We start from the raw sequence: 56,249 nt of genomic DNA, 5'->3' as shown, positions 1-56,249 counted from the left end.
TCAGGCGCGCATCGTCCATGTGCCGGTTGCCGATCACCATCCCACCGCCGTGCATCCAGTACAGGACGGGCGGCTCGTTGGCGGATTCGACGGGTCGCAGCACGGACAGCGCGATACCACCTGCTTCTGTGGTGAGTTCGATGCGCTCGACGTCGGGTGCGGACTGTGGCTCGAACATCGACCCGCTGCGCATGGCCGGAAGTTTGTCGAGCGAGAAGTCGAAATCCGGAAATCCGTGCAGGCTTTCGCTGATCTCCGGGTCGATCCAGGTCGCTCCGATCGCCGCCATCAACTAACACCCGCAAGGTGCTTGCCCGCGCCCACCAGTCCACCGTCGACGCGGATGTCGCAGCCGGAGATGAACGCCGCGGCATCGGACTCCAGGAAGGCCACCGTGGCGGCGATGTCCTCGGGCCGCCCTGGCAGCGGCCGGTCCGGACGTTTTACCGGGGTCACCTCGATCATGACCGGGATGATCTCCTGACGATCCAGTTCCAGCCTGCCCATCGGTGTGTCGATCAGGCCGGGCGAGATCGCGACGGTGCGTCCGCCCATTTTGCCCCACGGCGTGGCCAGCCGTTCCGCTAGCCGGGTCACGCCGCGTTTGGCCAGGACATAGGCCGTGGCACTGTCGAGCGCCTTGCCCAGGGCCTGTTCGATGGCAGCGAGGAACCCGTCGGCCAGCGGATCGTCCAGCAACGGTTCGACGGCGGCGGGAACGTCGCTGTAGCCCGCGATCGATCCGATCAGGACCGCGGAACTGCCCGGGTTAACCAACGAGAACAAGGCGTCAGTGATGCGCACCGATCCGGCCAGATCGACGTCGAGCACTGTCGCCGCATCGGCCATTTCCGGTGACATACCCGCGGTGTGCACGAGGCAGCGCAGACGCCCAAGCTCGCGTACCCGATCGGCGACCGCGGCGACGTCGGCGGGGGAGGTCACGTTGCAGCGCAGCGTCTCGACGTCAGCCCCATGTCCGCTCAGGGCCTTGCGCGCCTGCTCGAGGAGATCCTCGCGCACGTCCACGAGCAGCAGACGGCCACGATCGACCAGTGCGCGGGCGCAGGCCAGCCCCATACCGCCCGCACCCCCGGTGATCACCAGAACGTTGTCCACAGTCATCCGGCTCCTCTCATCGGCGGATCACCACCGGCCCAGCCGCCCGACGAATCCGTCGACAAGCGGCAGCGTGTCATACACGTAACTTAAAGCATGCGATAAAAGAGACCTAGGTTGTCCCAAAAAGAATGTGATGGTCTACTCGACTTATGAAGGTGACAGTCGACCCCGATCTCTGTGAAGTCAATGGATTATGCGTGCTAGCGGCCCCCGAGGTGTTCGATCTTGTCGATGACGACGTCGTCGACATCCTGCTTCCAGAACCGCCGTCCGACATGGAGTCGGCCGTCGCCGACGCAGTGATCGCCTGCCCTAAGCAGGCATTGCGACTATTTACGGACTGATGCCAGCGCCGAATGCAGCACCCTGAATGCACATCTAGATTGCAGAATCTGAACTTATCGTTCTACTCTGAGGGAAGTCGGCTTACGGCTGACGTGAGAGCGTGTTTACCCGCCTGTGCCATGAGGAGTCCCTATGCTGCCCGACGACGCCAAGATCATCTCCGTCGACGACCACGTCATCGAACACCCCCGAGTGTGGCTGGATCGCGTGCCCGCCAAGTACGCCGAGGTGGCTCCGCGCATCGTCAAGCTGCCCGACGGCAACGACACCTGGCTCTATGAGGGCAGTAAGTCCGGGAACTTTGCCCTCAACGCCGTTGCGGGCAAGCATCCCCGCGACTTCGGGATGGACCCGCGCAGCTACGACGACATGTTGCCCGGGTGTCATGACATCGCCGACCGCATCAAGGACATGAACATCGAGGGCGTGTGGGCGCAGCTGTGTTTCCCCAACTTCGGCGGATTCGCCGGCAGCACATTTCACAAGGCCAAGGACAAGGACTTCGCGAAGCTGTGCATCAGCGCCTACAACGACTTCATCCTCGACGAATGGTGCGCCTACGCCCCCGAACGTCAGATCCCGCTGATGATGGTTCCGTTCTGGGATATCGAGGCCTCGGTCGCCGAAGTCGAGCGCACTGCGGCCAAGGGCGCGAAGTCCATCTCCTTCATCGAGGCGCCGCACAAGGTCGGGCTGCCGTCGTTTCACACCGACCACTGGGATCCGCTGCTGCGCGTCTGCGAGGAAGCAGGATTGCCGCTGTCCATGCACTTCGGCTCCGGCGGGATGCCGCAGGGGCTCGCCCCCGACGGCGACCTGTTCATCGGCATCGCGTTGTTCGGGTTGAACTCGATGATGGCCACTGTCGACCTGCTGATGTCGGAGGTGTTCTACAAGTTCCCCAAACTCAAGGTCGCGCTGTCCGAGGGCGGCATCGGATGGATGCCCTACCTGTTGGAGCGCATCGACTACTCGTTCGGCCGGCACAAGTACTGGTGCAACATCAACGCCGACAAGTTGCCCTCGGAGCTGTTCCGCGAGCACATCTACGGCTGCTTCATCTCCGACCGGTCCGGGATCGAGCAGCGCCACCGCATCGGCGTGGACAACATCATCTTCGAAAGCGACTACCCGCATTCGGATTCGAACTGGCCGCACACCCGCAAGCTGCTCGCCGAACACCTGGTCGACGTGCCGGACGACGAGGCACGCAAGATCGTCGAGCTCAACGCCCGCACCCTGTACAACTTCTGGGGCTGAACGCCCGCGCGCGGCTCGAAAGGTGATCGATGACCGACCTCACACCGGGAAAGCGACTGCGCAGCAGGGTAAGTGATACGGAGATCATCGTCGTGCGACCTCCCGCGACGCCGGTTGAGTTGTCATGTGGCGGTGAGCCGATGAGGGGGAACTTGACGACGGGCGCTGCAGCCGCGTCAACCACCGAGAACGACACCGTGCTCGGTAAGCGCTATGTCGACACCGACACCGGGCTAGAAGTGTTGTGCACCAAGGCGGGAGCGGGTGTGCTCAGTGCAGATGGACGGCAGCTCACGATCACGGCACCCAGTGCGTTACCGGCGTCGGACTGAGGGACACGGTCGGTGAATGTTCTGACGCTGCTGGAAATGGCGGCCACAGGGACGCCCGGCCGGGTAGGCGTCGGGCGCCTGCGGGCGAACGCGCCGGCACCAGCGGGACTGACTTATCCCGCCCTCCTCGACCGGGCTCATTCCGGAGCCCGCCTCCTGGCGGAGCGCGACGCCGAGGAACTCGTCTATGTGGGCGTCAACGCCGACGACTTCGCGGTGGCGCTGTTCGCCGCCGCATGGGCAGGCATCCCGCTGGTTCCGCTGAACTACCGCCTTAGCCGTGACGCGCTGGGAAGGCTGCTCGCGCGCCATCCGAACGCGCTGGTCATCTCCGATCTGCAGCCGCCAACGACAGGCCACGCCGTTACCGTGGCGCAGTGGCGGGCGGCGTGTGCCGAGCCGGCCGGCGATCCGTCGCGGTGGTCCGACGATCCCGAAGCGGTCGCGGTCTTGGTGTACACCAGCGGGACCACGTCCGAACCGAAAGCGGCTGTGCTGCGCCACCGCCACCTGACGTCCTACCTGCTCGGCAGCGTCGACTTTGGTGCGGCCGGTGAACAAGAAGCCGTCGTCGTGAGCGTCCCGCCCTACCACATCGCGGGCGTCTCCAATCTGCTCAGCAACATCTGTGCAGGCCGCAGAGTGGTTTATCTCGAGACCTTTAGCGCGCCAGGATGGCTCGACTGCGTGCGCGCCGAAGCTATCACCCACGCCCTCCTCGTTCCCACCATGCTCGCCAAGGTCACCGAACACCTTGATCGGGCGACCAGCGCGGACGTACCCACCTTGAAGTCTCTGGCCTACGGCGGGGCCAAGATGCCCATTCCCGTGCTGGAGCGCGCGATTCGGCTGTTCCCCGGCGTCGACTTCGTCAACGCCTACGGTTTGACGGAGACCAGCTCCACCATTGCGGTGCTCGGCCCCGACGACCACCGCGCCGCGCTGCAGGGCGATTCGGTCGCGCGCGCCAGACTCGGCTCGGCCGGTCGACTCCTCCCCGGCATTCAGGTCGAGATCCGCGGACCGGGTGGGCCGCTGCCTACCGGTGCTGCCGGCGACATTCATGTCCGCGGCGAGCAGGTGTCCGGCGAATACCGCGGCGCGGGAAGTCTGCTCGACGAGAACGGATGGTTTGCTACCCGCGATCGCGGGTGGGTCGACGAGGACGGCTACCTGTTCGTGGAAGGGCGTACCGACGACACCATCATCCGCGGCGGCGAGAACATCGCACCTGCCGAGATCGAGGATGTCCTTCTAGAACACTCCGCGGTCGTCGAGGCCGCGGTGGTGGGAGTGCCCGAGGAGCATTGGGGCCACGAGATCGCCGCGGCTGTGGTACTGCGACCCGGCCGCATCGTCCACGCCGAAGAGCTACGCCAATGGGTGCGAACTCGGCTGCGTGGCTCAAAGACGCCGACGCTGATCGCCATCCGCGACGCGCTACCGCAAACCTCCACCGGAAAAGTTCTACGCCGCGAACTCCTCGCCGACCTGCTCGCCACGGGGCAGGCGGCCGACATATGACCAGTCATCTGCCGCACCAACCTTCAACGGAAGCGAAAACAATGCCTGACGCCTTCATTCTTTCCGCCGCCAGAACGCCAATCGGCAAGGCTCGCAAGGGATCTCTGGCCTCAGTCGATGCGTACCAGCTCGCCGAGATCGCCGTCGGAGCGGCAGTCGAACGGTCACAGATCCCCGTGGCTGACCTTGATGACCTGTTTCTTGCGGAGTCCCTGCAGGGCGGCGGGGTGATCGGCCGCAACATCGCCGTGCGCCTTGGGATGACCAACCTGCCTGGGGTGGCGATCAACCGGCACTGCGCCTCCGGCGCCACCGCCGTGCAGTTGGCGGCCGCCACCATCATGGCCGGCATGGCAGACGTGATTGTCGCCGGCGGAACGGAAAGCGCAAGCACCATGCCACGGTTGACCAAGGTGGCACCTGGTGCACAGGAACCAACCCCATGGTCGCCGCAGAGCCATCCGGATGCTCCCGGCATCCCCGCCTTCGATATGTCCGTCACCATCGGCGAGAACACGGCCCGGCTGCACCATGTCACCCGCGAGCAAGCCGACGCCTGGTCCGCCCGCTCACAGCAGCGAGCGCTCAACGCGATTGCCAAGGGGTACTTCGACGACGAGATCGTCGCCGTCCCCGTCAGCCAAGGCCGAATCATGTTTGGCACCGACGAGCATCCGCGGGACACCACCACCGAAACGCTCGCCGGGCTGAAGGTCCTGCACCCGGAAATACCCGATGCCGTTGTCACCGCTGGAAACTCCGCAGGCATCAACGATGCCGCCGCCGCGCTGGTCATCGGCAGCTCAGACTGCGCAACCAGTCGAGGCCTGACACCGCTGGCACGGATCCGGGGTTGGGCATCTGTCGGCGTAGAGATCGAGCACACAGGAATGGCACCCGTGAGCGCAATCCCGCTGGCGCTCAAGCGCAGTGGTCTCACGCTGGACGACGTGGACCTCTTCGAGATCAACGAAGCATTCGCCACGATGGCCGTAGCGTGCACGCGCGACCTCGGCCTGGACGAGTCAATCGTGAACGTGAACGGCAGCGGTATCAGTCTCGGTCACCCCATCGCGGCGACCGGCGCCCGGATGGTGGTATCGATCGTGCATGAACTCGCGCGCCACGATTCGCGCATCGGCGTGGTGGCGATGTGTGCTGGGGGAGGGATGGGGTCGGCGTTGGTCGTCGAACGGATCTAGCTCGAGGCGAACGCTCAGGGCTGGACGGTGAGCTTGGTGTATCGCCCGCCCAGCAACCATTCAGACACGTAGAGGTTTCCGTCGGCGTCCGTTGCGACAGAGTGCGGGGAATTGAAGCGATCGCTGCGGGGCAGCTGGGGAATTTCCGTACGCCCGTCGCCGGTAAGCGCATTGGGCCATCCCGGCCGGGTCGGCCACCCCGGGGCCGCGGTGGGGTCGTCGCCGATGTACCCGAGCAGATTGTCGTCGGGACCGAGTACGGCGACTCGGCCGTAGAGCTCGGCCACGACCAGCAGGTCGCCCCACTGGGCAAAATCGCTGGGGCTGTTGAGGAACTGCTCGCCGAAGGTCCGCAGGTAGCGGCCTTCGAGATCGTAGACGAGCACGCGGGTGTTGACTCGGTCGGCGATGTAGAGCTCCGGGGCCGTTTTGCGGCGATCGATGAAAATTGCGTGTGGGCACGCGAGTCGTTGGTCGACTTCCTCGCCGGTCAGTGTCGACCGATGGTTTCCGTGCTTGTCGAAGCGGTGCACGACGCCTGACCCGTATCCGTCCGCCACCCAGATGTCGCCCGCTCCACCGAACCGCTCCTCGTCCACGGCGCAGCCACACGGACAATACGGTCCCATCGGACCGGCCGGGATGCCCGGATCATGTTGGGGAACAGGCAACTCGGACCGGATCTGTCCGTCCAGGGTCATCTTCACCACTCGGGGTGCTCGGGTCTGGCACTGGACTCCTTTGCCGAACATGGCAGCCCAGTTGGGGTCGCCGTCGTCGGCGCCGCAGCTGAACACGAATCCCGGATCGCTGACCCAGAGGAACTCGTCGTCCCCCTCGCGGACGAGGGTGATGCCGTGGCCTTCGGTGAGGCCTGTCTCGGCCACGCGGAGGAGACCCCCGTCGGTGTCGAACGCGACGAGTTGTCCGGCGTGGAAACCGATGATCTCCCTACCGTCGGTGGCGACGATGGCGTTGTGCACCCAACAGGACGTCGCGCCTGGGACGGCGGGCAGATCTGCCCAGTCGCCCACCACTGCGTAGGAGGGTATGTTGTTGGGCCTGTAGGCATCTGGTGACACGACGCGCGCCATTCTGTCGCTCTACTCGCCGGTGACAGCGGTACGACGCAGCTCACCGCGACCGGGCGATGCCGACGAAACCCTCTCGGGTTCTGCGTCGTTGGTTTTGGACCACACCTCTCCCGCCTCGTCCTCGAACTGGATGCACACACGGAGGGAAGCGTTGGGTTCCAACAAGTACAGGGCCGAAGCGTGTTGGTTTGGCCGTAGCCAGCGCGGGAAGTCAAGCGCACTGTGGGCAGCGAGAAGGTCCATCCGGCTGATCAGGAACACCGGGCGCCGAGTTGGTAACACCCCAGCCGGGTCGATCAGTGGATGATGCTCGTCGGGCCACGGACCACTCCTCAGCTTGGCGAAGACGTCGGCGATCGCCTGGGTGGAGCGTCTGACACCGTTGGATAGATCGTTGCCCTCGGAGTCGACGGCCTTCACCGAGACCTGTAGGTCGACGGCTAAAGAGGTGCCGTGATTCACCACCGTCACGGCCCAGGTCTGCGGTCCTAGCAATGCCACCGGAGTACGGTAGATCGCCACCTGCCGAGCCGACGCGGCCCTTTCGAAGCACTCTGTCAGCGCACTGAGATTGGTGTCGGTCAGATCGGCGGTAATCGCGCTTTGCAACCGGCTCTCGAAGTGAGCATCTCCGCGACCAATGTAGCGCGGAGAGACCCCTTCCCTCGTCAGTCGCTGCGTCACGTCGTCAAGCCAAGCCTGGTCGTCCGAACTGGGGCCGTGCGAAGGTGACTCGGCGACGAGCCAGGCTAGCACCAACTTGCCGGCCCGCTTTGCGCGCTCTACGTCGCCCATCACTTCAGCTACATCGGGGCGCATTGGGTCGAAGATGGCGATGAAGACGTCGTAGCGGCCGACAATCCCAGCGGGCTCTGCCGAACGATCGAGACGCTCAGCGTCAGCGGTGCGGTGTTGCAGGCCTGAGGGCATGAGAACAATCTGGTGGCGCTGCGCGCTCGCGCTGTTCCACCTATTCAGAGCATGACCTATGGCGGTGCGAAATCGATCCGTGTCGTCGGGCGAGGCGATCGCCACCTCCGCAACATGAGCAGGGAACACCGTCTCGTCTCCTCATTGATACATCGGCATCCATGCGGCCAACAGTGGATGATAGCAGGTGCTCTTTTACTCTACCGAGCCTTGCTTTGTACGCGAATTACATTCTACTATCACGAACATATCCTTGTAGCGGGGCGCTGACGTCCGGTTTGCGAGATGGCTCGCAGGCGTCCGCCAATGAACAGGAGAGACATTGTCGGCCGACGGAAGTGTGTTCGAGTTCGAGCCGTTCAAGCCTGGTCCCCCTGAGCAGTTGCCAGCGGTTTACGAGGTCCTGCGAGAGCGGTTTCCGGTTTATCGGACCAGTTCCAACATCTGGGTGATATCGCGATTTGATGACGTGAAGGCCGTGCAGTCGAGTCCCGGTGTGTTCTCGTCGCGTCCCAACCCCTACGAGGGAGATTCGGCGCCGGCGGACGCTGAGATGAAACCCGAGGTCATCGAGCGACTCATGGCCCTGACCGCAGGGATCCCCGTCGATATGAACGAGATGGCCTCCGCCAAGACCATCGCTGCCGCGGACCCGCCCCAACACACCCGGATGCGGAGAATCGTGAGCAGAGGTTTCACGCCCCCGCGGATCAAGGAGATGGCCACAGCGATCACCGAGATCGTCGACCGCTGCCTGAGCGGTATCGGCGACCTGCCCCGCTTCGATCTTGTCGAGCGGCTGGCCGTTCCACTGCCAGTGGAGATGATCTGTCACATCCTCGGTATCGACCGAAGCGAGTACGGCCGCGCCAAACGCTGGTCCGATGCATTCGCCGCGGCTGCCGGCAACAATTTCAACAGTCCCGCCGAACGCAACGAGTTGATGTTGAGGACGATCAAGGAGTTCAGCACGTACTTCGTGCCGTTGATCGAGGCGCGGCGCGTCGAGCCGAGAAATGACCTGGTCAGTGCGATGGTCGCGGCGATCGACAACGAATCGCTCAGCAATGTCGAAACATTGATGGTGGCGATCACCATTATGGTCGCCGGCAATGAGACGACGACGAACCTCATTGGCAACACCGTGGTCGAACTACTGTCCAACCCCGACCAGCTCAAACTGTTGCTCGACGATCCGTCATTGTTGCCCAATGCGGTCGACGAGGCGAATCGGCTGACGGCGCCGATCCAGTTCGCGTTTCGTGAGGCGACCGAAGATACCGAGGTTGGGGGTACGACGATCCCGAAGGGCGCGATCGTCGCGCTGCATATGGCCGCCGCCAATCGCGATCCCCGGCGCTTCGACGACCCCGACCGTTTTTTGATCACCCGTCCGGCCGCCAAGAATCTCTCGTTCGGCCACGGCATTCACTTCTGTCTGGGTGCTCACCTGGCCGGCCAGGAAGTGCGGGCGGCGATCGGCGGGCTACTGCCCCACCTCGACCGCCTCGAATTGACCGATGCTCCACTGCAACGTAATCCGACGGCACTGCTCAACGGGTGGCAACGGGTCGAACTAGCGTGGGTGCCGTAGTGCGCGGGGGAAATCGCAGTTGAACGCGCACGCATGACCGTGTTGACGGCTCGATGCTGCTGGACCCGGCGGTCCTCCAGGAGCCCTACGACTTCTACGCGACGCTACGGGAGCCGACACGAGGGTTCCCTAACGCCATCTCGCTTTCGAGCACGGCATCCACTTCTGCATCGGGGCCGTCCTTGCGCGCATCGAAGCCCGCGCGGTGCTCAACGCAATCCTCGAGCAGACCCGCGACTTCTCGCTCGACTCGGAGCGCGCCCCGCGGTGGGTGGACAGTCTGTTGGTCCGCCGGCACGCGCAGCTCCACGCCTGCGCCGCTCCCCGGTGAGAATCATGGCGGGGGACGCGCTTCGCGTGGCCGTGGACACGGCAGGCATCGGCATCGCGGCGGTAGAAGTTATCGCCCCCATCAACGGAATGGAAACGTTATGACCGCTCGGTCCTTCGATAGCACTGACACAGGTGTTCAAGCAGCAAGCGAGGTCAATCACACGCGACTGCACGCCGACGGGCTGGACCTCAGATATCGGCTCGATGTCGTTGCCCCGAGCGTGCTTGAGGTGGTGACCCACGCCGGCGGGTGGTTGTTCGACCGGGTGATGGCCGGGTGGGACGTTACTGTTTTTACCCCCGACCGCGCCGATGTGCGGCCGCTGCAGATCCTTGGAACCCAGACCCTTAGCTTCGACCGCGCCTTCGTATCGAGGGACGATCGTCCGCGTCCGCAAGCTCTAGGGGTCGCGACTGATCTATTCGGCAGCGACTTGCGAGTGCGCAGGCGCGTACTAAAGGCTCTTGGTCGCGAGCTGATTGAGGTGACGCTGTGGGGTGAGGCACGGTCGGCGGAGCTCGACGGAACTACCGATTCGGTGCAGCATCAGCTGAGCGCGGCGGCGCGAGTCTTCAAGGCGCAGGCGCTCGCGGCCGCGGCCGCCCCGAACGCGTCGGTCGGGATTACCGAGACGTTCCGCAGCAGGTTGAGTGGCTGCGCTTTGGTCGCCGACCTCGTCCCCGCCAGCTATCACGTTAGTTAACCTGTCGTCGTGGATATCAACGCAGCTAGCGCAATAGTCACCGGGGGCGCGTCGGGCATCGGCGCGGCATCTGCACGGCTGTTAGCCGCGAGGGGGGCGAAGGTTGTCGTTGCCGACCTGCAGGCGGACCGCGGGGCAGAGCTTGCCGAAAGTATCGGTGGCACCTTCGTCAGGGTCGATGTCACTGATACTGCGCAGATCGAGGCGGCCGTGAATGCGGCAGGCGACCTCGGGCCGCTGCGCGTCCTGGTCAACTCCGCCGGCATCGGCTGGGCACAGCGCACGATCGGCAAGGACGGTCAGTTCGACTCGGCGCACAACCTCGACGCCTACAAGAAGGTCATCGCAATCAACCTGATCGGCACCTTCGACTGCATCCGGTTGGCCGCAACCGCGATGGGCCGCACCGAGCCGCTGGCCAGCGGTGAGCGCGGCGCGATCGTGTCCATGGCCAGCGTCGCCGCCTTCGACGGACAGATCGGACAAGCCGCGTATTCGTCGTCTAAGGGCGGCATCGTGGGCATGACGCTGCCGGTTGCGCGCGACCTCTCCGCGGTCGGGATCCGGGTCAACACCATCGCGCCGGGCCTGATCGACACCCCGATCTACGGGGAGGGGGAGGGGTCAGAAGCCTTCAAGGCGAAGCTGGGCGAGTCCGTGCTGTTCCCGCACCGCCTGGGCGACCCCGAAGAGTTGGCCTCGATGGTTGTCGAGCTGGTGACCAACTCCTACATGAATGCTGAGGTGGTCCGGGTGGACGGCGGGATCAGGATGCCCCCGAAATAGACGTTCGAGGACGACGCGACGGTCAGTGCAGTCGGCCTTCGACGAATACGCTTACAGCACGAGGTGCAGGACGCCTCGCCGTAGGATCTCAGCCCTTCAACAGCGGTTCTGCCAGCTCGGTGATCGCCGATCGGCCCCGAAGCGTCGCGAACCCCCGCGTCACCCAGTATTTCCGTTCCAGGGTGTTGGCACCGCCAAGTGCGCTGCCCGACGCCAAGATTCTCGAGCCCCACTTCTTGGCGTGATCGGCCAAGCGCGCGGCCTCGTTGACGGCGTCTCCAACCACTGTGTATTCGTAGCGGTTCTCCGCGCCGATATTGCCCGCGAACACCGCACCGGCGGCCACCCCGATACCGAAGTCCACGAGTGGCAGTTTCCTCAGTTCGGTCCCGAGCACACGCGCCGTCGCGAGCGCCGCCGACGTCGGCTCGTCGATACCGATGGGTGCCCCAAATACCGCCAGGACGGCGTCGCCTTCGAACTTATTGATCAGGCCGCGCCGATGATGCACGGCAGCAACCACTATGCGGAAGAAGTCGTTCAGGATCTCCGCGACTTCCTCTGGCGGCCGGGAGGCGGCAATGGCTGTCGACCCCACCAGATCGATGAAGAGTATGGCGACGTCTCTAACTTCACCCGAGAGGGAGCCATCCTGTTCGAGAGCCTGGCGGGCCACGTCGGCACCCACGTGGCGCCCGAAGAGGTCCCGCAGGCGTTCACGCTCCTCAAGTCCTGCCACCATCCGGTTGAACCCCACCTGGAGCCGCCCGATTTCGGAGGGCTCGTACACCTCGACGAGCACCCCGCCCTGGCCGTGTTCGACCTCGCCCATAGCAACCACGACTTCGCGAACGGGATCCGAGATCGACCGGGCCACCAAGATCATCGCCCGCAATCCCAAGGCGAGCGACGCCGCCGCGAGCACCAGAATCGGCGTCTCAATCGGCGCTGACTTCTGCAGGAACCAGCCGTTGGAGCGTGAAAGGACGATCAGCGCGATCCCGGCGGTGGGCGACGCGCTGAAGAGGACCCATGTAATTATCAGGCGTGCAAGTACACCCGGCATTTCGCCGGTCGGTGTTGCAGTCTTCATCGATGCCGCAAGGATGGGCCGCAGGACCCGTTGAGTTATCAGGTAACCCATCGACGCGGTGGTGGCACCGCCGAACAGAATGGCGGTACCAATCACCCACCCGACGGTGGCACCCGCACGGAGGTTGACCAGAACAAATCCCGCCCCGCTGGCGACCCAGATACCGAACTGGACGACGGTTTGGCGGGGAGCTATTCGCATGGCCGCGCGCTGTTGAGCGCGCGTTGGTTCGGCGCCGTCGGCGAACCAACGGAACGACGGAACCATGTTCAAGACACCCGCCAGCGCACCGACGGTCGCTGAGATTGCGGCCAGACCGCACAAGGCGATCAGGTTCCTACTGGTGGAGAGCGCGCCAGGGTCCCCGCCGGTGTTTCGGGTGAGCGACACGACCACCAACGACACTGCGCCGGCCGCCAAGATATGCGCGGAACTCAACGCAGCCGCATAACTGGCTCCAATCCGAATGGCTGCCTTGCGTCTGCTCGTCATTCGTCTTAGTTCTGGAATGGCGGGGTCGATCGGGAGGCGGTGCGTGACGCTCGGATACGGGCAGGGCCAGACATAGGCAACGGTGCGTGTCGTGCCATCTGACGCGGCGGGGCCGCGGCAATCCGGATCACCATGCGCTTCCATAGGTAGAACATTACTTTCGTTTTATGCAGATAATGACTATTCTACTGAGCATCAGATACTCTACTTCTGCATGTGATGCCTTTGCCGTCTCTGTGAGGATCCGTGACGCCGCAACCGGTCACGTCACCGCAATGGCGGCTCAGAGCACACGCTGCGCTATGCCGCGAGTCTGTATCCGCCGCCCTGTCCTGCGGCCGATGAAGCGTCTTGCCAGTTCGACCGCGAAAACACAAACCCCAGGACGGAATAGTGACTGCGCTAACGAGACAGATCCCTCACTTCATTGATGGGCAGCGCACGGCCGGCCGGTCCGCCCGCACCGCCGACGTCTTCAACCCCAGCACCGGGCAGGTGCGGGCGAAAGTGCCGCTGGCCGGCAAGGCCGACGTCGACGCGGCGGTGGCCTCGGCCGTCGAGGCCCAAAAGGATTGGGCGGCGTGGAATCCGCAGCGGCGCGCCCGCGTGCTGATGCGCTTCGTCGAGCTGGTCAACGACCACATGGACGAGCTCGCCGAGCTGCTGTCCCTCGAGCACGGCAAGACGCTGGCCGACTCGCGCGGCGACGTCCAGCGCGGCATCGAGGTCATCGAGTTCTCCATCGGGATTCCGCACCTCCTCAAGGGCGAGTACACCGAGGGCGCCGGCCCGGGCATCGACGTCTACTCGGTGCGGCAGCCCTTGGGCGTGGTCGCCGGGATCACGCCGTTCAACTTCCCGGCCATGATCCCGCTGTGGAAGGCCGGGCCGGCCCTGGCGTGCGGGAACGCGTTCGTCCTCAAGCCGAGCGAGCGTGACCCGTCGGTTCCGGTGCGCCTGGCCGAGCTGTTCCTCGAGGCCGGGTTGCCGCCGGGCGTCTTCCAGGTGGTGCACGGCGACAAGGAAGCGGTCGACGCGATCCTGGAGCATCCCGACATCCAGGCGGTGGGCTTTGTCGGCAGCTCCGACATCGCCCAGTACATCTACGCGACGGCGGCGGCCAACGGCAAGCGGTCGCAGTGCTTCGGCGGCGCCAAGAACCACATGATCGTGATGCCCGACGCGGACCTCGACCAGGCGGTCGACGCGCTGATCGGCGCCGGGTACGGCAGCGCCGGTGAACGGTGCATGGCGATCAGCGTTGCGGTGCCGGTCGGCGAGCGGACCGCGGAGCGGTTGCGCGCCAGGCTGATCGAGCGGATCAATAATCTGCGCGTGGGGCACAGCCTGGACCCCAAGGCCGACTACGGCCCGTTGGTCACCGAGGCCGCGGTGGCCCGGGTGCGCGATTACATCGACCAGGGTGTGGCCGCCGGTGCCGAGATCGTGATCGACGGCCGGGAACGCGGCAGCGACGACCTGACATTCGACGACGCCAGCCTCGAGGGCGGATTCTTCATCGGCCCCACCCTGTTCGACCACGTCACCGCCGACATGTCGATCTACACCGACGAGATCTTCGGGCCGGTGCTGTGCATCGTGCGCGCCCACGATTACGAAGAGGCGCTGCGGTTGCCGTCGGAGCACGAGTACGGCAACGGCGTGGCGATGTTCACCCGCGACGGCGACGCCGCCCGCGACTTCGTCTCCCGGGTGCAGGTCGGCATGGTCGGCGTCAACGTGCCGATCCCGGTTCCGGTGGCCTACCACACGTTCGGCGGTTGGAAGCGCTCCGGGTTCGGGGACCTCAACCAGCACGGCCCCTCGTCGATCCAGTTCTACACCAAGGTCAAGACCGTCACGTCGCGGTGGCCGTCCGGCATCAAGGACGGCGCCGAATTCGTCATCCCCACAATGAAATAGGCGAGCCCTTGACGGGCAACCACTTCCATACCGCCTCAGTAGCTTTCACACTCCAACACAGGAGCAGCAGTGAGCGAACCAGTCATCATCGAGACCGCGATCAACGGCGCGACCCCGAAAACTGTGAATCAGAACGTGCCCGTGACCGGAGACGAGATCGTTGTCGATGCGCTGGCTTGCTTCGAGGCCGGGCGGCCCTCGCGAATCGGTCACTTTTGATGGCGCAAACGAACGTTCGCTGCAGGGAAATGCCCCCTCAGACATGGGTCACTATTTCGCCGTCAGGACGCTCAGCTGCGTCGACGAACCTGGGCCGGGGCGTGTCCACATGCAGCACTTGGTGTCCGCTTGCGATGCCGGCATGACGTCCTTTGTGGCTGGCGCCAGTCAACAAAGCGTTGAGCATCACCCCGAGATCCAGGCCGTCGTATACGCCCAGTGGTTTGGCCGGTGATGAACGCCAACATTCCGGGATGCGGTCACCCCGGCTGCGGAAGCGACGGCGTCGAGCAAAACGCCCTCAAAGCCGCAGCGGCGGTGCTCGTGGATGACGAACTAACGCGGGTGTGTGAGCAAGAAAGCTCGGGAGTCAAGCCAGATTTCCGACCGCGCCTCCTTAACCCCGCTGCTGAAAGACCTGGAGACGCGTGGCGTCACTGACGCTTTCGGCGACGACAGGGTCTGGCCACACATGAGACGGCTGCTGGGGTTTCAGGGACACTGCAGCATGATCCCCGCCGCAGCGGGCATGGAGCCGGGCGTCTTCTTGTCCGTATCCCACGGTCACTCGCGGACGACCTACTTGGAATATGACGTCGTCGGATTTCTTCAGCAGTGGCTCGACTCGAGGTACTCAGCGAACGCCGCAAGTCATTGGCCACCGAGACGCGAATTCGCGTCGTAGTAATTGCGCCGAGTATGGACGGTCCCGCAGCTGCCATGCTTCGGACTCTGGCGGAGACCCCCGGCGTCGCAATCCGTACCCCGCTGCGGCTTCCCCCGGAGATTGATGCACTCGTCGTCGACACCCGTGAGGAAGTCCTCCACTTCGACCCCAGCATTGGGTGGGCGCGCCACGCCGCTGCGTCACTGGACCTCTAAAGCCCACGCAGCGCTTATCTCATGGGGCCAAGATGGGGCCAGCGAGCCAGACCGATTGATCCAACACGTCCGAATACCGGTCGCGTGTCCGGTCTGACCAGCTGAAACACATTGGTGTAGGCCGCACCACCGCCTGAAAAGCGGAAGGTCGGCGGTTCGATCCCGCCCCTGGCCACCATCAGAAATACATACCGCAATAGGGTGCGCGGTCAATGGCGAAGGCCGCCTCCAGGGTGCGAAGCGCACCGGGATGTGATTCGGTGACGCGGTTGGCTCGTATCAGTTCCGACGCTCGATGCGCACCCATGTAGACGGTCCCCAAGTCGGCAAGGCCTATTTCGACGTCGGCGCTCCCGTCATGCGGCGTGCATGTCCCTAAGCCGTCACGCGTCTGGAGCCGAAATCGTCCTCCCGCGACCCCCAGTGGGTCGGTGACCTCCAGAGTGAGATCGGCATCCGCGGAGTACACACGCTTGCCGAGCACTTCGGGCACGTTCATGATTCGCAGCCAGAGGAAATCGTTGACCCCTGTAGTCTGCGCCGCACGCTGGTCAAGGAGTTTGAGCGGAAGCGGATCATCGACCGGGGCGTCGATTTCGATGCTATGAAATACCTCCAAACGCAATAATGCGTGAAGCAACTCGGTGTGCGCTTCGTCTGTGATGGCGCAGAAGTCCTGGACGACGACGCTGCCGAAAGGCGGCCGCAGCGCATGGCGCTTTTCGGCCATCACCCGGAATGTCAGGAAGCCGTCTGGATGGATTACGAAATTCAGCGCCGACCCGTTATCCCGCTGCGTTGGTCGGTCTTCCAGAAAGTCTGCCCACCAAGCGCTGTCGCGGCTCAGCGCGCCACTGGTTGTGGCCGACCATCGCTCATAAATGGCAGGCAAGTGGCGCGCTGCGTCGGAAGGGTTGACCTCGCGCGCCCGACTTGGGCTCGCGACCGGGCCCGGCCTGGGCCGGCGTCTACCTCAACCAGGTCATCGCCGAGCGGAAGGAACGGGTCCTCGACGAGGCCGGCTCCGACCTACTTGAGCATGCTCCCGGCGTCAACGGTGACGGGAAGGCCGGTGATGTAACGGGATTCGTCCGAGGCCAGGAACAACACCGCGTTGCTGATGTCCACCGGCTCGACCCACCCGACCGGCAGCACGTGCATGAACTCGGCAGCGACCTTGAGGTCCTCGGGCCCAGGGTTCTTCAGGTCGGGCCGAAAGAGTTTCATCGTTCCCTCGTTCATGAACAGCGGGGTGTTCACGTTGGTGGGGTGAACGGAGTTGACCCGAATGGAATACTGACCCAGTTCGACGGCGAAGGAGCGCATCAGGCCGACGACTCCGTGCTTGGCGGCGATGTAGTGGCCGGTGTGCGGGTAGGCCTTGAGCCCGCCGACCGAACTCGTCAGGATGATCGATCCGCCTTGTCCCTGCGAAATCAGGTGTGGGACACCGGCTTTGACGGTCTTCCAGACTCCGGAGAGGTTGACGTCGATCATGTCGCGCCAGTCGTCTTCGCTGGTCTTGTCGAGGGTCTGGCCGCCGTTGCCGATGCCGGCGTTGGCGCAGATGATGTCCAACCGCCCCAGTTGCTCGACACCGCTGTCGACCGCGGCCTTGAGGGCGTCGTAGTCACGCACATCGACTTCGGCGGTCACGACGCGGCGGTCGAGGCCCTTGATGAGGTCGGCGGTCTCAGCCAGGTCGTCCGGTGTCGAGGGTGGAATCTCGGTGCTGCTGCTGATCGGTTTGCAGATGTCGACCGCGATGATGTCGGCGCCTTCCTGCGCCAGGCGCACCGCGTGACTGCGCCCCTGCCCGCGAGCAGCACCGGTGATAAACGCGACCTTGCCCTCGACTCGTCCACCCACGACTGCACCTCACTATCCGAAAAGAGGCCGGGGTTGGAACACTGGCCCGGCGCGCCTGGCGTCGCCAATTGTTTGGTCGATCGATCAGGAAGACTGGCACCGATCTATGGCGCTGTCAACACGCGTCCGGAAAAGCGGCCGGTAGACCGGGGTGCGGAGCCGCCGAACCGGCGGGCGTGCTTACCCTCGCCGGCCGTCTCGTGGCGGCGTCGCCGTCGGCGCCTTCAACAGGCTCAGCTGGCGTTGGACGAATGCGCGCAACTCGTCGTGCCCCTGGGTGACGCCGACGGCACTTTCGTTACAGAGGCTGCGCGCGGTCTGCGCGATCAGCATCGAGATCGCAACCGGGGGATACTCCTCGAGGTCGACCCCGTTCGCGCGGAGCACCATGGTGACCGCAGCGGTCTCGATGTCGCGTACGCGTTCGGCGTACGCCTTGAGTTCGGTTCCAATTGCCTTGCGGTGGTTCGCCAAAGCCATGAATTCGGCATTGAGTACCGTCGACGCGGGATCGCTGTTCAGCAGCCACAGCGCCACTAGGGGATCGTCCTCGTTCAGCAGGGCGCGCATGCGCGTCAACGCGACCTCCGCGCCGGCGCGCAGCACCTCCACGAACAGGTCGTCCATCGTCGGAAAGTAGTAATAAACCAGGGGTTGCCGGACGCCCGCCTCGGCGGCGACCCGCCGGGAGGTGGCCGCGGCGTAGCCCTCCTCGCGCATGATGCGGGCGGTGGCCTCGATCAGCTTGCTGCGCGCGCCGGCTTCGCCATTCCTCTTGTTCCGCCGATCCGGCGTGGGGCCCGACGCGTCCGGGCTGCTTGACCGGTCCGCGCGACGCGTGATAGGCATACCGCATCCTAGCAATTTGGTCGATCGATCAGTATGTTTAGAGGTCGACACGGCCTGCGCGGGCTGGAGAGGATTTGGACCGATGACCGATCTCGCCGATGTCGACTACTTCACCGACGCCGGGACCGCGCAGGATCCCTATTCATACTGGGATTACCTGCGCGACCAGGGGCCGGTGTTCCGCGAGCCGCACTACGGGGTCGTGGCGGTCACCGGCTATCAGGAAGTCCAGGCCGCTTTCAAAGATGCCGATTCGTTCTCCGCGGTCAATGCCATCGGGGGGCCGTTCCCGCCGCTCCCCTTTACCCCCGAGGGCGACGACATCAGCGAGCAGATCGAAGCGCATCGCCACGAATTCCCGATCTTCGAGCACATGGTCGTCATGGACCCGCCCGAACACGACAAGGCCCGTTCTCTGCTGGGCCGGCTGCTGACGCCGCGCCGGCTGCAAGAAAACAAGGACTACATCTGGCATTTGGCGGACCGGCAGTTCGACGAATTCATCGCAAACGGTCGTTGCGAGTTCCTCGGTGACTACGGGAAGCCGTTCGCCACCTTGGCGATCGCCGATCTCCTCGGGGTTCCGGAGGAGGATCGCCCCGAGATCCGGCGCAACCTCGGGGCCGGCAACGCGCCCGGCGCCAGGGTGGGCGCCCTCGATCACGAGCCCGTGGGCAGCAACCCGCTGCAGTACCTCGACGACCTGTTCAGCGGCTACATTGCCGAGCGGCGACAGCGACCTCGCGAGGACGTGCTCACCGGTCTGGCCACCGCCACCTACCCCGACGGTTCGATCCCGCCCCTGTTGGAGGTGGTCCGCCCGGCGACGTTCTTGTTCGCCGCCGGCCAAGAGACCGTGACGAAGCTGCTGAGCTCGGCGGTCCAGGTCCTCGGCGACCAACCCGAACTACAGGAGCGCCTGCGCGCCGACCGCGACCTCATCGGCCCGTTCATCGAAGAGGCACTGCGCATGCAGAGCCCCACCAAGGTGGACTTCCGCCTGGCGCGCAAGACCACCACGTTGGGCGGGGTGCATATCCAGGCGGGCACGGTGATCATGCTGTGCCTGGGGGCGGCCAACCGCGATCCGCGAAAGTTCGAGAACCCCAACGAGTTCCGGGTCGACCGAAAAAACGTTCGCGAGCACCTCGCCTTCGGTCGCGGCATTCACACCTGCGCGGGCGCGCCGCTAGCGCGCGTGGAAGGGCAGATCACCGTCAACCGCCTTCTCGACCGGACACGAGACATGGTGATCAGTGAGGCCAAGCACGGCCCGCCCGGCGACCGCCACTACAGTTACGAGCCCACCTTCCTGTTGCGTGGGCTGACCGAGCTGCACATCGAATTCACCCCGGTGGACTGACGACCGTCAGTTTTCGGCCACAAGGCCTTTCACCTGTTGGTAGTAGATGACCTGGCCGCCGCCGGCCCAATTGCCCTCGGGGATCTCGTGAATCAACGCCCACACGTGGAACGCCCGCGCGCCCTGCGGTTCGATTCCCGCCGCCGCGCATACTGCGGCGTGCACGTCGGCGGCGAGCCGTTCTTTCCGGTCTTTGTCCAGCGCTCCGGCGAATACCGTTACGTCGACCCTGAATCGAGGCGCATCCGGCCCCCGGCCACCCACCGAGAGGTCGGCGGGATCCACCGCATGTAGGTACACCCAGGTGTTATCGCGCAGAAAAGGGGTGTCCGGGGCGCGCTCGGCCCGCAGTAGCGCGGTGACCAACTCGTCGGTCAACCGGCACAACGCCTGCCCGTCCACCGAGCCACGCACGAACGTCAGGTCGATCATCGGCATGGCAACTCCTCGCTCATAGCTTCCGCAGGCCTCGCACGACCTTGACGTAGGGTGCGGTCGCGGCCGCGCTCTTGAGCAGACTCGGTTGAATCGCACCGGCATTGCCCACGACGTGGCGCAACCCGTCGTCGTGGAACTCGGCGCGGATCAACGGCTTCGGGCCGAACCGCGAATTGATCGTGTTGTGCATGACCCCCACGCCGAGGCCGGCCATCGCTTGCGCTCCCTTCGGGCCGCCGGCCTAGGCTAGCCGATCGGCTACCGGGGGACGATAGATGATTACTGCCCGCGGATCAACGTCCTATCCCGCCGCCGGAATCAACAGCCGCGACGACGAGCGCACCGTGTTCCAGCTGGACGTGCCGACGCTGGCATGCCGGAAGTTCATGATCGCCGGGGTCGACGGGTCCTGGTCATCGCTGGTGAGCGTCAGGCGAATACGGTGGCCGGCCTTGAACCGGCGGGCGTTGGGAACCAACGGGATTCGATACTCGACTTCCTCGCCCAGCGGCACCGCCTGCGGGTGACGGCAGGGCAGCGCCGGCGCGCCGGGCCGACTCGCGGCTTCGTCGACCTCGCGCAAGCTGGCGCGCAGCCAGCCCGCGGTCACGTCGGTCGTTTGCCCGTCGGGCGCCACATCCTGCAACGTCGCCATCCACGCGGTGTCGATCGCGGTCGCCGACGCAACCAGCCGCAACTCGATATCGCCGACCATGTCGACGTCCTGGCGCAGCGGCTCGCTGGTCCAGGCCAGCAGAGACGGAGGATCGATCTCGCTGGGCTTGACGCGCCCCAACCCCGAGCCCAGCACCATGAAGTCGCGACCGCCGGGCTCGCCTTCGTCGGTAGCCAAGCCGCCGTCGGCGCGCAGGGCCAGTTCGCGATGCGGGGCATGTGCCGGCGGCCAGGAGTCAGCGGTTCGCCACTCGTCGGCGCCGGGCAAAAAGTAGCGGATCGGGGGTCCCTCGGTGATGCCGGTGTCGCGCCCCTTCAGCCAGTGGTCGTACCAGGCCAGTGCCTCGGTGTGCATGCTCTCCCACGGCCAGGTCAGCCCGAACTCGCCGAGCATGCCCATTTGCACACAGGCGTTGTCCGACAGCCCCTTCCAGGTGGCGAACGTCGAAGGCAGGTGCAACGGGACGTTCTGCCAGTCGCACCCCAGGTAGACCGGGATGTCGATTTCCTTGAGCAGTGGCAACAGGTTTCGCTCTTCCCACCATTCGTCACGCGTCGGGTGTTTGACCACCGCCTCCTGCCACAGTTCGTCCCACGGGTGGGGATTGTGTGGCAGCCGCAGCAGTTGGCGCAGCATGGTGACCGCCGCCTCGCCGTTCTTGGTCTCGAACTTCTTGTGTACGCGTGGGCTGTTCAGCACGCGCCGCGCCAACCCGATCGGTTTGCTGCGCCATAACTTGTCGCTGCGGTCGGAGGTCAGGCCCATCATGGCCAGAAACGGCGTGACGAACGCCGAACTCAACAACCCGTGGTGGTTGGCGCCCTCGTAGAGGTCGGTGGTCACGGCTAGGGGAAAGATCGCTTTGAGGTGCGGCGGCCGCTCGACGGCCGCCTCGAGTTGGGTCATGGCGAAGTAGCTGATGCCGATCATGCCGACGTTGCCGTCGCACCACGGCTGCGCTGCGACCCACTCGACGAGGTCGTGCACGTCCCGGCGTTCCTGCGCGTCGAAGAAGCTGAAGGTGCCCTCGGAGCCGCAGGTGCCGCGCAGATTCGCGATCACGTGCGCGTAGCCGCGGGGCACCCAGAAGTCCGTTCTGCCGGCCTCGATGAAGCCCGCCGGGGCGCCGAGGTCCTGCATCTGCCGCGGATAGGGCGAGGCGGCCAGCAGCGCGGGGAAGCGGCCGTCGGCATCGGGACGGTGAACGTCGGCCAAAAGCGTTGTGCCGTCGCGCACCGTGATCGCGATGTTGATGTCGGTGCGCGATGCGTAATGCGGCTCGCTGAGGTTCTGGTACTGCCGCCCGGTGGTCTGCGGGCCATTGAGCGTCGTCATAGTTTCACGCTACGTTGAAACTAGTCTCAACGCAAGATGAAACTTTGGGTATGGTGAAACAGTGCCGAAGAGATCGATCACCCCGGGTCCGCGCGACGAGCGCGGCGTGCTGGCGGCGCGCATCCTGGCCGCCGCGCGCGACGAATTCGCCGAACATGGCTGGGCCGGCACGGCGATCCGGGCCGTGGCCCGGACCGCGGACGTCGACCCGGCCCTCATCTATCACTACTTCGGCTCCAAGGAGGGCCTGCTCGATGCCGCCACGACGCCTCCGCAGAGGTGGCTCGACGCGGTGGCCGCGACGTGGGCGACGCCTAGGGCCGACCTGGGCCGGCAGTTGATCCGCACCGTGCTGGACACCTGGACCGACGCGGAAATCGGTCCGATCCTGCGCGCGGTGGTGCTGACCGCCGCCCACGAAGACAAGACCCGGGAGAAGCTGCGGCTGATCGTGGAGCGCGGTCTGATCGGCGGTTCGACCCTGGGGGCCGACGAGGAGGAAAGGCTGCGGCGTAGCGGGCTGATCGCCACCCAGCTGATCGGCCTCGCGTTGTTGCGCTACGTCTGGAAGATCGAGCCGATCGCGTCCATGTCCGAGGACCAGGTGCTGGCGGCGATGGCGCCGAACCTGCAGCGCTACGTCGAGGGCGACATCTCGTAGCGGATGGCGCAACTCGAGAGGCCCAACCGCGACAATGGCCGGATGCGTCTTTTGCGCCCGGTCGTTGCGCTCACGGTCGCCGCGGGGCTGGCCGCGTCCGCCGGCGTCGGGACCGCCCGGGCCGGGCCCGGCGTCCCGCCGGTGAGCGATGCGGCGCGCGCGGCCGGATTCGTCGACGTCCGCAGCGTGGTCTCCGACGCCATCATCGACCTGCGCTACGCGACGGCCAACAACTTCACACACACGCAGCTGTATCCCTCCGACGCCCGATGCCTGGTGCATCAATCGATAGCTCCTGGGCTGGCGGCGGCCGCGACGGCGCTGCGCCCGCAGGGGCACCTCCTGGTGTTCTGGGACTGCTATCGGCCCCACGACGTCCAGGTCAAGATGTTCAACGTCGTGCCCGACCCGGCGTGGGTCGCCCGGCCCGGTCAGTATTCGAACAGCCACGAGTCGGGGCGCTCGGTGGACGTGACGTTCACGACGGCACAGCAGCCGTGCGCGTCGGGGCTACACGCGGACGGGCTGTGCCTGGCCGACATGGGCACCGACTTCGACGACTTCTCCGCGCGCGCAAACGCTTTCGCCACCCATGGCGTCAGCGCCGAGGCCCAGGCGAACCGTGCCGCCCTGCGCAATGCCATGAAATACGGCGGGCTCGACCCGTACTCCGGGGAGTGGTGGCACTTCGACGGCCCCGGCGCCTTGGTGCACCGCCCCATCCTCAACGTCCCGCTAGACTAGTCTCATATAGTGAGACATCAGTTTCATATTTTGAGTTAACCCCATAGGCTTCGGCCATGAACGGTGAACGCGGGGCCATCTACACGCACGGACACCACGAGTCGGTGCTCCGCGGCCACCAGCGCCGCACCGCGGAGGACTCGGCGGCCTACCTGCTGCCCCACCTGAAGCCCGGTTTGTCGGTGCTGGATGTCGGCTGCGGACCCGGGACCATCACCGCCGACCTCGCCGCCCGCGTCGCACCGGGGCCGGTAATGGCCGTCGATCAATCGGCCGACGTCCTCGACGTGGCCCGCACCGAGGCCGGGCAGCGTGGCGTGTCGAACGTTTCGTTCGCGACCGCCGACGTGCACCGGCTCGATATCCCGGACGGCACATTCGACGTGGTGCACGCGCACCAGGTGCTGCAACACGTCGCCGATCCGATGGGAGCCCTGCGCGAGATGAAACGGGTGTGCGCGCCCGGCGGAGTGGTGGCGGCCCGGGATGCCGACTATGCGGGGTTCATCTGGTACCCACAGTTGCCGGCGCTTCAGCTGTGGCGCGAGCTCTACGAGCGGGCCGCTCGTGCCAACCGCGGCGAGCCCGATGCGGGGCGCCGATTGCTGTCCTGGGCCCAGCAGGCCGGTTTCGCCGACGTCACGCCGACGGGCACCGTGTGGTGCTACGCGACGCCCGCGACGCGGCAGTGGTGGGGTGGCATGTGGGCCGACCGGATCCTGCACTCGCGCATCGCCCAAGACCTACTGCGGCTAGGTCTGGCGACGACAGCGCAGCTGGAAGAGGTCTCCGCGGCTTGGCGTACGTGGGCGGCGGCGCCGGACGGCTGGCTGTCGATCCCGCACGGCGAAATTCTCTGCCGCGCATAGACCTTCAGTCCAGGAACAGATCGGGGATGGGTTGGTCGCCGCCGCCGTAGCGGGACAAGTCCGCGACCCCGGCGGAATGCAGAACGTCGGCGTCGATGTAACAGTTGCCGGTCACCTCTCGGCTCGGTCGAGAGATGATGTCGGCGGCCGCGTCGGCCATGATCTCCGGGCTGCGCGACGACTTGGCCAACTTGTCTCCGTCAGCCATGTTCGCCACCGCGGCGGTAGCGATATAAGTCTGTGGCCAAAGGCAATTCACGGCTATCCCGGATCTTCCCGGTTGGAAGGCGAATTCCGCCGCCCAGCCTAGCGACAGCAGCGTCATCCCGTACTTGGACAGTGTGTAGGCCGGGTGGGCGCCCAACCAGCGCGGGTTCATGTTCACCGGGGGCGAAATCGTGAGCACGTGCGGGTTGGCCGATTTCTGCAGATGCGGCACGCATGCCTTGGTGAGCAGGAAGGTGCCGCGCAGATTGATCTCCTGCATCAGGTCGTACTTCTTGGCCGACAGCACGGCGGTCGGTTCGACCGCGATGGCACTGGCGTTGTTGACGCAGACGTCGATGCCGCCGAACCGCTGCACCGCCGCATCGACCACCCGCTGCACGTCTTCTTCGCGGCGCACGTCGCCGACGACCGCCAGCGCCTTGCCGCCGGCGGCCTCCACCTCGGCGGCGGCGGTGTGCACCGTCCCGGGCAGTCTGGGGTGCGGGGTGTCGGTCTTGGCCAGTAGCACCACATTGGCGCCCCGCCTGGCCGCGCCGATCCCGATCGCGAGCCCGATTCCCCGGCTGCCGCCGGAGATGACGACGGTGCGATCTGCGAGCGAGTTGTTAGCCATTGGTCTCCTTTGACCTGGTCAAACGCGTGGTATTGGCATTCTCTTTTTTTGCAAGTACGTTATTCACCGATGGATAATACGGCCCACACTCCGTCAGGTATCCCGCTGCAGCCGGTCTATGGGCCGGCGGATGTCAGCGCGGCGCCTCCGCAACCGGGGGAGTTTCCCTTCACCCGGGGTAACTTCGCGTCCGGCTACCGCGGCAAGCTCTGGACCTTCCGCCAATACTCGGGATTCGGCACCGCCGAGGAATCCAATCGCCGTTACCGCTACCTTTTGGAACAGGGCGGGACCGGGTTGTCGGTGGCGCTCGACCTGCCCACCCAGTGTGGGTACGACTCCGATGACCCCGAGTTCGGCGAGGAGGTCGGCCGGGTCGGCGTCGCGGTCGACACGCTGGCCGATTTCGAGATCCTGTTCGACGGCATCCCGCTGGACAAGCTCAGTACGAGCATGACGATCAACGGAACGGCGGCGATCCTGCTGGCGTTCTACGTCGCCGCCGCCGAGAAAAAGGGCATACCGCGGGCGAAGCTCACCGGAACCATCCAGAACGACATCCTCAAGGAGTACGCCTCCCGCGGGACCTGGATCTGGCCGCCGGAGCCATCCCTGCGGCTGATCGCCGACACCATCGAGTTCTGCGCGGCCGAGGTCCCGAGGTTCAACGCGATCTCGGTGGCTGGCGCGCACTTCCGGGACGCCGGGGCCAACGCGGTGCAGGAGATGGCGTTCACCCTTGCCGACGGGGTGACATACTGCGACACCGTGGTGGAACGCGGCCGGATGACGATCGACCAATTCGCGCCACAGATCTCGTTCTTCTTCTACACCCACGGGGATTTCTTCGAGGAGATCGCCAAATACCGTGCGGGACGCCGACGTTGGGCGACGATCGTGCAGGAGCGTTACGGAGCGAAGACGGCCAAGGCGGCGATGTTCCGCTTCGGCTGCGTGTGTGGCGGCGCATCGCTGTACGCGCCACAGGCCCACAACAACATCGTCCGGGTGGCCTACGAGGCGATGGCCGCGGTGCTCGGCGGTGTCCAGTCGATGTTCACCGCGGCCTGGGACGAGCCGTTCGCCCTGCCCACCGAGGAAACCACGACGCTGGCGCTGCGCACCCAGCAGATCCTCGCGCACGAAACCGGCGTCGCCAGCGTCGCCGACCCGCTGGGCGGCTCCTACTTCGTGGAGGCGCTGACCGATGCCACCGAGGCGCGCATCATCGAGATCATGTCCGACCTCGAGCGGCACGGCGGAATGGTCCACGCCATCGAGGATGGTTACCTGCAGGGTCTGATCGCCGACGAGGCGTTCAAGATCCACCAGGACATCGAGTCCGGCGCTCGCCCGGTCGTCGGGGTAAACCGGTTCGTGACCGAGGAGCCGGAACACGATGTTGTCACCTACGAGCTCGACGCCGAAGGACGCGACCTCCAGCTCAAGCGACTCTCCAAGGTCAAGGCCGAAAGGGACTCGGCGGCAGTCAAATCCAGCCTGGCGGCGCTATCACGTGCCGCCGAAGGGGACGACAATCTGATGCACAAGCTGATCGACTGCGCCAACGTGTACTGCACGGTCGGCGAAATGGTCGCCGCGCTCAAGGCGGTGTGGGGCGAATTCCAGCAACCGGTGGTGTTTTGATGGCCGCCCGGATTCTGGTCGCCAAGCCCGGCCTGGACGGGCACGACCGCGGTGCCAAAATCGTCGCCCGCACGCTGCGCGATGCCGGTTTCGAGGTGATTTACACCGGCATCCGGCAGCGCATCGAGGACATCGCCTCGATCGCCGTCCAGGAAGACGTGGCGGTCGTGGGGCTGAGCATTCTGTCCGGTGCTCACCTGGCGCTCACCGCCCGCACCATCGAGGCGTTGCGGGCCGCGGACGCCGCCGACATCGCCGTCGTGGTCGGCGGAACCATTCCGCACGCCGACGTACCCAAGCTGCTATCCGCCGGCGCCGCGGCGGTTTTCCCCACCGGCACGCCGCTCGACGTGCTCGTGCGTGAGATCCGCGCGCTGACCGGCACCCCCGAGCCTGTGGAGGAACAATGCGCGTCGGAGTGATGATCGGGGCCGAGCGTGGCGATATGGCCCGCAAGGTGCACAAGCTGGCGTCGGATATCGAATGGGCCGAGTCCGCGGGTCTGGACACCGCATGGATGCCGCAGGTTCCCGACGACTTCGACTGCCTGACCATGGTGTCGCTGATGGCCGCGCACAGCTCACGTATCGAGCTGGGCACCGCGGTGGTGCCGCTGCAGGCACAGCACCCGATCGCCCTTGCCCGCCAAGCGCTCTCGGCGCATGCCGTGGCCGGTGGAAGATTGGCGCTGGGTGTCGGGCCGTCGCACCACTGGATCATCCGCGACATGCTCGGCCTGCCATACGAGAAGCCGGCGGCCTACACCCGCGACTACCTGCAGGTGCTCAACGCCGCCATTGCCGGGCCGGGACCGGTCGACGTCGAGAATGATTCGTTCACGGTGCACAATCCGCTGGCGATCGGGGCCGATACCCCGATGCCGGTGCTGGTCGCCGCGCTGGGGCCGGTGATGCTGCAGCTCGCCGGTGAACTCGCCGACGGCACCGTGTTGTGGATGGCCGACGAACGCGCGATCGGCGACCACATCGCACCGAAGATCACCAAGGCCGCCGCGGATGCCGGGCGCCCCGCACCGCGGATCGTCGCTGGGATTCCGGTATGCCTCTGTGCGCCCGCACAAGTCGACGCGGCCAAGGAGCGGGCGAACCGCATCCTGGGCGAGGCCGAGGTGTCGCCCAACTACCAGCGTCTGCTCGAACGCGGTGATGCCCGCGATGTCGGCGATCTGTGCGCGGCCGGCGACGAGGAGGCCATCCTGGCCCGGATGCGCCGCTTCGCCGACGCCGGCGTGACCGACTTGTCGGTGCGGCTCTTGCCCATTGGCGACAACCGCGACGAGCTGGTCGCCTCCAAGCGGCGCACGCGCGAGGTGATCGCCTCGCTGGCGACGGAATTGCGTTGACCACGACCAACAGTGGCCCGCTGGCGGGCATACGCATCCTCGAGGTCGGCACCATGCTGGCGGGTCCCTATGCGACCATGCTGCTCGCCGACCTCGGCGCCGACGTCACCAAGATCGAGCCGCGCGGCGGTGAGATCTCGCGCGGCGTCGGTCCCTCCTACTTCGCCAGCCTGAACCGCAACAAGTCGAGCATCTGTCTGGACCTCAACTCAAAGACCGGACAGCAACGTCTGGGCGAGCTGGTCGCGGAATCGCATGCGCTGCTGGTGAACCTGAAGCCCTCGGCGATCCGTCGGCTGGGATTGACCTACGAGCGGTTGCGGCGGCACAACGAGCGGATCGTGTGCGTCGCGATCACCGGATTCGGCCTGTACGGCGGCGACGATCCGGCTTTCGACTACGTGGTGCAGGCGGGCGTCGGCACCGCCGCCCTGACCGGCGACCCGGACGGCCCGCCGACGCTGCCCGGTTACTCGTCGGCCGACAACTCCACCGGGATGACCGCGGCGCTGGGGCTGTTGGCCAAGATCATCTCCGGAACCGGAGGACAGGTAGACGTCTCGCTGCGCGATGTGATGCTGTCGCAGCTTAACTACCACGCGTCGGCCTACCTGAATGACGGCGTCGAGCCGCAGCGGCACCCACACGGGGCGCATTCGTATTACGTTCCCGCTCAGCTCTTTCCGACGGCCGACGGGTATCTGGCGCTGTTCATTACGCACGACGGCTTCTGGAAGTCGTTTGCCGCCGAGGCGGGCATCGGGGGTTTCGAGACGATGGCCGAGCGAGTCGCCCGCCGCGACGAGGTGCTGACGGTCGTCACGGCGATGCTGGCAACCGATAGCGCCGCGGGGTGGGAACGCCGGCTGCGCCCACTCGGCGTGCCCGCCGCGGCCGTCAGGACGCTGCCCGAAGCACTCGAAGCGACGCCCGAAGTCATTGTCACGGCGGGCGATTTCCGTCTCGTTGGAAGCCCGATCCACGTCTCGGGCTACGAGCCCGAATACCGCCCGCCGCCGGAGCTGAGCGAGGGCTGAACCCGCCGAACGTCGAGTTCTCGCGCCGAAATCGCCCGATTTCGCCCAACAAGTCGACGTTCGCGCTGACGTGGCTACGTCAGCTTGGCGAGTTGTTTCTCCTGATAGAGCCGTGCCCACTCGGCACGCGACCGGATCGACACGTCGACGTCATTCGCCTTGGCGCGCAGCGCTTTCACCGTCGCCCGATCGCGGGGCGTTCGCGCGAACGGATCCCAGCTGAAGAACCGGCACGCGTTGCCCCAGGTGATCTTGTTGATGTCGGAGTCGTCGGCGCCGGCGGCGTTCAGCTCGGCCAGCACCTGCTCGGGCGCGTCCGGCCAGAAGCAATCCGAGTGCGGGTAGTCGCATTCCCAGGCGATGATGTCGATGCCGATCTCGTGGCGCAGCTTCAGCGACGTCTTGTCGGTGACGTAGCAGGCCAGCGAGTGTTCGCGGAAGACCTCGCTGGGCAGCTTGTCCCCGAAGTCGCGCCGTAGCCACTTCTGGTTGGTGTAGTGGCGGTCGCTGCGGTCCAGGTAGAACGGGATCCAGCCGATGCCGCCCTCGGAGAAGGCGAACTTCAGGTCGGGGTATTTGCGCATGGCGGGGCCCCACAGCAGATCCTGTGCGCACATCGCCGAGACCTGCGTGGCCAGGATGATCAAGTTGTCGATCGGCGCGTCGGGCGCCATGCTGATCGCCCCGAATCCCGTCCCGATGTGCAGGCACATCACCACGTTCTGCTCCGAGAGCGTGCGGAAGACCGGAGCCCAGTAGTCGTCGTCGTGGTAGCTCGGAAGCCCTTCCAAATGCGGCAGTTCCGGCATGGTCACCGCCCGGCAGCCCTTGGCCGCCACCCGGCGGATCTCCGCGCACATGGCGTCTACGTTCCAGGTGGGCAGGATCGCGATGGGGATGAACCGGTCCGGATAGGAGCCGGCCCACTCGTCGATGTGCCAGTCGTTGTAGGCCGACACCATCACCAGCGTCGCCTCCTCGCGGTGCATGTTGAGGTGACGCGCGGAGAAGCCGGTGAAGGTCGGGAAGCACATCGACGCCAGGATCCCGTTGCGGTTCATGTCCCGGACGCGTTCGTGGACGTCGTAGACGCCCGGGCGCATCTCGGCGAAACCCGCTGGGTCGCGGCCCCATTCGTGGGCCGGCCACGACACCACGGCGTTGAGTCCGCTCACGCCCTGCGGGCGGCCCTGGTACATCCACTGGTCGACGCCCTTGTCGTCGGTGACGACGATCGGGGCCTCGGCCTTGTATTTGGCTGGTACGTGGCGCAGGAACATGTCCGGTGGCTCGACCACGTGGTCGTCAATGCTCACCAGGATCAGGTCGTCGACGTTCATGAGATTCAGCGGCTCCGCTCGCTGGTTGTCTCGAGCAACCGGGGGATGGGCGCAGGATCTAACAGCAACGCATCGGACATGTGCAGTTGGCCGGCGTTGGCGATCATGTTGTCCAAGATGGCCTGAAGGTTGTCGCCCTCCAGCTCGTAGATGGCGACATAGGGGCCGCTCCCGTCAATCGGACGCAGCCGGCGTGCCGCGACGATTCCGTCGAGCGCCAGAAGTTCGGGGATATGTACTTCGTCGTACCAGGTGTTGTATTCCTGCTCGCGATCGGGCGAACTGGGCCGACTTTCGACGTACATGATGCCCTTGGCCATCGCCGTCACCTTCCTGTCGGGCTCCTACTCGTAGCGCACCGTGACCGAATCCGTGTCCGGCACGCCCTGGCACGTCAAAATGTAGCCCTCGGCGACCTCGTCTTCGTCCAGAGCGTCATTGACCCGCATGGTCACACGGCCTTCTTCGAGCTTGGCCATGCACGTGCCGCAGTTGCCGGCCTCGCAACTGAACGGCGGTTCCAGGCCGGCCCGCCGCGCGCTCTGCAATAGCGTCTCGCCGGGGACCAGCGGCACCGAGACCTTCTTGCGGTCCATGTGGATGGTTACCGTGCCCGCCCCCGAGCCGTTTGACGGAGTTGTCACCCGTGGGGTCTCCTCGATGCTTCGGGCGACTGTCACCATCGACCGCCCCCTCCCGTACTTGCATTCTTCAGTATAGAGAATACTATTCTCACAGAGCGATAGGATCTTCTCAAGTCTGTGCGGATGTCAGGTCGGCCCGGCCTGTCAGGGAAGGACGGGACGTGACCGAGCCGGCTGCGGTCGTGTTCGAGGACCGGCAATTTCGCCTGCCTCAGCTCGACGCGCTGGCCGACGGCTGGGCTGCGGCCCTGGCCAAGAACGGTGTCACGGCAGGTCAACGCGTCGCGGTGATGGCGTCCAACCGGCCGGAATTCGTCGCGGCTTTGCTGGGCATCTGGCGGCTTGCGGCAACGGCGATACTCATCAGCCCCGCGTGGAAGCGCGACGAGGTCGACCACGCGCTGGCCGTGGCCGAACCCGCGCACGCCGTCGGGGACCATCCGGTGCTGGCCGGCATGATGCCGATGCTGCACCTCGACGAGCCGGTCGCAGCCGGGGAGCCGATCACCGCGACGCCCCCGCCGCAGTCCGACGCAGTGCTGGTGTTCAGTTCCGGCACCACCGGCCTGCCGAAGGCCGTCCGGCACACCCACGCGGCGCTGGACGAGGCCGTGCGGCACTGGCGCGAGGCGCTGCAGCTGACCGGGCGCGACCGGATCCAAATCGCCACCCCGCCGTCGCACATCCTCGGGCTGCTCAACATCCTCACGGCGCTGCGCACCGGCGCCCGCGTGCGGCTGCATCCCCGGTTCGACATCGACCGGATGCTGCACCACATCGAAAACGACCGCATCACAGTCGAAATGGCCGTCGCACCGATCGCGCTGGCCATTGCCTCGCATCCCACGCTCGAGTCCTATGACCTGTCCTCGCTGCGCTACATCATGTGGGGGGCGACCCCGGTGAGCGCTGAGGTTGCGGAGACGGTCACCCGGCGCACCGGCATCGGTTGGGTTCCGGCGTACGGGACCACCGAACTGCCCGTGATCGCCTGCAATCCGATCGAGGGCGCCCGCCTGGACGCTGTGGGGCGTCCAGTGCCGGGCGTGGACGTGCGGGTGGTCTCGCTTCAGACGGGCGAACCGCTCTCTCCGGGGGAGGTCGGTGAGATCCAGGCCCGATCCTCGTCGCTGATGGCCGGTTACCTGCCGGCCGAGGCGACCGCCGAGGTGATCCGCGACGGCTGGTACCGGACCGGAGATGTCGGCTGGATGGACGCCGACGGCTGGCTGCGGATCACCGATCGCCTCAAAGAGATGATCAAAGTTCGCGGTTTTCAGGTCGCGCCCGCCGAAATCGAGACCGTGCTGCACGGCCATCCGGCCGTCAAAGACTGCGCCGTGTTCGGCGTACCCGACGGAATCAACGGGGAAGCGGTGGTCGCCGCGGTGGCGACGTGCGCACCCGTCGACGCCGCAGAGCTCACCGCCCGGGTGGATGAGCGGCTGGCTTCCTACAAACACCTGAGCCGGGTCGTGTTCGTGCCCGACATTCCTCGCCTGCCCTCGGGCAAGGTACTGCGCCGAGTGCTGAAGGAGCGCTATGGATGTACGTCTGACAAGTGAACAACAGCAATTGCGCGACGCCGCCGCCAAGCTGGCCGACGACCTTGGACCCTCAGCGGTCCAAGACCTCGATGACCAGAGCCGGATTGCGCGTCTGGACAAGCAAATCGCGGGCACGGGCTGGCGGTCGCTGCGCTCCGACGGGGCGTCGGGCGTCGAAGTGGCCATCGTGGCCGAGGAATTCGGGCGCCGGCTGGTCGACACACCGTTTCTCGGTCCAGTACTTGCCGACGACCTGACCCGCCACGTCGGCGCCGACAGCGCGGGCGTGACGGTCGCGGTCGACGGCCGCGCCATCGACGCGCGGGGCGCCCGGCGGGCCCTGAGCCTTTCCGGCGGCACCGTCCACGCGGCCGATGTGCGAGACGTGACCGATGGCCCGGATTTGACCCGCGCCGAAGCGACGATCGCGGGAACATCGGCGGCACTGGGCGACGTGTCCCCTGACATCGCCGCGCAATGGCGGGCGCTCGCGCTGGTCACCACGACGGCGGACCTGGTGGGCATCGCCCGGGGCGCGCACGCGGTCGCGTGTGACTACGCCAAGATCCGTGAGCAATACGGCAAGGCGATCGGGTCCTACCAAGCCATCGCACACCTGCTCGCCGAAAGCCTTGCGCTGATCGAAGGTTCGATCAGCGTGTCGCGGCATGCCGCGTGGGCGGTCGACGAACTGCCGCCCGCCGAGGCCATCCGCGCCGCGCAGGTGGCGAAGGTCTACTGCGCGCGAGCCGCCCGAACCGTCTGTGAGACAGCCATTCAGGTGCACGGTGGCATCGGTAACACCTGGGACTGCGTGGTGCACGTCTACCTGCGACGCGCCCTGATATCGACCGAGCTGTGGCCCGTCGCATTGAAGGAGATCGATCTTGGACTTTCGTGACTCACCGGACGAAGCCGCCTTCCGGGAACGGCTCCGGTCCTGGCTTTCGGTGCACGCAAAAGAATTCTCCGGCTCCGGCGACGAGTACTGGGCCCGCCAGGCCGAATGGCATCAGGCCCTGTACCGAGAGGGCTTCTTCGGGCTGTCGTTCCCCCGCGAGTACGGCGGCCAGGAGCTGCCGCCCGTGTATGACGTCATCGTCGACGAGGAACTCGCCCGGGCCGGTGCGCCGCCGCGTCCCAGCGTGGGCTACCTGATCTACGGGATCGGCCGGCACGCCAACGACGAAGTGCGGCAACGGTTCCTGCCCGGCATCATCAACGGCACCGAGCGATGGTGCCAGGGCTTCAGCGAGCCGGGTGCCGGTTCAGACCTGGCCTCGCTGACCACCACCGCCCGCCTCGAGGGTGATACCTACGTGGTAAACGGGCACAAGATCTGGACCAGCTACTCCGATGTGGCGGACTGGTGCCTGTTGCTGGCGCGCACCGATCCGGAGGCTAAACGCCACCGCGGCCTGTCGGCGTTCGTGCTGGAAATGAAACAGCCTGGCGTGCAACAACGGCCGCTGCGGATGATCAACGGGGTGACCAACGAATTCGGTCAGGTGTTCTTCGACGACGCGAAGATACCTGCCGACCGGATGGTCGGCGCCCCGGGCGACGGCTGGGCGGTGGCGATGACCGTCGTCGGGCACGAGCGCGAACCCTCCACGCTCGGCTACGCCGCCCGGTACGGCAAGCTGGTGCGAAGTCTGTACGCGCGCAACAGCGACCTTGGCGGCCCGGTTCCCGAAGAGCTCGCGTGGGCGGCGGTCCAGTCGGAGATGCTGACCCATCACGTCCGTCGCCGGCTGTCCGAACAGCTGGACGGGGTGTCGCACGGGCCCGAGGGGTCGCTCGACAAGTTGCTGATGACCTGGGTCGAGCAATCCGTCGGGCACGCCGCACTGGCGGTCACCGGGACCCGCGATCCGGACCTGCTCAGCGCCTATCTGTACAGCCGCGCGCAGAGTGTGATGGGCGGGACATCACAGATACAGAAGAACATCATCGCTTCACGCATCTTGGGATTGGGAGTCTGACGTGTACGACATGCCTGCCGAAATCGACGTCCGAGCCGACGGTCCGCTGCGGATCATCACCCTGAACCGCCCCGATTCGCTCAACTCGGTCAACGACGACCTGCACGTCGGCCTCGCGCGCCTGTGGCAGCGACTGACCGATGACCCCACCGCCCGCGCGGCGGTCATCACCGGGGCCGGCAGGGCGTTTTCGGCCGGCGGCGATTTCTCGTACCTCAAGGAGCTGTCGTCCGATGCGGACCTGCGCGCCAAGACCATCCGCGACGGGCGCGAGATCGTGCTGGGCATGGCGCGCTGCCGAATTCCCGTGGTGGCCGCGGTCAATGGCCCCGCCGTCGGGCTCGGCTGCAGCCTGGTGGCGCTGAGCGACATCGTCTACATCGCCGAAGACGCCTACCTCGCCGACCCGCACGTGCAGGTGGGGTTGGTGGCCGCCGACGGCGGGCCGCTGACCTGGCCGTTGCACATCAGCCTGCTGCTGGCCAAGGAGTTCGCGTTGACGGGCACCCGCATCAGCGCGCAGCGCGCCGTGGAGCTCGGCCTGGCCAACCACGTGTCCGCCGACCCGGTCGCGGACGCAATCGCCTGCGCCAAAAAGATTCTGGAGCTGCCGCAGCAGGCGGTGGAAAGCACCAAGCGGGTGCTCAACATTCATTTGGAGCGGGCGGTCCTGGCCAGCTTGGACTACGCCCTCTCGGCCGAGCACCAGTCGTTCACGACCGACGACTTCCGGTCGATCGTCTCCAAGCTGGCGGCGGGCAAGAACTGAGGTCCGCGCCACGGCGACTTTTCACCCGATTCTTCGCCATGGCGCCGTCAGTCGTGTGACCGCAGGAAGTCACGCATCACTGAGTCGAACTTGCGCGGCTCCTCGATGAAGGGCATGTGAGCGCTGGACTCGAACAGCTCGTAGCGCGAGCCGGCGATGCGCTGGTGCATGTCCCACATGTGTTCGGGCACGCATTCGTCGAACCTGCCCGCGAGAACGAGGGTGGGCAGGCTGATTTCCGGCAATCGGTCGAACACATCCCAGTCGCGGATCGTCCCGACGATGTGGAAGTCACTCGGCCCGAACAGCGTCTCGAAGATGTCGGTTCCCATGTCGGCGAAGGCCTGCAAAAGCTCGGGGGGCCAGGGCCGTACGCGGCACAGGTACGTTTCGTTCCAGGTGCGGATCGCGTCCTGGTATTCGGCCGTGTACGTCGTCCCGGCGGCTTCGTGGCGGTCGATGGCAGATTGCGTTGCCGGGTCGAGCTCGGCCTTGAGCCGGGCCACCATCTTCGAGAACTGCGGTATGGAGGCGATGCTGTTCGAGATGGTGAGGCTGACGGCAGGCGAGGTCACGTCAAGCGCGTACTGTTGCGCCAACATCCCGCCCCACGAGTTACCGAAGATGTGGAAACGGTTGAGGCTTAGAGCTTTTACGACGGCATCCATTTCGGCCACCGACCGTTGCATCGTCCACAGGTCGCGGTTCGGCGGGCGCTCGGAGTTACCGCAGCCGAGTTGATCCCAGTAGATGACTTCGCGTTCGTCGGCCAACCGTTCCAGGGAGCGCAAGTAGGTATGGGGTAAACCGGGCCCGCCGTGCACCACCAGGAGGGGAACGCCCGGCCCGCCGCCGACCCGCTTGAACCACACGTTGCCACCCGGGACCGTGACCATTCCCTCCATTGCCGACGACGCCTCCTGGGATTGGCGAGCAGACAGAAAGTCGCACCCTGCGATTCCGGTATATGCGATTTTGCGTCTGCTCGCGCATCGACCTGTCTTGCAACGCTGACTCTCAGAATGAGAGAATAGTGTTCTCATAAGCTGCGGGGGCTCTCGAGCACTCGCGACGCGCTCGCCGAACTGGAGAAAACCCGTGCCTGAAGCCGTCATCGTGTCCGCCCTGCGCACCCCCATTGGCACCGCCCGAAAAGGCACACTGCGCGACACCAGCGCCTTCGACCTCGCCCACCACGTCGTCTCCGAAGCGGCCAAGGACCTCGATCCCGCCCTCGTCGACGACGTGATCCTGGGGGAGGGGCTTTATGGCGGCGGCGTGATCGCGCGCCACGCGGCCATCACCGCCGGCCTGACCCAGGTGCCCGGCCTGGCCAACAACCGCCACTGCGCGGCCGGACAGGCGGCGGTGCAGACCGCGGCGGCAAGCGTGCGTGCCGGCATGGATCAGCTCGTCATCGCCGGTGGCGTGAACTCCGCCTCGACGTCCCCGCGGTCCCGGATGCAGGTGGACGGCGACTGGGTCGACTGGTTTCCGCCGACCCACCCGGACAGCCCCGAGGCACCGAACATGGACATGTCAATCACGGTCGGCTGGAATGCCGCGGTGAAAGCCGGCGTGAGTCGCGAGGAGATGGACGCGTGGGCGCTGCGGTCGCACCGCAACGCCATCGCCGCCATCGACGAGGGTCGCTTCAAAGAAGAGATCGTCCCGATCGAGACGCCGCACGGACTGTTCGCGGTCGACGAACACCCGCGCCGCGACACCACGATGGAGAAGCTGGCCGCACTCAAGCCGCTGCATCCCGAGATCGAGGGCTTTTCCATCACCGCCGGCAACGCGTGCGGCGCGAACGACGGTGCGGCCGTGCTGACCATCGCGAGCGACGGGCTCGGCCTGCCGGCACTGGCCACCGTGCGGTCCTGGGCGTCCGTCGGGTTGGACCCGGCGATCACCGGGTTGGCTCCGGTGGAAGCGATCCCGAAAGCCCTTGCCCGCGCCGGTATCTCGGTCTCCAATGTAAACCTGTTCGAAATCAACGAGGCCTTCGCCGCGATGTGCGTGGCCACCGTCAAGCTGCTCGATCTCGACCCGGACACGGTCAACGTGAGCGGCAGCGGATGCTCGCTGGGCCACCCGGTGGCGGCGACGGGCGCCCGGATGCTTGTCACGCTGGTCCACGAATTGCGTCGACGCGGTGGCGGAATCGGGGTCGCGGCCATGTGCGCGGGCGGCGGCATGGGGTCCGCCACGGTCATCGAGGTCCCAGCCCCCTAAATGGAGATCGCCGACTTGATTGCGGGTGCGCGCAACGGATCTCCGCGCGCGGCGGGTCGGCTGCTTTCTCTGGTCGAGGGTGAGCGCCGCGACGAGGTGCTGGCCAGTATCGAGCCCTCGCCGGTGAGCGTCATCGGCATCACCGGGCCGCCGGGTGCGGGCAAGTCCACCACGATCGCCGCGCTCGTCGGCGCCTACCGCGAGCGGGATTTCCGGGTGGCGGTGCTGGCGGTGGACCCGTCGTCGCCGTTCAGCGGTGGCGCGCTGCTGGGCGATCGCATACGAATGGCCGCGCATATCAACGATTCCGACGTGTTGATCAGGTCGGTGGCAACCCGCGGTCACCTCGGGGGATTGGCCGCCGCCGTCCCCGCGGCGATCCGGCTGCTGGGGGCGATCGGTTACCACGTGGTCCTGCTGGAGACCGTGGGGGTGGGCCAATCGGAGATCGAGATTGCCGCCGTCGCCGACCCCACCGTCGTCATTCTCAATCCCGGTGCGGGTGACGCGATTCAGGCCGCCAAGGCCGGGGTGCTCGAAGTCGCCGACATCGTGGTCGTCAACAAGGCCGACCGCGACGGTGCCGAACAGACCGTGCGGGACCTGCGCGCCGAGACCGATGCGCCGATCGTCAGCCTCATCGCCGCCCGCGGCGAGGGCATCGCGGAGTTGATGGCCGCCATCGAGGATCACCACCGCGCCGACAGCCGCGCCCGCCGACTGGCCCGCGCCCGCGCCCAGATCCTGTCGCTGGCGCAAACCCGGCTGCGCAGCCGGCCGGACCTGGACAAACTCGCCGAGGCGGTCGTCGACGGCACCCAGGATCCCTACTCGGCGGCCGAGCGGTTGCTGTCACCGACCCCTCGCGAGCAGGACTAAGCCGCGCCCGCTGTCCCCCGATTGGGGGAATGGGGATTCATCTACTTTGCGGACCGATCGGCGGAGGCCGGATCGGGCCGGCCTCCCTACGTTGATCTGTGTACGACCCGGCACAGAGTTAGGAGACCGACACATGGCCCGCACACCTGCACAGTCGGCCGCGAAGGTCGGTGCACAGCTGGAGCTGTACCGCCAGATGTGGGTATTGCGACTGCTTGACATGGCGCTCGAAGAGCGGCGCATAGACGGTCTGCTCAACGGACCCATGGAAGCCGCATTCGGGCAAGAGGCCGTGGCCGTCGGCACCGTCGCAGCGCTTCGGTCGGGCGACATCATGAGCACCGCGATCCGCCACTTCCAACACGCCCAGCAGGTCGCCCTTGCCCTTCCGCTGGGCCCGGCCATCGCCGAGATGACCTCTCCGGGCCGGGCTACGGCCGGAGTCGCGAAAGAGAGCCCGTTCGCGACGGAGTGGAAGGAGATCTTCGCCACCTCCAACCCGGTGCGGCAATCGATCTTGTTCGCGCTCGGGGATGCCTATGGGCAGCAGGTCGCCGGCGAAGGCAGGGCGACGCTGTGCATCATTGGGGAGGACGCCGTGAACTCCGCCGAGTTCAAATCGGCCGCGCAGATCGCGCTGTCGTGGCGGCTCCCAGTGGTGTTCGTCGTCGAAAACATCCGCGACGGGTCCGGCGTGCGCCGGGGCCCGCGCGAGCGGCACGGCTTGCCCGTGCTGTCGGTCGATGGCAAGGACGTTGCGGCGGTGGGTAATTCGGTCGCCGAAGCCGTGCAACGAGCCGGCGCCGGTGGTGGCCCCACCCTGGTGGAGGCGGTTACCTACCGGACCAACCACCCCGCGGGAGTGGACCCACTGGTCTACGCGCGACGGCAGCTGACCCGCGACGGCGTCAGCGCCGGTCACCTCTACGAGGTGGAACGACGGGCTCGCCACCTGGTTGGCGAGGCCGGAAGATTCGCGAACGCGCTGCTGCGGGCGGAGGATCCGGCGTCGGCCAGCGAACCGGACCACTGGTCGGCAGCTAGCTGAGCAGGCCTTGTCGCATCGCCTCGGCAACGGCCGCCGCGCGGTCGCTGACGCCGAGCTTCTCGTAGAGGCGTTGCACGTGCGTCTTGACCGTCGAGGGGGCCACGAACAGCTCAGTCGCGATCACCGGAATGCTTTGACCACGCGCGATCCGGTTGAGCACCTCACGCTCTCGCGCGCTGAGCACGGGGCCCGTCGGTTGGGCCCGGTGACGGATCTCTGCGGTAAGGCCCCCGACAAGCGCGGGCGCCACCACGTCGCGGCCCTGCGCGCAGTCGAGCACGGCCTTGACGATCTCGCTGCGCGTCGAGTCCTTCAGCACGAACCCGGCGGCGCCCTGCTGCAGTGCCTGATACACGATGGCGGGCTCGTCGTGCGCGGAAATCAGCAGCACCCGGGTCGGCAACTCCTGGCTCCGCACCGCGGCAGCCACCTGCCCACCATCCATGCCGGGCATCCGGAAATCGAGCAGAGCGACGTCGGGCAGGTGCTCCTTGATCAGTTTCAGGGCCGCCGCGCCGTCGTCGGCCTCGCCGACGACATCAACCGAACCGCTCGACGAAAGCGCACGGACCACGCCCTCACGGAAGAGCGGGTGATCGTCGCCAACAACCACCCGTACCTTTCCAGGCGCTGCTGGGCCGGCCATGGCGATGAGTGTAGCCCGCAAAGCGACCCCGATCTGGGGAAACTCTGATGCGCGTCGGCAGGTTTTACCCGGAGGCAAGCGTGGCGGATGAGTACTGTGTTCGCGTGGCGGTCGCCAGTGACGTGGAACTGGGTCGGGTGCGCAGGCTTCACCAGCTGCGTTCGTACCGGCTTGCTTCGGTCCTGCGGATCGGTGTGGTGGGCTTGATGGTCGCCGCGATGCTCAGCGGCACCCGCCGGTCCGAGTGGACTCAGCAAACTGTGCTGATCGTTGCGTACGCCTTGGTGGCGTTTTCTGCTCTGGTGCTGGCTTTCTCACACAGCCGACGGTGGCTCGCGCGGGGACTGTTGGCCGACGTCGGCCGCCTGGAGCCGTTTGCGTTCACCGTCATCGATGTCTTCGTGCTGACGGTCTTCCAAATATTGTCGACCAACGGGCTCCATCCGCTGCTCATCATGACGGCGCTGCCGATCCTGATAGGGCTCGACGTCTCGTCGCGCCGAGCGGCGGCGGTGCTGATCTTCTCGATGGTGGGTTTCGCGATCGCGGTGCTCGAGGACCCCGATATGGTCGGGACGATCGGCCTCACCGAGGCCACGTTCCGGTTCCTGCTCTACGGATTCTTGTGTGTCACGGCATTTGTGGCCGTTCGCGTCGAGGAGCGGCATGCCCGTTCGGTGGCCGGACTCAGCACACTGCGCGAAGAACTGCTCGCTCAGACGATGACGGCGTCCGACGTCGAACAGCGGCGGATCTCGGAATCCATTCACGACGGGCCGCTGCAAGACATCTTGGCCGTGCGCCAAGAACTCGTCGAGTTGGATGGGGCGCTGCCCGGCGACGACCGAGTAAGCCGCGCGCTGGCCGGTCTCCAGATGGCATCGGAGCGGTTGCGGCAGGCGACTTTCGAGCTGCATCCGGCCGTTCTCGAACAGGTCGGCCTGGCGGCCGCGGTCCAGCAGCTGGTCACCTTCACCGCCCAGCGGTCCGGCATCGAAATCTCCACCGACATCGACTACCCGATCCGCACCGCCGTCGATCCCGTCGTGTTCGGTGTGGTGCGCGAGTTGTTGTCCAACGTCGTGCAACATTCGCGGGCCCGTAGCGCCTCGATCAGGCTCGGCATCACGGATGGAAGGTGCGTCTTGCACGTCGTCGACGACGGCGTGGGATTCAACGACGAGACGGTGGCGCGCCGCCTGGGTGAGGGGCACATCGGATTGGCGTCGCACCGGGCCCGGGTGGAGGCCGCCGGGGGAAGGTTCTTCTTCCTCGACTCCCCGGTGGGCACCCACATCTGTGTCGAGGTGCCGATCGCGAGATAAGCCGCCGAGTGTGGGGCTTACGGACGAAATTTGGGCAAATGCGGTGCGTAGGGGCCATACTCGGGGCGTGCCCACAGCCGGTTACCTCAGGTCGACGGACTTCCCGGTGGCTGCGGCATGACCGGCGCGGTAGCCGAAAACCATTGCCGGACCAATGGTTCCGCCAGCACCGCCGTACGCCCGCCCGGTGACTCCGGCCATCGCGTTGCCCGCGGCGAACAGGCCGGGTATCGGCTCACCGTTGACGTGCAGCACACGCCCGTCGCGGTCGGTGCGCGGGCCGCCCTTGGTGCCCATCGCGCCGATGCACACCGGCACCGCGTAGTAAGGGGCGGTGTCGATCGGGCCGAGGGTCTTGCCCGCGAGTGTGGTCGCGCTGTCGTCGCCCCAATAACCGTCGTAGGCGCTGGAGCCGCGGCCGAAGTCGGGATCGGTGCCGGTGGCCACGTGCCGGTTCCAGGCCTCGATGGTGCGGATCAAGCCGTCCGCGTCGATGCCGGTCTTCTCGGCCAACTCGGCGAGGTTGGCCGACTCACAGAACCAGTCCGGAACCGGCTGCCCGGGTTCGACGCCCAGAAATCCATACCGCTGCAGGTGAATTGAGTCGAACACCATCCATCCCCGGTCGTTGACGTACCCGCCGCGGGGATCGAGGTAGTGGAAAGCGCCGGCCATCGAGTTGTAGTCGCACGCCTCGTTGACGAAGCGATGCCCGGCGGCGTTGACGATTATGCTCCGCGGCCGCGTTCGTTCCAGCCGCACGCTGCGGCTGCGCGGCTTGCCGTCGATGGTGTCCCCGGGGATTTGGACGATCGGTACCCACCAGGCCTCACCCATGTTGGCCAGGTCCGCGCCATGGGTCATCGCCATCCGCAGCCCGTCTCCGGTGTTGTTCGGCGGGGAGACGGCGCCGTGCATCGGGCCGCGCAGAAAGGCTTGTGCCAGAGCCGGATCCCATTCGAATCCCCCGGTGCCCAGGATGACGCCGTGCCGGGCGCGAACCCTGATGGTCCGATCGGGCAGGGCAACCCGGACGCCCGTGATCTCTCCGTCCTCGGCGATCAGTTGCTCGGCGCGCGCATTGGTGTGCGGCGTCACCCCGGCATCCAGCAGTCCCTTGAGCAGCCCGGCGATCAGCGCGGTGCCGGCGACGCACAGGTCGCTGCCTTCGTCGACCGTCACGTGCAGGCGAGCCCTCGTTTCGGCATCGATACCGACGTTGGACCAATCGGCGGGAAACGAGGTGATCCGATTGCCCCACTCGCCAATCTGGTTCAGGTCGAACGGCCCCGCGCTCAGCGACCGGCCTCCGCCGGGCTGTCCCCCCGGCAGCTCCGGTCGGTAATCGGGGAAGCCGGTGGCGATCTCGAAGCGCAAGCCACTGTGTGCCTCGACGAAGTCGAGCATCGCCGGACCGGTGTGCACGAATGTTTCGACCAACTCGTCGTCCATCGACCCCAGGGACTGCGCGCGCAGGTATCGCAACGCGTCGGCGGGCGTCAATTCCCCGTCGGGCGAACGGTTGTGGGCGGGGATCCACACGACGCCGCCCGACACCGCGGTGGTCCCGCCGACGGTCGGCGCCTTCTCGAAAACCTCCACCGAGGCCCCGGACGCGGCCGCGGCGAGCGCGGCGGTAAGCCCGGCGCCTCCGCTGCCGAGCACGACTACGTCGACTTGCATGTCCCACGACATGGATTGCTATCCCTTCAGCTCAGCAGGTCGGACAACTGTTTGGCGGCTTTGACGACCGCGTCTTTCCCGCGCATCACCACGTCTTCCCGGTGCGAAATGAGGTTGATGCAGGTCGGCGGGGATGGGGCCGGGCGGTGGACCGCCACGGCCAGGCCATAGGTGTTCGGCTCGATCTCCCCGTACGTGGTCACCCAGCCGCGCTCGCGCGCCCGGGTCACCAGGTCTCGTTCCCCCGGGCGCGGCGGCATGCTGGCGAGCAAGGCGATGCCGGCGGCGCCGCGGTCCAGCGGGTAACGACTGCCTTCGTGGAAGGACAGTTGGTAGGCCACATGGCTCGGCACGATCACCGCGATGGCCACCTGCTGGTCGCCCTCGGCGATGAGCAATGAAACGGTGGTGCCTAGCTCGTCGGCCAGGGCGCGCAGCGTCGGGAGGCTGACTTGGCGCACGTTTCGGTCGAACGATGCGCCGAGGACGGCGAGGCCGGCCGCGGGCCGGTAGCGCCCATCCTCTCCCTTGGCCACCAGCCGGAATTCCGCGAGCGTCGTCAGCAATCGATACGCGATGGTGCGATGCACCCCGACTTGGTCGGCGAGCTGTTGCGCGGTGAGCCCACCGGGGGAGTCCGCGACCATCTGCAGCGCCGTCAGGCCCCTGGCCAGGGTCTGCGAACCGGTTCCCGAACCCGTCACGGCCTTGACAGACCCACATCCGAGAGCGAAGCTCTATATATAACGCACATCAGTGTGCGATATTAGCACACCAGGTACATCAAAAACGAGAACGATATTTCCCAATCCTTCGGCCAGAGAGGAATCGTGGCGGAGTTCGAGAGCATCTGGAGCGATCTGCAGGGCGTCGCGTTTGAGCAGGGCTACCTTGACGCCGGGGGAGTGCGTACTCGCTATCTGCGGGCCGGCGACCCGGGCAAGCCGGTGCTGGTGCTGCTGCACGGATCGGGTGGTCACGCCGAGGCGTACGTTCGCAACCTGGGCGCGCATGCCGAGCACTTCTGGACCTGGTCGATCGACATGCTGGGCCACGGCTACACCGGCAAGCCGGGCCACCCGCTGGAGGTCCGCCACTACGTCGAGCACCTGATGGCGGTCCTGCGCACCGTCGGGGTCGACCGTGCCTGTCTCAGCGGTGAATCGCTGGGCGGCTGGGTGGCCGCCCGCGCCGCCATCGACCACCCCGACGTTGTCGACCGGCTCGTCCTTAATACCGCCGGCGGCTCGCAGGCCGACCCGGTCGTGATGAAGCGGATCATCACCTTGTCCATGGCGGCCGCCGAAGACCCGACCTGGGAGACGGTGCAAGCGCGGATCAAGTGGCTGATGGCAGACAAGTCCAAGGACTACGACGATTTGGTGGCCAGCCGCCAACGTATCTATCGCCAACCGGGATTCGTCGACGCCATGCGCGACATCATGGCACTGCAGGACCCCGAGATTCGGGCGCGCAACATCATCGGCCCCGACGAATACGGCGCGATCACCGCGCCGACGCTGGTGCTGTGGACCAGCGACGACCCCACCGCGGACGTGTCCGAAGGCCGCCGCATCGCGTCGATGATCCCCAATGCGCGCTTCGAGCTGATGCCCGGCTGCGGTCACTGGCCGCAGTACGAGGACGCCAAGACCTTCAATCGTCTGCATCTCGACTTCCTGCTGGGGCGGTGATGGTCGACGCGGGGCGCGAGCCGGTAGGAATCGAGACCGACGTCGTCGTGGTCGGTGCGGGGCCGGTCGGCTTGACGTTGGCCAATATCCTTGGCCTGCGGGGCATCCGCACCGTGGTGGTCGAAGAACGCGACACACTGATCGACTATCCACGCGGGGTGGGGCTCGACGACGAGGCATTGCGGACGTTCCAGTCGATCGGGCTGGTCGACCGGGTGCTGCCGCACACGGTGCCCAACCAGATCCTGCGTTTCGTCGACGCCAAGCGGCGCGTGCTCGCCGAAATGGCCCCGCCCGACGCACGTTTCGGCTGGCCGAAACGCAATGGCTTCGTCCAACCGCTCGTCGACGCCGAGCTGCTGGGCGGCCTGGATCGATTCGAGCACGTCGAGGTGTGGTGGGGCCGACCCATGACGGCCTGTCAGGAAGACGCCGACGGGGTGACGGTGGAACTCGGCGGTGAGTGTGACCACCAAACACCTTGCCTGCGAGCGCGTTACGTGGTGGGCTGCGACGGCGGCCGCAGCATGACCCGACGCATGATGGACGTGTCATTCGACGGGACCACGTCGTCGACGCGCTGGCTGGTGGTCGACATTGCCAACGACCCCCTAGGCCACCCCAACAGCGAGGTCGGCGCCGACCCCGAACGTCCGTATGCCTCGATCTCGATCGCGCACGGAATCCGCCGGTTCGAGTTCATGATCCACGCCGACGAGACCGACGAGCAGGCGGAGGATCCGGCATTCCTGACGCAGATGCTGGCCCGCATGGTCCCTCACCCGGACCGCGTCGACGTGATTCGCCGGCGGGTCTACACGCATCACTCGCGGATCGCCGGCGCGTTCCGCAAGGGTCGGCTGCTGCTGGCCGGAGACGCCGCCCATCTGATGCCGGTCTGGCAGGGCCAGGGCTACAACAGCGGGATCCGGGACGCGGCCAACCTGGGGTGGAAGCTCGCGGCCGTGGTGAGCGGCCGCGCCGACGACAGGCTGCTGGACACCTATGACGTGGAGCGCCGCAAGCACGCGCGGGCGATGATCGACCTTTCCACCATGGTGGGTCGGGTGATTTCGCCGACCAACCGCCGGGTGGCCGGCGCGCGCGACCTCCTCGTGCGGTCGGCGTCAATTGTGCCGTCGCTCAAGCGATATGTCCTGGAGATGCGGTTCAAGCCGATGCCGCGCTACGAGCAGGGGGCGGTGGTACACGCCGCTCCCGCCCGGGCGGATTCGCCGGTGGGCACGCTGTTCATCCAGCCTCGGGTCGACACCCGCGACCGGCAGAACGTCTTGCTGGACGACGTACTCGGCGACTGGTTCGCCGTGCTGTGCTGGAACAACAACCCCCGCAAGATTCTCGGCGACGTCGCCTTCGCGAACTGGAAAGCGCTGGGCGCGCGGTTCATTGCGCTGCGTCCGGCGACTCAGCTGCACTGGAACGGACACGACGATCCCGACGTGGTGGTCGTCGGTGACACCGGCGGTGCCGTCAAATCCTGGTTCGACACCCACCAGGAATCGGTGTTGTTCCTGCGGCCCGACCGGTGCATTGCCGGCGCCTGCATCGCCCAGCGCGCTCCCGACCTGAGCGCCGCGCTGCTCGACGCACTCACGCTCACGCCGCGAGGGGGTGAATCGCAAAGTGGCACTGGCTCTGTGCTGTATGTCGCACAGCCCGCTCCTGAATCTTCCGGGGCCGTCGCAGGACCTGCTTGACGACATCGAAGGGGCGATCGCCGAGGCGCGGCAATTCGTCGCCGACTATGACCCCGAACTCGTCGTCGTCTTCTCCCCGGACCACTACAACGGGTTCTTCTACAAGATGATGCCGCCCTTCTGTATCGGCACGAACGCCAACGGGGTCGGGGATTACGGCACCCATGCCGGCCCGCTCGACGTTCCGGAGAAGCTGGCGACCGAGTGCGCGAAAGCGGTGCTCGACGCGGGGGTCGACGTCGCGGTCTCGGCCTGCATGGACGTTGATCACGGCACCGTCCAGCCGCTCGAGAAGCTGTTCGGCGAAGCAACTTCACGCCCGGTGATACCCATCTTCATCAACGCAATCGGCGCGCCACTGGGGCCATTACAGCGCTGCCGGGCGCTCGGCACCGCCGTCGGCAGCTATTTGTCCACACTGGACAAGCGGGTCCTGGTGCTGGGATCGGGGGGCCTTTCGCACAGCCCGCCGGTGCCCACATTGGCGACCGCGCCGCCGCCCGTGCTGGAGCGCATCGTGCACGGCCAGCCGATGACGCCCGAACAGCGGCAGGCACGGCAGGCGGCCGTGATCGATGCGGCCAAGAGCTTCGCCGCCGGCGACAGCGCCCTGCAACCACTGAACCCGGTGTGGGATCAGCGGTTCCTCGAGATCATCGACGGCGGCTGGCTGGAGGAGCTCGACCAGTGGTCCAACTCGTTCGTGGCCCACGAGGGCGGAAGCTCCGCCCAGGAGATCAGAACGTGGGTCGCCGCATTCGGGGCGCTGGCCAGCGCGGGGCCCTACGAAACCGTCGGGCGCTACTACAAACCGGCTCCCGAACTGATCGCCGGCTTCGCCATCAGAACGGCAGTGCCGAAATGACGGCCGATTTCGACCACGTCGTCGACGTGCTCGTCGTCGGGTCGGGCGGTGGAGGCATGACGGCCGCGCTGACCGCCCAGGCCGCCGGGCTGGACGCGTTGGTCGTGGAGAAGTCTTCGTTCTTCGGCGGTTCCACCGCCCTGTCCGGGGGTGGCATCTGGGTGCCGGGGGCGCCCGCGCAGCGCAGGGAGGGCTATGCCCCGGAGCCCGAAGGCGTCGTCGAATACCTGCGGCAGATCACCGACGGACTGGTCAGCGAGGCGCGGATCCGGCAGTACGTCGAGTCCGCGCCCAAAATGCTCGGGTTTCTCGAACGGCTCTCCGGCTGGTGTGAGTTCGTCTGGAAACCCGGGTACGCCGACTACTACCCGGAACTGCCCGGCGGGTCGGAACTCGGCAGCACGATCAACGTGCCACCCATCGACCTGCGGAAGCTCGGGCCCGACGAGCAGAAGCTGTTGCAGCCGCTGGCGCTAGCGCCGAAGGGAATCTGGCTGGGGCCCAAAGAACTTCGGACCTTCTACCGGATCCGGCAATCGTGGGCCGGCAAGGGCGTGTTGCTCAAGCTGATCGCGCGGATGGTCCGGGCCAGGGTTTTCGGCGAGCGGATGGCGGCGATCGGGCAGTCGTTGGCCGCTCGCCTCAGATTGACCATGAGGGAGCGCGGCGTACCGCTGTGGCTGGACTCGCCGATGACCGAGTTGCTCACCGACGCCGACGGATCGGTGGCCGGCGCGTCGGTGGAAAGGGACGGCAAGACGCAGCGGATCGGCGCGCGTCTCGGGGTCATCCTGGCTTCGGGCGGCTTCGACCACGACCTGGCCTGGCGCAAGGAACTGTTGCCCGTGGTGGAGCAGGACTGGAGCTTTGGCAACCCCGCCGCCATGGGCGACGGGATTCGTGCGGCCCAAAAGCTCGGCGCCGCAACCGACCTGCTCGACGAGGCGTGGTGGTTTCCCGCCATCCAATGGCCGGACGGCCGCATGCAATTCATGCTCAACGAACGCATGATGCCGGCGCAGTTCATCGTCAACGGCGATGGCAAGCGTTTCATCAACGAGGCGGCCCCCTACATGGACTTCGGCCACGCCATGATCGACGGCCAGAAATCCGGGGTCACCCACATCCCCTGCTGGCTGATCACCGACCACAGGTCGTGGAATCGCTACGTCATCGGCGGTCATCTGCCGATACCCAAAATCCCGGGCGCGCCGGTGCCCACCGGTCGCAAGGTGCCTTCGGCGTGGCTCGAATCGGGCGTGGTCAAGGCCGCGATGACGTGGGAGGAGATGGCGACCAGGATCGGCGTGCCGGCGGACAAACTATCCGAAACCGCCCGGCGCTTCAATGAACTCGCCCGCAAGGGCCACGACGACGATTTCAACCGCGGCGACAGCGTCTACGACAACTACTACGGCGATCCGACACTGCCCAACCCGAACCTGTACCCGCTAGCCGATCCGCCGTACTACGCATTCCGGATCGTCCTTGGCGACCTCGGGACGTCGGGCGGCCTGCGCACCGACGAATACGCGCGGGTGTTACGGGACGACGGCACCGTAGTGCCGGGGCTGTACGCGGTGGGTAACACCGCCGCGCCGGTGATGGGACGCAGCTACGCCGGCGCCGGGGCGACCATCGGCCCCGCGATGACATTCGGCTTTGTCGCCGCGAATCACATTGCCGCACACGCAGCCAAACGAACCCTTAATTCTCATAGGAGGTAACAATGAAAATTTCCCTATTCTACGAATTCGCCCTGCCGCGGCCCTGGGCGCCCGACGACGAACGCGTCATGTTGCAGGAGTGCCTCGACGAGGTCGAGGCCGCCGACAAGGCGGGGTTCTCCACCGTCTGGCTGACCGAGCACCACTTCCTCGAGGAGTACTGCCACTCGACGGCACCCGAGATCTTCTTGGCCGCGGCCAGCCAGCGGACGAAGAACATCCGGCTGGGCTTCGGGATCATGCACCTGCTGCCCGCGGTCAACCACCCGGCGCGGGTAGCCGAACGCGTCGCCACCATCGACCTGCTCTCCAACGGGCGCGTCGAATTCGGCACCGGTGAAGGTTCCTCCGTCGGTGAGCTCGGTGGATTCGATGTCGATCCCGCCGACAAGCGCGCACAGTGGGAGGAGTCACTCGAAGTGGCGATCCGCTGCATGATCGAGGAGCCGTTCACGGGCTTCAAAGGTGACCAAATCCAGATGCCGCCCCGCAACGTCATCCCCAAGCCGATGCAAAAGCCGCATCCACCGGTTTGGGTCGCCTGCACGCGGCCGGCCAGCGTGCAGATGGCCGCCCAAAAATGCATCGGCGCATTGAGTTTCGCCTACACGGGCCCCGGGCCGCTCACCGAACGGGTCAACGGCTACTACAAAGAGTTCGAGGAGAACGGCGTCCCCATCACGCCGCGGATCAACCCGAACATCCTGGCCATCGGTGGGGACCTGTCGATGATGGTCGCCAAGACCGACGACGAGGCGCTGCAGCGGTTGGGGCAGGGTGGCGGGTTCTTTTCGTTCGGAATCATGCACTACTACCTGACCGGGATGCACACACCCGGCCGGACTGGAGTGTGGAAGCGGTACCTCGAAGAGGTCGAGAAGGACCCGACCCTGGCCTACGGTCCCGGACGCGGCGCTATCGGATCTCCGGCCACCGTCCGCGAATTCCTGCGCGGCTACGAGGAAAGCGGCGTCGACGAGATCATCCTGCTGCTCAATCCCCGCAGCCACGAGGGCACCATGGAGTCCATCGAGTTGATGGGCTCCGAGGTGCTGCCCGAGTTCATCGAACGTGACGAGAAGGCGGTCGCCGACAAAGCCAAGCGGCTCGCACCGGTCATCGAGAAGGTCGAGGCGCGCCGGCCCAAGTCGACCGCACCGCTGTTCGACGAGACCTACGCGTTCGGCGGCCTGCCCACCGGCCGAGACAAGTTCACCGCGAGCGAGATCCCCGAAGCCATGGCCGAGATCAACGAGGGTCGCGTCCAGGCGGCTCAGCGCGCGAAGGAACAGCGGAAGTAAGACCGGCGACCTCCGAGCCAGGGGCGAGCCTTGGGAGAGATCGACGGGCTGTGGCGCTACGACGGCCGGCGGGCTGTGGTGACCGGCTGCGCGTCGGGCATCGGCGAACACGTGGTGCGCCAGCTCACCGAACTCGGTGCGAACGTCGTGGGGCTGGACAAGCGCCGACCCGACTTCGGGATCAACCAGTTTCGTGAGGTGGACCTGGCCGATCCCGATTCGATCGACGACACCGTGGCGTCGATCGGCGGACCGGTCGACGCGCTTTTCAACGTCGCCGGTGTCTCGTCCGGGATCGGCGACCCACCGCTCGTCGTCACCATCAACTTCCTCGGATTGCGGCACATCACCGAGGCGCTGGTCGGCAAGATGGCCGAAGGATCGTCGATCGTGAGCGTCTCCTCGCTCGCGGCAGCCGCCTATCGCGAACACGCCGCGGCGGTGGCCCCCCTGCTGAAGACCGCGACGATGCGGGCGGGCATCGACTGGTGCCGCCGCAATCCCGAAGCCTTGGGTAACGGTTACCAGCTCTCCAAAGAAGCGATCATCTTCTATACCATGCGAAGTGCCACGCCGCTGGGCGCCAAGGGCATCCGCATCAACTGCTCGGGTCCCGGGGTCACCGAGACCCCGATTCTGGAGCAGCTGCGCACGGCGTACGGGCAGGGCTACCTCGACGACATCCCCAAGCCCTTGGGTCGTGTTTCCGACCCCGCCGAGCAGGCCGCGGTCTTGCTCTTCTTGAATAGTCGCGCAGCTAGCTACATCACGGGACAGGTCATCTGGGTCGACGGCGGAAACGTGGCCGCGACGATCGCCCGTGAATTCGAGGAAGGAATGCCATGACCGACTTGACTGACTTCCGGCGGGTCGCGCGTGACGTCTCGAATTGGGGACGGTGGGGCGACGACGACGAGCTTGGCACACTGAATTTCATCACTGCGGACAAGGTCGCACAGGCCGCGAGTTTGGTCAGGCACGGCAAGGTGTTTCCGCTCGGCGTCGACTTCGGCGCCGCCGGCCCGCAGGGCGCCTTCGAGTTTCGGCACAACCCGGTCCACATCATGACCGTCGACGGCGGCGATGTGAACACGCTGGCCAAGTACGGGCCCAGCTGGCCGCGTAACCCGTTGGCTCAGCAGCTGAGTAGCTACATGACGGCCGACAACCCATTTCGTTTCAACGACGACATCATCATCATGCCGCTGCAGGCGGCAAGCCAATGGGACGCGCTGTCCCACGTCTACTACGACGATCACCTCTATAACGGCTTCGCGGCGGACTCGGTGACCAGTATGGGCGCCTACCACTGCGGCATCGACAAGGTTGACGTCAAGGGGATCACGTCCCGCGGTGTGCTGTTGGACTTGGTTCGCCATCGAGGCGCGGAGGTCTTCCTCGAAGCCGGGAATCCGATCTCGCCGGAAGAACTCGACGACGTGGTTCGCGCCCAGGGTGTGACCATTGGGCGAGGCGACATCGTGCTGATCCGAACCGGCTGGTGGACAATGTTTCTGAAGACCGGGAACAAGACCGAAGGCTATTCCGGGCTGGACTGGCGTTGCGCCCAGTGGCTGCACGATCACGAGGTCGCGGCCGTGGCCGCCGACAACCTTCAGGTCGAGGACCTCGTGTCCGGCGTCGACGGCATCACCTTTCCGCTGCATCTGCTGTGCCTGCGCGACATGGGGATGATCTTCGGCGAATACTGGGATCTCACCGGGCTGGCCGAGGACTGCGCCGCCGACGGCGTGTACGAGTTTCAGCTCGTCGCGCCGCCCTTGCGGGTGGTCGGCGCCGTCGGGTCCCCGGTCAACCCGATCGCGATCAAGTGATGGGCTTTGCGCGCAAGACCATGCTGGTGGACGGCCTGACCACCGGGTATCTGGAAGCGGGCGACGGCGACCCGGTGGTGCTGCTGCACGGCGGCGAGTTCGGTGCCAGCGCCGAACTCGGTTGGGAACACAACATCGACGCGCTCGCCGCGCGGTACCGAGTGCTGGCCCCGGACCAGCTGGGCTTCGGGCGGTCGGCGAAGGTCATCGATTTCGTCGACGGGCGCGGGATGCGGATCCGGCACGTGGCCCGGTTCTGCGAGCTGCTCGGCATCGACTCGGCGCACTTCGTGGGCAACTCGATGGGCGCCATCAACCTGCTCACCGACGCCACCTCGGACACGCCGCTGCTGCCCGCCCGCAGTCTGGCCATCATCTGCGGCGGCGGCGAGATTCAACAGAATCGGCACTTCGAGGCGCTACAGCAATACGACGCAACGCTGCCGGGCATGCGGCGCATCGTCGAGGCCCTGTTCCACGACCCGCGCTATCCCGACGATGACGACTACGTGCGGCGCCGCTATGAGTCGAGCACCGCGCCCGGCGCATGGGAGGCCGTCGCCGCGGCCCGGTTCCGTCGCCCCGGCGCCACACCCTCCGCCACGCCCTCGAGTGCGCGACCCTACGCGCGCATCACGGTACCGACGCTCGTCGCCGAGGGGGGAGACGACAAGCTCCTGCCGGCCGGCTGGGCCGCGCAGATGGCCACGCAGATCGACGGCGCCCGGTCGGTCGTGGTCGACAAGGCCGGTCACTGCCCGCAGATCGAGCAGTCGGCGACGGTGAATCGGCTGTTGCTCGACTTCCTCGCCGCGAAGGTCTAAAACAAGTACTCCAGGCGGGTCTGCATCCCGGCCTCTTGGTGATAGGTGTTGTGGCAGTGCAACATCCACACCCCCGGATTGTCGGCGACCAGCACGGCGAGCAGCTTCTGCTTGGGCAACACCATGAGGGTGTCCTTGCGCGCGCCGGGGCTGCCGTCGGCCTTGATCAGTTGAAACGTGTGGCCGTGCAGGTGAATCGGGTGGTACATCATCGTGGGATTGTCGAAAGTGATGGTGGGCCGTTCGCCCTGTCGGATGTGCAACGGTTCGGTTTCGCTGTAAGGCCTTCCGTTGATGGTCCAGTTGTATTGGGCCATGTTGCCGCCCAGCACGACGGGGAGGTTCAGGCCGGGCTGCGGCCGGCCCAGGTTCGCCGGCGTTGTGGCCGTGAACATTTCCACCGTGCCTACCCGTCGATTGAGTTCGGCCGGTTGAAACCCTGGGTCGGGCGGGCTGCCCGCCCCGGTGAACAGCAGCGCCCGCGCCAGGGCATTCTTCCCCTCGGCGAGCGCGACCAGCGGGAAAACGCCGTCGGCGGCGGTCACGATGACGTCGTAGCGCTCGGCCATGCCGATGAGCAGGGCGTCGACTTGGGTCGGTACCACGGGGTAGCCGTCGGTATGGGTGACCGTCATCGAATGACCGGCCAGCGCGACGCGAAACGTGGTGTCGGAGCCGGTGTTGATGAAACGGATCCGGATGCGCTGGCCCGGCTTCGCGCTGAAGGTCATGGGAGCGGCGGGGATTCGGCCGTTGACGAGATAGAAGGGGTAAGCGATGTCCCCGGCGTCGCCGCCGAGCAGGTCGCTTCTGCCGACGCTTCCGCCTGACGGCGCTGCCGTCGGGCTCGCCGAGCTGGTCTCGCTGGTCGACGTTGCCGTGGTCTCGCTCGTCGACGTTGTCGTCGGGTTTTCGCTCGTGGGCGAGGTCGTCGCAGTGGTGGGCGGCGTCGTCGTGGTCTCGGCGGCACTGGGCGGGGCGGGCTTGTTCGGGCTGGTCAGCTCGGTGTAGAGCTGCTGCGGCGTCTTCCCGACGCTGTCGGTCCAATCATCAAGGACCACAATCCATTCCGAATCATAGTTGCCCTCCGTCGGGTCGTCGACGATGACCGGGAGGTACAGGCCCATGTCGGCGTCCAGCCCGGTGTGCGGATGGGCCCAGTAGGTGCCCGCATTCGGGACGGAGAAGCGGTAGGTGAAGTCCTGACCGGCGGGGATGTTCGGGGTGGCGGGCGCGGCACCGTCCATGTCGTTGCGCAGCGCGATGCCGTGCCAATGCACCGACGTCGGGTGATCGAGCCGGTTCGACACCTGCACCACTAGCTCGTCGCCGATGCGCGCCCGGATCGGCGACGCCGGGATGGTGTTGCCGTAGGCCAGCGTGCGGACGACGGGTCCGCCGAGGTCGACCTGGACCTGCTGGGCGGCCAGACTGGCCGTGACGGTGCGGCCACTGTGCGGCCTGGCGGCTTCGGCCGCCTCGATGGCGGCGGCCATCCGGGCCTCGCTCGATGGCGCGGGCCTGGATTGGCTGCAAGACGCCAGCGCGAACCCGCCGGCGATGCCGGCGACCATGAATCCGCGCCTGGTGAGCCGCGTTTCCTCGAAGGGGGCGCCGCGTGTGGGTTGCACAGGCATTGATCGCTCCTCGCTTCCGCCGGACCCGTCCTCTTGTCTTATACCGCGCTCAGGCGCTGTGGGGACACAATCAAGCGGGCAACCGCCACCGTCATGGAATGGCGGCCCGGTAGATCGGCTCCGCCGGTGTCGACGCGACGCCGAGTTCGGCCGCGACCGCGTCGACCCCGCGCTGCGCCACGTCGATGTCGACCCGGCCGTCGGCGGTGAAGTACGGACCGATGTAGCGCTCGTAGTGTCGTTGCAGCTCGTCACGCGTCAGCCTGGTCAGGAACGGCGCCATGTGTTCGATGGCCAACTCGGGTCGATCCGCGATCGCCCGCAGCGCGCGCCGGTTGGCCCGTGCCACCGCTTGCACCGCCGGGCTGTCGGCCGGAAGGCGGCTCGGATCCACGGCGACGCCGACGGTCGGAATCTGGAAATGATCGCCCACCCAGGCCAGCACGTGGAATCCCTCCTCCGCGGCGACCTCATCGGGCGCCAGGGTGCTGCCGACATACGCGGCATCGATCGATCGATCACGTAGCTTCCGCAGGTCCATCTGGTAATCCCCCGGCGACCTGGCCACACACTCGACGTCACGGTCTGGATCAATGCCGTTCTGGCGCAGCACGATTCGTGCGAAACATCCCGGGGCGGTGTGCCCCGCGTGGACCGCCAGCCGACGTCCGCGAAGATCGGCCATGGATGTCACGTCCGCCCCACCGAGAAACCAGAACAACGGACGGTGGGTGTTGACGCTCAGCACCGTCCATTCGATTCCGCTGGTCAACCGCGATAACAGGGCCCGGCCCAGACCGATCGTCGCGCAGGAGCGCAGGCGCTCCGTGTCCCAGCCGATTCCGTCACGCACGGCGACGTGGACACCTTCGTCGGAGAAGTACCCTTCCTGATCGGCGATGTAGGCGATCAGCTCCTCGTGGATGCCGCGCCCGACATAGGCCACATCGATGGTCTGCATGATCCCTTCAAAGGTCCTGAGTTACGCTGCGGCGCGTGATTTAATCCATCGAGAGC

54 protein-coding genes, 1 tRNA gene and 2 pseudogenes (2 of these 57 only partly in view) are annotated in these 56,249 nt (G+C 66.2%); 35 read left to right on the top strand and 22 right to left on the bottom strand.

The genetic code is table 11. The annotated features are described in order from the left end of the window. Both KXD96_RS26325 and KXD96_RS26320 read right to left on the bottom strand, forming a co-directional pair. Window positions 1-289 carry the beginning of an alpha/beta hydrolase gene (locus KXD96_RS26325; RefSeq protein ID WP_225601236.1) on the bottom strand. The gene continues 650 nt to the left of window position 1, outside the view, so the window shows 289 of its 939 coding nt (coding positions 1-289); its start codon is at window positions 287-289; its stop codon lies beyond the left edge, outside the window. After that, entirely contained in the window at window positions 289-1,125 is an 837-nt protein-coding gene (locus KXD96_RS26320; protein ID WP_225601208.1) for an SDR family oxidoreductase, read from the bottom strand. Before KXD96_RS26320 ends, KXD96_RS26325 begins: the two co-directional genes overlap by 1 nt. 146 nt (window positions 1,126-1,271) lie before the next feature. Between KXD96_RS26320 and KXD96_RS26315 the strand changes: the two genes are divergently transcribed. From KXD96_RS26315 to KXD96_RS26295, 5 genes are all read left to right on the top strand, one after another. After that, a complete protein-coding gene (locus tag KXD96_RS26315) occupies window positions 1,272-1,466 on the top strand; it encodes a ferredoxin (protein WP_225601207.1) in 195 nt (64 codons plus the stop codon). A 133-nt stretch (window positions 1,467-1,599) separates the two neighbouring features. Further along, window positions 1,600-2,727, top strand: a complete 1,128-nt coding sequence (locus KXD96_RS26310) for an amidohydrolase family protein (protein ID WP_225601206.1) — start codon at window positions 1,600-1,602, stop codon at window positions 2,725-2,727. A 140-nt stretch (window positions 2,728-2,867) separates the two neighbouring features. After that, on the top strand, window positions 2,868-3,059 hold the full coding sequence (locus KXD96_RS28670) for a hypothetical protein (protein ID WP_313901600.1): 192 nt from the start codon (window positions 2,868-2,870) through the stop codon (window positions 3,057-3,059). Between the two features lie 12 nt (window positions 3,060-3,071). Further along, window positions 3,072-4,583: a class I adenylate-forming enzyme family protein gene (locus KXD96_RS26300; protein ID WP_225601204.1), complete on the top strand. Its 1,512-nt coding sequence runs from the start codon at window positions 3,072-3,074 to the stop codon at window positions 4,581-4,583. 41 nt (window positions 4,584-4,624) lie between these two features. Continuing rightward, on the top strand, window positions 4,625-5,785 hold the full coding sequence (locus tag KXD96_RS26295) for a thiolase family protein (RefSeq protein WP_225601235.1): 1,161 nt from the start codon (window positions 4,625-4,627) through the stop codon (window positions 5,783-5,785). A 14-nt stretch (window positions 5,786-5,799) separates the two neighbouring features. Here KXD96_RS26295 and KXD96_RS26290 read toward each other — a convergent pair whose 3' ends face one another. Continuing rightward, window positions 5,800-6,822, bottom strand: coding sequence for a hypothetical protein (locus KXD96_RS26290; RefSeq protein ID WP_225601203.1), 1,023 nt, complete (start codon window positions 6,820-6,822; stop codon window positions 5,800-5,802). A gap of 66 nt (window positions 6,823-6,888) precedes the next feature. Continuing rightward, the gene (locus KXD96_RS26285; protein WP_225601202.1) at window positions 6,889-7,914 is read right to left on the bottom strand and encodes a hypothetical protein; all 1,026 of its coding nucleotides are present in this window, start codon (window positions 7,912-7,914) and stop codon (window positions 6,889-6,891) included. 217 nt (window positions 7,915-8,131) lie between these two features. Between KXD96_RS26285 and KXD96_RS26280 the strand changes: the two genes are divergently transcribed. The 3 genes from KXD96_RS26280 to KXD96_RS26270 all read left to right on the top strand — a co-directional run bounded on the left by KXD96_RS26280 (window position 8,132) and on the right by KXD96_RS26270 (window position 11,226). Beyond that, complete coding sequence (locus KXD96_RS26280; RefSeq protein ID WP_225601201.1) at window positions 8,132-9,403, top strand: cytochrome P450; 1,272 nt, start codon at window positions 8,132-8,134, stop codon at window positions 9,401-9,403. 431 nt (window positions 9,404-9,834) lie between these two features. Next, the gene (locus tag KXD96_RS26275) at window positions 9,835-10,440 is read left to right on the top strand and encodes a hypothetical protein (protein WP_225601200.1); all 606 of its coding nucleotides are present in this window, start codon (window positions 9,835-9,837) and stop codon (window positions 10,438-10,440) included. 9 nt (window positions 10,441-10,449) lie between these two features. Continuing rightward, window positions 10,450-11,226, top strand: coding sequence for an SDR family oxidoreductase (locus KXD96_RS26270; protein ID WP_225601199.1), 777 nt, complete (start codon window positions 10,450-10,452; stop codon window positions 11,224-11,226). 88 nt (window positions 11,227-11,314) lie between these two features. Here the strand turns inward: KXD96_RS26270 and KXD96_RS26265 are convergent, their stop codons facing one another. After that, on the bottom strand, window positions 11,315-12,811 hold the full coding sequence (locus KXD96_RS26265; protein ID WP_372459456.1) for an adenylate/guanylate cyclase domain-containing protein: 1,497 nt from the start codon (window positions 12,809-12,811) through the stop codon (window positions 11,315-11,317). Between the two features lie 393 nt (window positions 12,812-13,204). Here KXD96_RS26265 and KXD96_RS26260 point away from each other — a divergent pair, with 393 nt between their 5' ends. The 3 genes from KXD96_RS26260 (at window position 13,205) to KXD96_RS26250 (ending at window position 16,013) form a co-directional block, all read left to right on the top strand. Continuing rightward, window positions 13,205-14,734 carry a CoA-acylating methylmalonate-semialdehyde dehydrogenase gene (locus KXD96_RS26260; protein ID WP_225601197.1) on the top strand — a complete coding sequence of 510 codons (1,530 nt, stop codon included), beginning with the start codon at window positions 13,205-13,207 and terminating at the stop codon, window positions 14,732-14,734. Between the two features lie 69 nt (window positions 14,735-14,803). Then, the gene (locus tag KXD96_RS26255; protein ID WP_225601196.1) at window positions 14,804-14,953 is read left to right on the top strand and encodes a 3-keto-5-aminohexanoate cleavage protein; all 150 of its coding nucleotides are present in this window, start codon (window positions 14,804-14,806) and stop codon (window positions 14,951-14,953) included. 995 nt (window positions 14,954-15,948) lie between these two features. Next, a tRNA-Phe gene (locus KXD96_RS26250) sits at window positions 15,949-16,013 on the top strand. On the opposite strand, the pseudogene KXD96_RS26245 reads toward KXD96_RS26250, so the two are convergent. The 3 genes and pseudogenes from KXD96_RS26245 to KXD96_RS26235 all read right to left on the bottom strand — a co-directional run. Continuing rightward, window positions 16,014-16,766: pseudogene (locus KXD96_RS26245) on the bottom strand (sterol carrier protein domain-containing protein); the annotation flags it as partial. A 98-nt stretch (window positions 16,767-16,864) separates the two neighbouring features. Next, a complete protein-coding gene (locus tag KXD96_RS26240) occupies window positions 16,865-17,704 on the bottom strand; it encodes a mycofactocin-coupled SDR family oxidoreductase (RefSeq protein WP_260741807.1) in 840 nt (279 codons plus the stop codon). 180 nt (window positions 17,705-17,884) lie between these two features. Next, entirely contained in the window at window positions 17,885-18,448 is a 564-nt protein-coding gene (locus KXD96_RS26235; protein ID WP_260745560.1) for a TetR/AcrR family transcriptional regulator, read from the bottom strand. A 187-nt stretch (window positions 18,449-18,635) separates the two neighbouring features. Between KXD96_RS26235 and KXD96_RS26230 the strand changes: the two genes are divergently transcribed. Beyond that, window positions 18,636-19,916, top strand: a complete 1,281-nt coding sequence (locus tag KXD96_RS26230) for a cytochrome P450 (RefSeq protein ID WP_260741803.1) — start codon at window positions 18,636-18,638, stop codon at window positions 19,914-19,916. 6 nt (window positions 19,917-19,922) lie between these two features. On the opposite strand, the gene KXD96_RS26225 is transcribed toward KXD96_RS26230, so the two are convergent. From KXD96_RS26225 to KXD96_RS26215, 3 genes are all read right to left on the bottom strand, one after another. Further along, a complete protein-coding gene (locus tag KXD96_RS26225) occupies window positions 19,923-20,354 on the bottom strand; it encodes a tautomerase family protein (protein WP_260741801.1) in 432 nt (143 codons plus the stop codon). 13 nt (window positions 20,355-20,367) lie between these two features. After that, entirely contained in the window at window positions 20,368-20,568 is a 201-nt protein-coding gene (locus KXD96_RS26220; protein WP_260741798.1) for a hypothetical protein, read from the bottom strand. An 87-nt stretch (window positions 20,569-20,655) separates the two neighbouring features. Beyond that, window positions 20,656-22,365, bottom strand: coding sequence for a CocE/NonD family hydrolase (locus tag KXD96_RS26215; protein WP_260741796.1), 1,710 nt, complete (start codon window positions 22,363-22,365; stop codon window positions 20,656-20,658). Between the two features lie 61 nt (window positions 22,366-22,426). Here KXD96_RS26215 and KXD96_RS26210 point away from each other — a divergent pair, with 61 nt between their 5' ends. The 3 genes and pseudogenes from KXD96_RS26210 to KXD96_RS26200 all read left to right on the top strand — a co-directional run bounded on the left by KXD96_RS26210 (window position 22,427) and on the right by KXD96_RS26200 (window position 24,639). Continuing rightward, a complete protein-coding gene (locus KXD96_RS26210) occupies window positions 22,427-23,026 on the top strand; it encodes a TetR family transcriptional regulator (RefSeq protein WP_260741794.1) in 600 nt (199 codons plus the stop codon). 124 nt (window positions 23,027-23,150) lie between these two features. Next, window positions 23,151-23,770, top strand: a pseudogene (locus KXD96_RS26205) (M15 family metallopeptidase); the annotation flags it as partial. 56 nt (window positions 23,771-23,826) lie between these two features. Further along, window positions 23,827-24,639, top strand: coding sequence for a methyltransferase domain-containing protein (locus KXD96_RS26200; RefSeq protein ID WP_260741785.1), 813 nt, complete (start codon window positions 23,827-23,829; stop codon window positions 24,637-24,639). Window positions 24,640-24,643: 4 nt separating this feature from the next. Here KXD96_RS26200 and KXD96_RS26195 read toward each other — a convergent pair whose 3' ends face one another. After that, complete coding sequence (locus KXD96_RS26195) at window positions 24,644-25,480, bottom strand: NAD(P)-dependent oxidoreductase (protein ID WP_260741783.1); 837 nt, start codon at window positions 25,478-25,480, stop codon at window positions 24,644-24,646. A gap of 69 nt (window positions 25,481-25,549) precedes the next feature. On the opposite strand from KXD96_RS26195, the gene KXD96_RS26190 reads away from it, so the two are divergent. From KXD96_RS26190 to KXD96_RS26175, 4 genes are read left to right on the top strand one after another with little or no spacing between them, the layout of a single operon-like run. Then, entirely contained in the window at window positions 25,550-27,127 is a 1,578-nt protein-coding gene (locus KXD96_RS26190) for a methylmalonyl-CoA mutase family protein (RefSeq protein ID WP_260741782.1), read from the top strand. Then, window positions 27,127-27,549, top strand: coding sequence for a cobalamin-dependent protein (locus KXD96_RS26185; RefSeq protein ID WP_260741776.1), 423 nt, complete (start codon window positions 27,127-27,129; stop codon window positions 27,547-27,549). The genes KXD96_RS26190 and KXD96_RS26185 overlap by 1 nt, the downstream gene beginning before the upstream one ends. Then, the gene (locus KXD96_RS26180; RefSeq protein ID WP_260741775.1) at window positions 27,534-28,490 is read left to right on the top strand and encodes an LLM class F420-dependent oxidoreductase; all 957 of its coding nucleotides are present in this window, start codon (window positions 27,534-27,536) and stop codon (window positions 28,488-28,490) included. Before KXD96_RS26185 ends, KXD96_RS26180 begins: the two co-directional genes overlap by 16 nt. A 53-nt stretch (window positions 28,491-28,543) precedes the next feature. Further along, window positions 28,544-29,527, top strand: coding sequence for a CaiB/BaiF CoA transferase family protein (locus tag KXD96_RS26175; RefSeq protein ID WP_396878916.1), 984 nt, complete (start codon window positions 28,544-28,546; stop codon window positions 29,525-29,527). Window positions 29,528-29,601: 74 nt separating this feature from the next. Here KXD96_RS26175 and KXD96_RS26170 read toward each other — a convergent pair whose 3' ends face one another. The 3 genes from KXD96_RS26170 to KXD96_RS26160 are packed head-to-tail and all read right to left on the bottom strand — an operon-like array spanning window position 29,602 to window position 31,547. Beyond that, window positions 29,602-30,867, bottom strand: coding sequence for an amidohydrolase family protein (locus KXD96_RS26170; RefSeq protein WP_260741769.1), 1,266 nt, complete (start codon window positions 30,865-30,867; stop codon window positions 29,602-29,604). A 5-nt stretch (window positions 30,868-30,872) separates the two neighbouring features. Next, window positions 30,873-31,187 (bottom strand): DUF4286 family protein, encoded by a 315-nt coding sequence (locus KXD96_RS26165; protein ID WP_260741768.1) that lies wholly within the window; start codon window positions 31,185-31,187, stop codon window positions 30,873-30,875. A 24-nt stretch (window positions 31,188-31,211) separates the two neighbouring features. Beyond that, a complete protein-coding gene (locus tag KXD96_RS26160) occupies window positions 31,212-31,547 on the bottom strand; it encodes a 2Fe-2S iron-sulfur cluster-binding protein (RefSeq protein WP_260745559.1) in 336 nt (111 codons plus the stop codon). 125 nt (window positions 31,548-31,672) lie between these two features. Between KXD96_RS26160 and KXD96_RS26155 the strand changes: the two genes are divergently transcribed. From KXD96_RS26155 to KXD96_RS26140, 4 genes are read left to right on the top strand one after another with little or no spacing between them, the layout of a single operon-like run. Next, entirely contained in the window at window positions 31,673-33,076 is a 1,404-nt protein-coding gene (locus KXD96_RS26155) for a class I adenylate-forming enzyme family protein (RefSeq protein ID WP_260741766.1), read from the top strand. After that, window positions 33,054-33,959 (top strand): acyl-CoA dehydrogenase family protein, encoded by a 906-nt coding sequence (locus KXD96_RS26150; RefSeq protein ID WP_260741764.1) that lies wholly within the window; start codon window positions 33,054-33,056, stop codon window positions 33,957-33,959. The genes KXD96_RS26155 and KXD96_RS26150 overlap by 23 nt, the downstream gene beginning before the upstream one ends. Continuing rightward, window positions 33,946-35,043, top strand: coding sequence for an acyl-CoA dehydrogenase family protein (locus KXD96_RS26145; protein WP_260741760.1), 1,098 nt, complete (start codon window positions 33,946-33,948; stop codon window positions 35,041-35,043). Before KXD96_RS26150 ends, KXD96_RS26145 begins: the two co-directional genes overlap by 14 nt. Before the next feature lies 1 nt (window position 35,044). Next, window positions 35,045-35,812, top strand: coding sequence for an enoyl-CoA hydratase/isomerase family protein (locus tag KXD96_RS26140; RefSeq protein WP_260741759.1), 768 nt, complete (start codon window positions 35,045-35,047; stop codon window positions 35,810-35,812). A gap of 47 nt (window positions 35,813-35,859) precedes the next feature. Here KXD96_RS26140 and KXD96_RS26135 read toward each other — a convergent pair whose 3' ends face one another. After that, window positions 35,860-36,717, bottom strand: coding sequence for a proline iminopeptidase-family hydrolase (locus KXD96_RS26135; RefSeq protein ID WP_396877490.1), 858 nt, complete (start codon window positions 36,715-36,717; stop codon window positions 35,860-35,862). 193 nt (window positions 36,718-36,910) lie between these two features. On the opposite strand from KXD96_RS26135, the gene KXD96_RS26130 reads away from it, so the two are divergent. From KXD96_RS26130 to KXD96_RS26120, 3 genes are all read left to right on the top strand, one after another. After that, window positions 36,911-38,050 carry a thiolase family protein gene (locus tag KXD96_RS26130; protein ID WP_260741756.1) on the top strand — a complete coding sequence of 380 codons (1,140 nt, stop codon included), beginning with the start codon at window positions 36,911-36,913 and terminating at the stop codon, window positions 38,048-38,050. Beyond that, on the top strand, window positions 38,051-38,929 hold the full coding sequence (gene meaB / locus KXD96_RS26125) for a methylmalonyl Co-A mutase-associated GTPase MeaB (RefSeq protein WP_260741755.1): 879 nt from the start codon (window positions 38,051-38,053) through the stop codon (window positions 38,927-38,929). A gap of 133 nt (window positions 38,930-39,062) precedes the next feature. After that, window positions 39,063-39,977 carry a thiamine pyrophosphate-dependent enzyme gene (locus tag KXD96_RS26120; protein WP_260741753.1) on the top strand — a complete coding sequence of 305 codons (915 nt, stop codon included), beginning with the start codon at window positions 39,063-39,065 and terminating at the stop codon, window positions 39,975-39,977. Here KXD96_RS26120 and KXD96_RS26115 read toward each other — a convergent pair. Then, a complete protein-coding gene (locus KXD96_RS26115; RefSeq protein ID WP_260741751.1) occupies window positions 39,970-40,623 on the bottom strand; it encodes a response regulator transcription factor in 654 nt (217 codons plus the stop codon). The genes KXD96_RS26120 and KXD96_RS26115 overlap by 8 nt on opposite strands. Window positions 40,624-40,727: 104 nt before the next feature. Here KXD96_RS26115 and KXD96_RS26110 point away from each other — a divergent pair, with 104 nt between their 5' ends. Further along, entirely contained in the window at window positions 40,728-41,948 is a 1,221-nt protein-coding gene (locus KXD96_RS26110) for a sensor histidine kinase (protein ID WP_260741748.1), read from the top strand. Between the two features lie 81 nt (window positions 41,949-42,029). Here KXD96_RS26110 and KXD96_RS26105 read toward each other — a convergent pair whose 3' ends face one another. Further along, window positions 42,030-43,643, bottom strand: a complete 1,614-nt coding sequence (locus KXD96_RS26105; RefSeq protein ID WP_260741744.1) for an FAD-dependent oxidoreductase — start codon at window positions 43,641-43,643, stop codon at window positions 42,030-42,032. A 14-nt stretch (window positions 43,644-43,657) separates the two neighbouring features. Then, window positions 43,658-44,335, bottom strand: coding sequence for an IclR family transcriptional regulator (locus tag KXD96_RS26100; protein ID WP_260741742.1), 678 nt, complete (start codon window positions 44,333-44,335; stop codon window positions 43,658-43,660). Between the two features lie 126 nt (window positions 44,336-44,461). Between KXD96_RS26100 and KXD96_RS26095 the strand changes: the two genes are divergently transcribed. From KXD96_RS26095 to KXD96_RS26060, 8 genes are read left to right on the top strand one after another with little or no spacing between them, the layout of a single operon-like run. Next, window positions 44,462-45,325 carry an alpha/beta fold hydrolase gene (locus KXD96_RS26095; protein WP_260741737.1) on the top strand — a complete coding sequence of 288 codons (864 nt, stop codon included), beginning with the start codon at window positions 44,462-44,464 and terminating at the stop codon, window positions 45,323-45,325. After that, entirely contained in the window at window positions 45,325-47,043 is a 1,719-nt protein-coding gene (locus tag KXD96_RS26090; RefSeq protein ID WP_260741736.1) for a bifunctional 3-(3-hydroxy-phenyl)propionate/3-hydroxycinnamic acid hydroxylase, read from the top strand. Before KXD96_RS26095 ends, KXD96_RS26090 begins: the two co-directional genes overlap by 1 nt. After that, complete coding sequence (locus KXD96_RS26085) at window positions 46,991-47,908, top strand: 3-carboxyethylcatechol 2,3-dioxygenase (RefSeq protein WP_260741733.1); 918 nt, start codon at window positions 46,991-46,993, stop codon at window positions 47,906-47,908. The genes KXD96_RS26090 and KXD96_RS26085 overlap by 53 nt, the downstream gene beginning before the upstream one ends. Then, complete coding sequence (locus KXD96_RS26080; protein WP_260741731.1) at window positions 47,905-49,635, top strand: FAD-binding protein; 1,731 nt, start codon at window positions 47,905-47,907, stop codon at window positions 49,633-49,635. The genes KXD96_RS26085 and KXD96_RS26080 overlap by 4 nt, the downstream gene beginning before the upstream one ends. Before the next feature lie 2 nt (window positions 49,636-49,637). After that, window positions 49,638-50,936 (top strand): LLM class flavin-dependent oxidoreductase, encoded by a 1,299-nt coding sequence (locus KXD96_RS26075; protein WP_260741728.1) that lies wholly within the window; start codon window positions 49,638-49,640, stop codon window positions 50,934-50,936. A gap of 30 nt (window positions 50,937-50,966) precedes the next feature. Further along, window positions 50,967-51,782: a coniferyl-alcohol dehydrogenase gene (locus KXD96_RS26070; protein WP_260741727.1), complete on the top strand. Its 816-nt coding sequence runs from the start codon at window positions 50,967-50,969 to the stop codon at window positions 51,780-51,782. Continuing rightward, window positions 51,779-52,771, top strand: coding sequence for a cyclase family protein (locus KXD96_RS26065; RefSeq protein ID WP_260741724.1), 993 nt, complete (start codon window positions 51,779-51,781; stop codon window positions 52,769-52,771). The genes KXD96_RS26070 and KXD96_RS26065 overlap by 4 nt, the downstream gene beginning before the upstream one ends. Next, window positions 52,771-53,595, top strand: a complete 825-nt coding sequence (locus KXD96_RS26060; protein WP_260741722.1) for an alpha/beta fold hydrolase — start codon at window positions 52,771-52,773, stop codon at window positions 53,593-53,595. The genes KXD96_RS26065 and KXD96_RS26060 overlap by 1 nt, the downstream gene beginning before the upstream one ends. On the opposite strand, the gene KXD96_RS26055 is transcribed toward KXD96_RS26060, so the two are convergent. The 3 genes from KXD96_RS26055 to KXD96_RS26045 all read right to left on the bottom strand — a co-directional run. Then, on the bottom strand, window positions 53,592-55,232 hold the full coding sequence (locus tag KXD96_RS26055) for a multicopper oxidase family protein (RefSeq protein WP_260741720.1): 1,641 nt from the start codon (window positions 55,230-55,232) through the stop codon (window positions 53,592-53,594). The two genes, KXD96_RS26060 and KXD96_RS26055, sit on opposite strands and share 4 nt — an antisense overlap. A gap of 91 nt (window positions 55,233-55,323) precedes the next feature. Further along, entirely contained in the window at window positions 55,324-56,193 is an 870-nt protein-coding gene (locus tag KXD96_RS26050; protein WP_260741717.1) for an ABC transporter substrate-binding protein, read from the bottom strand. Between the two features lie 40 nt (window positions 56,194-56,233). Beyond that, window positions 56,234-56,249, bottom strand: partial view of an SDR family NAD(P)-dependent oxidoreductase gene (locus KXD96_RS26045; RefSeq protein ID WP_260741714.1) — the final stretch only. The gene runs 728 nt beyond the window's last position; the window shows 16 of its 744 coding nt (coding positions 729-744); its start codon lies off the right edge, out of view — the gene reads right to left on this strand; the stop codon is at window positions 56,234-56,236.

The organism is Mycobacterium sp. SMC-2, from assembly GCF_025263485.1.
In the GTDB taxonomy this organism is placed as follows: Bacteria; Actinomycetota; Actinomycetes; order Mycobacteriales; family Mycobacteriaceae; genus Mycobacterium.
This window is presented reverse-complemented; position numbering and strand designations above follow the sequence as displayed.

Excerpts from the sequence above, each read along its gene's own strand:
- KXD96_RS26320 (WP_225601208.1), bottom strand. The coding sequence starts at position 1,125 with ATGACTGTGGACAACGTTCTGGTGATCACCGGGGGTGCGGGCGGTATG.
- KXD96_RS26315 (WP_225601207.1), top strand. The coding sequence starts at position 1,272 with ATGAAGGTGACAGTCGACCCCGATCTCTGTGAAGTCAATGGATTATGC.
- KXD96_RS26310 (WP_225601206.1), top strand. The coding sequence starts at position 1,600 with ATGCTGCCCGACGACGCCAAGATCATCTCCGTCGACGACCACGTCATC.
- KXD96_RS28670 (WP_313901600.1), top strand. The coding sequence starts at position 2,868 with ATGAGGGGGAACTTGACGACGGGCGCTGCAGCCGCGTCAACCACCGAG.
- KXD96_RS26295 (WP_225601235.1), top strand. The coding sequence starts at position 4,625 with ATGCCTGACGCCTTCATTCTTTCCGCCGCCAGAACGCCAATCGGCAAG.
- KXD96_RS26275 (WP_225601200.1), top strand. The coding sequence starts at position 9,835 with ATGACCGCTCGGTCCTTCGATAGCACTGACACAGGTGTTCAAGCAGCA.
- KXD96_RS26265 (WP_372459456.1), bottom strand. The coding sequence starts at position 12,811 with ATGACGAGCAGACGCAAGGCAGCCATTCGGATTGGAGCCAGTTATGCG.
- KXD96_RS26230 (WP_260741803.1), top strand. The coding sequence starts at position 18,636 with ATGACCGATCTCGCCGATGTCGACTACTTCACCGACGCCGGGACCGCG.
- KXD96_RS26225 (WP_260741801.1), bottom strand. The coding sequence starts at position 20,354 with ATGCCGATGATCGACCTGACGTTCGTGCGTGGCTCGGTGGACGGGCAG.
- KXD96_RS26220 (WP_260741798.1), bottom strand. The coding sequence starts at position 20,568 with ATGGCCGGCCTCGGCGTGGGGGTCATGCACAACACGATCAATTCGCGG.
- KXD96_RS26215 (WP_260741796.1), bottom strand. The coding sequence starts at position 22,365 with ATGACGACGCTCAATGGCCCGCAGACCACCGGGCGGCAGTACCAGAAC.
- KXD96_RS26200 (WP_260741785.1), top strand. The coding sequence starts at position 23,827 with ATGAACGGTGAACGCGGGGCCATCTACACGCACGGACACCACGAGTCG.
- KXD96_RS26195 (WP_260741783.1), bottom strand. The coding sequence starts at position 25,480 with ATGGCTAACAACTCGCTCGCAGATCGCACCGTCGTCATCTCCGGCGGC.
- KXD96_RS26190 (WP_260741782.1), top strand. The coding sequence starts at position 25,550 with ATGGATAATACGGCCCACACTCCGTCAGGTATCCCGCTGCAGCCGGTC.
- KXD96_RS26185 (WP_260741776.1), top strand. The coding sequence starts at position 27,127 with ATGGCCGCCCGGATTCTGGTCGCCAAGCCCGGCCTGGACGGGCACGAC.
- KXD96_RS26180 (WP_260741775.1), top strand. The coding sequence starts at position 27,534 with ATGCGCGTCGGAGTGATGATCGGGGCCGAGCGTGGCGATATGGCCCGC.
- KXD96_RS26175 (WP_396878916.1), top strand. The coding sequence starts at position 28,544 with ATGCTGGCGGGTCCCTATGCGACCATGCTGCTCGCCGACCTCGGCGCC.
- KXD96_RS26170 (WP_260741769.1), bottom strand. The coding sequence starts at position 30,867 with ATGAACGTCGACGACCTGATCCTGGTGAGCATTGACGACCACGTGGTC.
- KXD96_RS26165 (WP_260741768.1), bottom strand. The coding sequence starts at position 31,187 with ATGGCCAAGGGCATCATGTACGTCGAAAGTCGGCCCAGTTCGCCCGAT.
- KXD96_RS26150 (WP_260741764.1), top strand. The coding sequence starts at position 33,054 with ATGGATGTACGTCTGACAAGTGAACAACAGCAATTGCGCGACGCCGCC.
- KXD96_RS26135 (WP_396877490.1), bottom strand. The coding sequence starts at position 36,717 with ATGGAGGGAATGGTCACGGTCCCGGGTGGCAACGTGTGGTTCAAGCGG.
- meaB (WP_260741755.1), top strand. The coding sequence starts at position 38,051 with ATGGAGATCGCCGACTTGATTGCGGGTGCGCGCAACGGATCTCCGCGC.
- KXD96_RS26120 (WP_260741753.1), top strand. The coding sequence starts at position 39,063 with ATGGCCCGCACACCTGCACAGTCGGCCGCGAAGGTCGGTGCACAGCTG.
- KXD96_RS26115 (WP_260741751.1), bottom strand. The coding sequence starts at position 40,623 with ATGGCCGGCCCAGCAGCGCCTGGAAAGGTACGGGTGGTTGTTGGCGAC.
- KXD96_RS26105 (WP_260741744.1), bottom strand. The coding sequence starts at position 43,643 with ATGTCGTGGGACATGCAAGTCGACGTAGTCGTGCTCGGCAGCGGAGGC.
- KXD96_RS26090 (WP_260741736.1), top strand. The coding sequence starts at position 45,325 with ATGGTCGACGCGGGGCGCGAGCCGGTAGGAATCGAGACCGACGTCGTC.
- KXD96_RS26085 (WP_260741733.1), top strand. The coding sequence starts at position 46,991 with ATGTCGCACAGCCCGCTCCTGAATCTTCCGGGGCCGTCGCAGGACCTG.
- KXD96_RS26080 (WP_260741731.1), top strand. The coding sequence starts at position 47,905 with ATGACGGCCGATTTCGACCACGTCGTCGACGTGCTCGTCGTCGGGTCG.
- KXD96_RS26075 (WP_260741728.1), top strand. The coding sequence starts at position 49,638 with ATGAAAATTTCCCTATTCTACGAATTCGCCCTGCCGCGGCCCTGGGCG.
- KXD96_RS26065 (WP_260741724.1), top strand. The coding sequence starts at position 51,779 with ATGACCGACTTGACTGACTTCCGGCGGGTCGCGCGTGACGTCTCGAAT.
- KXD96_RS26060 (WP_260741722.1), top strand. The coding sequence starts at position 52,771 with ATGGGCTTTGCGCGCAAGACCATGCTGGTGGACGGCCTGACCACCGGG.
- KXD96_RS26055 (WP_260741720.1), bottom strand. The coding sequence starts at position 55,232 with ATGCCTGTGCAACCCACACGCGGCGCCCCCTTCGAGGAAACGCGGCTC.
- KXD96_RS26050 (WP_260741717.1), bottom strand. The coding sequence starts at position 56,193 with ATGCAGACCATCGATGTGGCCTATGTCGGGCGCGGCATCCACGAGGAG.